At 36.9% G+C, this 57671-nt stretch carries 50 protein-coding genes and 1 pseudogene (1 of these 51 cut by a window edge); 18 read left to right on the top strand and 33 right to left on the bottom strand.

Going from position 1 to position 57671, the window contains the following annotated elements; translation table 11 throughout:
- Nucleotides 1-316: 316 nt before the first annotated feature.
- Together O4M77_RS14000 and O4M77_RS14005 are read right to left on the bottom strand one after the other, a co-directional pair.
- Nucleotides 317-718 (bottom strand): NUDIX hydrolase, encoded by a 402-nt coding sequence (locus tag O4M77_RS14000; RefSeq protein WP_034170792.1) that lies wholly within the window; start codon nt 716-718, stop codon nt 317-319.
- Nucleotides 715-1305 carry a TIGR00730 family Rossman fold protein gene (locus O4M77_RS14005; RefSeq protein ID WP_159123826.1) on the bottom strand — a complete coding sequence of 197 codons (591 nt, stop codon included), beginning with the start codon at nt 1303-1305 and terminating at the stop codon, nt 715-717. The genes O4M77_RS14000 and O4M77_RS14005 overlap by 4 nt, the downstream gene beginning before the upstream one ends.
- A gap of 520 nt (nt 1306-1825) precedes the next feature.
- Here O4M77_RS14005 and O4M77_RS14010 point away from each other — a divergent pair.
- The 9 genes from O4M77_RS14010 to glmS all read left to right on the top strand — a co-directional run bounded on the left by O4M77_RS14010 (nt 1826) and on the right by glmS (nt 11782).
- The gene (locus tag O4M77_RS14010; protein ID WP_323713596.1) at nt 1826-2794 is read left to right on the top strand and encodes an alpha/beta hydrolase; all 969 of its coding nucleotides are present in this window, start codon (nt 1826-1828) and stop codon (nt 2792-2794) included.
- A gap of 336 nt (nt 2795-3130) precedes the next feature.
- Nucleotides 3131-4642, top strand: a complete 1512-nt coding sequence (locus O4M77_RS14015) for an aldehyde dehydrogenase family protein (protein WP_166135102.1) — start codon at nt 3131-3133, stop codon at nt 4640-4642.
- Nucleotides 4643-5054: 412 nt separating this feature from the next.
- The gene (gene ribBA / locus O4M77_RS14020) at nt 5055-6176 is read left to right on the top strand and encodes a bifunctional 3,4-dihydroxy-2-butanone-4-phosphate synthase/GTP cyclohydrolase II (RefSeq protein WP_323713597.1); all 1122 of its coding nucleotides are present in this window, start codon (nt 5055-5057) and stop codon (nt 6174-6176) included.
- Nucleotides 6177-6187: 11 nt separating this feature from the next.
- Complete coding sequence (gene ribE, locus O4M77_RS14025) at nt 6188-6658, top strand: 6,7-dimethyl-8-ribityllumazine synthase (RefSeq protein ID WP_004280926.1); 471 nt, start codon at nt 6188-6190, stop codon at nt 6656-6658.
- 4 nt (nt 6659-6662) lie between these two features.
- Nucleotides 6663-7112 (top strand): transcription antitermination factor NusB, encoded by a 450-nt coding sequence (nusB, locus tag O4M77_RS14030; RefSeq protein ID WP_005233270.1) that lies wholly within the window; start codon nt 6663-6665, stop codon nt 7110-7112.
- Between the two features lie 17 nt (nt 7113-7129).
- Entirely contained in the window at nt 7130-8047 is a 918-nt protein-coding gene (gene thiL, locus O4M77_RS14035) for a thiamine-phosphate kinase (protein WP_159123830.1), read from the top strand.
- Between the two features lie 22 nt (nt 8048-8069).
- Nucleotides 8070-8546 (top strand): phosphatidylglycerophosphatase A, encoded by a 477-nt coding sequence (locus tag O4M77_RS14040; RefSeq protein WP_159123860.1) that lies wholly within the window; start codon nt 8070-8072, stop codon nt 8544-8546.
- A 20-nt stretch (nt 8547-8566) separates the two neighbouring features.
- A complete protein-coding gene (gene glmU / locus O4M77_RS14045; protein ID WP_323713598.1) occupies nt 8567-9931 on the top strand; it encodes a bifunctional UDP-N-acetylglucosamine diphosphorylase/glucosamine-1-phosphate N-acetyltransferase GlmU in 1365 nt (454 codons plus the stop codon).
- Nucleotides 9932-9943: 12 nt separating this feature from the next.
- Entirely contained in the window at nt 9944-11782 is a 1839-nt protein-coding gene (glmS, locus tag O4M77_RS14050) for a glutamine--fructose-6-phosphate transaminase (isomerizing) (protein WP_323713599.1), read from the top strand.
- Nucleotides 11783-12111: 329 nt separating this feature from the next.
- Here glmS and O4M77_RS14055 read toward each other — a convergent pair whose 3' ends face one another.
- Nucleotides 12112-13176 carry an acyltransferase gene (locus tag O4M77_RS14055; protein WP_323713600.1) on the bottom strand — a complete coding sequence of 355 codons (1065 nt, stop codon included), beginning with the start codon at nt 13174-13176 and terminating at the stop codon, nt 12112-12114.
- A 143-nt stretch (nt 13177-13319) separates the two neighbouring features.
- Here O4M77_RS14055 and O4M77_RS14060 point away from each other — a divergent pair, with 143 nt between their 5' ends.
- Nucleotides 13320-14690 carry a phosphomannomutase CpsG gene (locus tag O4M77_RS14060; RefSeq protein ID WP_323713601.1) on the top strand — a complete coding sequence of 457 codons (1371 nt, stop codon included), beginning with the start codon at nt 13320-13322 and terminating at the stop codon, nt 14688-14690.
- Nucleotides 14691-14763: 73 nt separating this feature from the next.
- Here O4M77_RS14060 and O4M77_RS14065 read toward each other — a convergent pair whose 3' ends face one another.
- The 17 genes from O4M77_RS14065 to tviB form a co-directional block, all read right to left on the bottom strand.
- Nucleotides 14764-15639, bottom strand: a complete 876-nt coding sequence (locus O4M77_RS14065) for a beta-1,6-N-acetylglucosaminyltransferase (protein WP_323713602.1) — start codon at nt 15637-15639, stop codon at nt 14764-14766.
- Between the two features lie 6 nt (nt 15640-15645).
- Nucleotides 15646-16662 (bottom strand): UDP-glucose 4-epimerase GalE, encoded by a 1017-nt coding sequence (galE, locus tag O4M77_RS14070; protein WP_180011562.1) that lies wholly within the window; start codon nt 16660-16662, stop codon nt 15646-15648.
- Nucleotides 16663-16684: 22 nt separating this feature from the next.
- The gene (gene pgi / locus O4M77_RS14075; protein ID WP_323713603.1) at nt 16685-18340 is read right to left on the bottom strand and encodes a glucose-6-phosphate isomerase; all 1656 of its coding nucleotides are present in this window, start codon (nt 18338-18340) and stop codon (nt 16685-16687) included.
- Nucleotides 18340-19596: a nucleotide sugar dehydrogenase gene (locus tag O4M77_RS14080; RefSeq protein ID WP_323713604.1), complete on the bottom strand. Its 1257-nt coding sequence runs from the start codon at nt 19594-19596 to the stop codon at nt 18340-18342. Before O4M77_RS14080 ends, pgi begins: the two co-directional genes overlap by 1 nt.
- A gap of 15 nt (nt 19597-19611) precedes the next feature.
- Complete coding sequence (galU, locus tag O4M77_RS14085) at nt 19612-20487, bottom strand: UTP--glucose-1-phosphate uridylyltransferase GalU (protein WP_180025392.1); 876 nt, start codon at nt 20485-20487, stop codon at nt 19612-19614.
- Between the two features lie 26 nt (nt 20488-20513).
- A complete protein-coding gene (locus tag O4M77_RS14090; RefSeq protein ID WP_323713605.1) occupies nt 20514-22388 on the bottom strand; it encodes a nucleoside-diphosphate sugar epimerase/dehydratase in 1875 nt (624 codons plus the stop codon).
- 135 nt (nt 22389-22523) lie between these two features.
- A complete protein-coding gene (locus O4M77_RS14095) occupies nt 22524-23693 on the bottom strand; it encodes a DegT/DnrJ/EryC1/StrS aminotransferase family protein (protein WP_323713606.1) in 1170 nt (389 codons plus the stop codon).
- 30 nt (nt 23694-23723) lie between these two features.
- Nucleotides 23724-24380: a NeuD/PglB/VioB family sugar acetyltransferase gene (locus tag O4M77_RS14100; protein ID WP_323713607.1), complete on the bottom strand. Its 657-nt coding sequence runs from the start codon at nt 24378-24380 to the stop codon at nt 23724-23726.
- Nucleotides 24373-24984: a sugar transferase gene (locus tag O4M77_RS14105; RefSeq protein ID WP_323713608.1), complete on the bottom strand. Its 612-nt coding sequence runs from the start codon at nt 24982-24984 to the stop codon at nt 24373-24375. Before O4M77_RS14105 ends, O4M77_RS14100 begins: the two co-directional genes overlap by 8 nt.
- Nucleotides 24985-24987: 3 nt before the next feature.
- On the bottom strand, nt 24988-26130 hold the full coding sequence (locus tag O4M77_RS14110) for a glycosyltransferase family 4 protein (protein WP_323713609.1): 1143 nt from the start codon (nt 26128-26130) through the stop codon (nt 24988-24990).
- Complete coding sequence (locus O4M77_RS14115) at nt 26131-27000, bottom strand: glycosyltransferase family 2 protein (protein WP_323713610.1); 870 nt, start codon at nt 26998-27000, stop codon at nt 26131-26133.
- The gene (locus tag O4M77_RS14120; protein WP_323713611.1) at nt 27000-28040 is read right to left on the bottom strand and encodes an EpsG family protein; all 1041 of its coding nucleotides are present in this window, start codon (nt 28038-28040) and stop codon (nt 27000-27002) included. Before O4M77_RS14120 ends, O4M77_RS14115 begins: the two co-directional genes overlap by 1 nt.
- 28 nt (nt 28041-28068) lie before the next feature.
- Nucleotides 28069-29130, bottom strand: coding sequence for a glycosyltransferase (locus O4M77_RS14125; RefSeq protein WP_323713612.1), 1062 nt, complete (start codon nt 29128-29130; stop codon nt 28069-28071).
- Nucleotides 29131-29151: 21 nt separating this feature from the next.
- Nucleotides 29152-30174, bottom strand: a complete 1023-nt coding sequence (locus O4M77_RS14130) for a hypothetical protein (RefSeq protein WP_323713613.1) — start codon at nt 30172-30174, stop codon at nt 29152-29154.
- Complete coding sequence (locus O4M77_RS14135) at nt 30171-31439, bottom strand: flippase (RefSeq protein ID WP_323713614.1); 1269 nt, start codon at nt 31437-31439, stop codon at nt 30171-30173. The genes O4M77_RS14130 and O4M77_RS14135 overlap by 4 nt, the downstream gene beginning before the upstream one ends.
- Before the next feature lie 2 nt (nt 31440-31441).
- A complete protein-coding gene (locus O4M77_RS14140; RefSeq protein ID WP_323713615.1) occupies nt 31442-32467 on the bottom strand; it encodes an NAD-dependent epimerase/dehydratase family protein in 1026 nt (341 codons plus the stop codon).
- Between the two features lie 18 nt (nt 32468-32485).
- Nucleotides 32486-33763, bottom strand: coding sequence for a Vi polysaccharide biosynthesis UDP-N-acetylglucosamine C-6 dehydrogenase TviB (gene tviB / locus O4M77_RS14145; RefSeq protein WP_323713616.1), 1278 nt, complete (start codon nt 33761-33763; stop codon nt 32486-32488).
- 315 nt (nt 33764-34078) lie between these two features.
- Here tviB and O4M77_RS14150 point away from each other — a divergent pair, with 315 nt between their 5' ends.
- From O4M77_RS14150 to O4M77_RS14170, 5 genes and pseudogenes are all read left to right on the top strand, one after another.
- A complete protein-coding gene (locus O4M77_RS14150; protein ID WP_323713617.1) occupies nt 34079-35182 on the top strand; it encodes a polysaccharide biosynthesis/export family protein in 1104 nt (367 codons plus the stop codon).
- Nucleotides 35182-35610 (top strand): low molecular weight protein-tyrosine-phosphatase, encoded by a 429-nt coding sequence (locus tag O4M77_RS14155; protein WP_323713618.1) that lies wholly within the window; start codon nt 35182-35184, stop codon nt 35608-35610. Before O4M77_RS14150 ends, O4M77_RS14155 begins: the two co-directional genes overlap by 1 nt.
- Before the next feature lie 35 nt (nt 35611-35645).
- Nucleotides 35646-37835, top strand: a complete 2190-nt coding sequence (locus tag O4M77_RS14160) for a polysaccharide biosynthesis tyrosine autokinase (RefSeq protein WP_323713619.1) — start codon at nt 35646-35648, stop codon at nt 37833-37835.
- A gap of 236 nt (nt 37836-38071) precedes the next feature.
- Nucleotides 38072-38476, top strand: a complete 405-nt coding sequence (locus O4M77_RS14165; protein ID WP_004783114.1) for a transposase family protein — start codon at nt 38072-38074, stop codon at nt 38474-38476.
- A 37-nt stretch (nt 38477-38513) separates the two neighbouring features.
- Nucleotides 38514-38924: pseudogene (locus O4M77_RS14170) on the top strand (transposase family protein); the annotation flags it as partial.
- 58 nt (nt 38925-38982) lie between these two features.
- Here O4M77_RS14170 and O4M77_RS14175 read toward each other — a convergent pair.
- From O4M77_RS14175 to rfbB, 13 genes are all read right to left on the bottom strand, one after another.
- Nucleotides 38983-39852 (bottom strand): IS982 family transposase, encoded by an 870-nt coding sequence (locus O4M77_RS14175; protein ID WP_323714093.1) that lies wholly within the window; start codon nt 39850-39852, stop codon nt 38983-38985.
- 333 nt (nt 39853-40185) lie between these two features.
- Nucleotides 40186-40824, bottom strand: coding sequence for a sugar transferase (locus O4M77_RS14180; RefSeq protein WP_323714113.1), 639 nt, complete (start codon nt 40822-40824; stop codon nt 40186-40188).
- 846 nt (nt 40825-41670) lie between these two features.
- Nucleotides 41671-42636 (bottom strand): GNAT family N-acetyltransferase, encoded by a 966-nt coding sequence (locus tag O4M77_RS14185; protein WP_323713620.1) that lies wholly within the window; start codon nt 42634-42636, stop codon nt 41671-41673.
- 71 nt (nt 42637-42707) lie between these two features.
- Complete coding sequence (locus O4M77_RS14190; RefSeq protein ID WP_323713621.1) at nt 42708-43862, bottom strand: glycosyltransferase family 4 protein; 1155 nt, start codon at nt 43860-43862, stop codon at nt 42708-42710.
- On the bottom strand, nt 43859-44728 hold the full coding sequence (locus O4M77_RS14195) for a glycosyltransferase family 2 protein (RefSeq protein WP_313483679.1): 870 nt from the start codon (nt 44726-44728) through the stop codon (nt 43859-43861). The genes O4M77_RS14190 and O4M77_RS14195 overlap by 4 nt, the downstream gene beginning before the upstream one ends.
- 2 nt (nt 44729-44730) lie before the next feature.
- Nucleotides 44731-45873 carry an O-antigen ligase family protein gene (locus tag O4M77_RS14200; RefSeq protein WP_180002623.1) on the bottom strand — a complete coding sequence of 381 codons (1143 nt, stop codon included), beginning with the start codon at nt 45871-45873 and terminating at the stop codon, nt 44731-44733.
- Between the two features lie 131 nt (nt 45874-46004).
- Entirely contained in the window at nt 46005-46892 is an 888-nt protein-coding gene (locus O4M77_RS14205; protein WP_416359257.1) for a glycosyltransferase family 2 protein, read from the bottom strand.
- Nucleotides 46893-46907: 15 nt separating this feature from the next.
- On the bottom strand, nt 46908-48152 hold the full coding sequence (locus O4M77_RS14210) for an O-antigen translocase (RefSeq protein ID WP_323713623.1): 1245 nt from the start codon (nt 48150-48152) through the stop codon (nt 46908-46910).
- Nucleotides 48153-49268 (bottom strand): DegT/DnrJ/EryC1/StrS family aminotransferase, encoded by a 1116-nt coding sequence (locus O4M77_RS14215; RefSeq protein ID WP_323713624.1) that lies wholly within the window; start codon nt 49266-49268, stop codon nt 48153-48155.
- Nucleotides 49269-49355: 87 nt separating this feature from the next.
- Nucleotides 49356-50444: an acyltransferase gene (locus O4M77_RS14220; protein ID WP_323713625.1), complete on the bottom strand. Its 1089-nt coding sequence runs from the start codon at nt 50442-50444 to the stop codon at nt 49356-49358.
- Between the two features lie 94 nt (nt 50445-50538).
- On the bottom strand, nt 50539-50964 hold the full coding sequence (locus tag O4M77_RS14225; protein WP_323713626.1) for an FdtA/QdtA family cupin domain-containing protein: 426 nt from the start codon (nt 50962-50964) through the stop codon (nt 50539-50541).
- A gap of 5 nt (nt 50965-50969) precedes the next feature.
- Nucleotides 50970-51845: a glucose-1-phosphate thymidylyltransferase RfbA gene (rfbA, locus tag O4M77_RS14230; protein ID WP_104426847.1), complete on the bottom strand. Its 876-nt coding sequence runs from the start codon at nt 51843-51845 to the stop codon at nt 50970-50972.
- Nucleotides 51845-52903 carry a dTDP-glucose 4,6-dehydratase gene (gene rfbB, locus O4M77_RS14235; RefSeq protein ID WP_104427030.1) on the bottom strand — a complete coding sequence of 353 codons (1059 nt, stop codon included), beginning with the start codon at nt 52901-52903 and terminating at the stop codon, nt 51845-51847. The genes rfbA and rfbB overlap by 1 nt, the downstream gene beginning before the upstream one ends.
- 747 nt (nt 52904-53650) lie before the next feature.
- Here rfbB and O4M77_RS14240 point away from each other — a divergent pair.
- The 3 genes from O4M77_RS14240 to O4M77_RS14250 form a co-directional block, all read left to right on the top strand.
- Nucleotides 53651-54727, top strand: coding sequence for a polysaccharide biosynthesis/export family protein (locus tag O4M77_RS14240; protein WP_034170758.1), 1077 nt, complete (start codon nt 53651-53653; stop codon nt 54725-54727).
- A gap of 429 nt (nt 54728-55156) precedes the next feature.
- Nucleotides 55157-57340 (top strand): polysaccharide biosynthesis tyrosine autokinase, encoded by a 2184-nt coding sequence (locus tag O4M77_RS14245; protein WP_180018145.1) that lies wholly within the window; start codon nt 55157-55159, stop codon nt 57338-57340.
- A 168-nt stretch (nt 57341-57508) separates the two neighbouring features.
- Nucleotides 57509-57671 carry the 5' end (the start) of an FKBP-type peptidyl-prolyl cis-trans isomerase gene (locus tag O4M77_RS14250; RefSeq protein WP_323713627.1) on the top strand. 542 nt of this gene lie beyond the right edge of the window, so the window shows 163 of its 705 coding nt (coding positions 1-163); the start codon lies at nt 57509-57511; its stop codon lies off the right edge, out of view.

A 57671-nucleotide genomic window follows, 5' to 3' on the forward strand; every position in this document is an offset into this window, starting at 1 on the left:
GAGGGCTTTTTTTATTGTCGTTCTCAATGACTAAATATTCTGCCTAACCCTGCTTTTTTCTCAAATTAAGAAAATTTTCTTTAAATCTTGAATCTCTAGAACTCTGGTTCGATTTATCTTTTTAGGGAACTCCTGCTAAAAGGATTGCACTTCATACAGGTTTAAGCATCTAATTCATCCAAGCAATTAATGATAAAAAACCATAAAAAAAGCCCATTTGAGGGGAAATGGGCTTTTGTAAACATCAATATTAACGCTCTAATATGACAATCTGGTTAAATTTCATATCTATAGATTAAAATTTTTTGAGATCTCATTAGATTCCTAATAGCTGCTTACACCACGGAATTGAAATATCCCGAGTTAAAGGGGCTAAAGGCAGGTCTGGATGATTAAGATCAACCCATTGCATTTCCGCAAGTTCAGCCTGAACCTGAGGCTGACTTTTTAATTTAACCTGATACAAATAACTGACCAGCGAATGATTCAATTCGTTCGCAGCCACGGTTTCATATTTACCAATATAAGACAGTATTTCCATCTCACAGCCTGTTTCTTCCAGAACTTCTCTAGAGAGTGCCGCTTCAGGCAGTTCATTGGGTTCCAGCTTTCCACCCACATGCATAAAGAAATCGGTATCTTTTTTACGAACCAACAAAATCTGATTCTGTTCATTGAGAATGATAGCCGCAGCAATCGTAATCACTTTATTACTCATACCGATTCTACTACCTTTACGCTTTTATTCCATTTCGGTTCAGGCGCATGATAATGCTCCAAAGCATCCAAAACTTCCTCAATTGAACTTGAGGAAATCAAAGCATCGGTAAAACGTGACTGGGTAAATCCAGCCTCAGTCGTTTTCATCAAGAAATTCAGCAATTCATCATAAAATCCATGGATATTTAAAAATGCACAAGGCTTCTGATGAAGGCCCAACTGCCCCCAGGTCAACTGCTCAAAAATTTCTTCTAAAGTCCCCACCCCGCCCGGCAAAGCAATAAATGCATCCGCCAGATCAGACATTTTTGTTTTACGTTCATGCATATTTTTCACCACATGCAGCTCTGTTAACAGCGGATGGGCCAATTCTGCATCGACCAGATTTTGTGGAATTACTCCAATGACTGTTCCACCAGCATGTAATGCACTATCAGCCACAACACCCATCAGTCCAGCTCGGCCGCCACCATAAACCAGCGTGATTCCCCGTTTCGCAATAGACTCACCCAAAGCTTGCGCCTGTTCTTTAAAATTTTCGCTATTCCCCATAGCTGAACCACAAAAGACTGCAATAGATTTCATTTTTTACCCCCTCATCAATCAACGTATTCTAACTGGATTGGAATAAAAAAATTGTCTTAAAAACAAGTAAAATAACCATAAGCGGCTAGTTTATCGAAGCTCATGATTCAGAATAAATCCTCACTTCTACAGAAAAATACGGATAATTTTTAGTCAGACTTGTACGCATTGACTTACATCGATTCCGGTTCTTTACGGCTATCCCGAATAGTGGAATTTTCCTATGATACTTACATCAGGAACAGGAAGTTCCATATAACAATGACAATAGATAAGCACAAGGATTGTAAGGTACGACAGGAGTTATACCGAGCTAACCAATACAAAAAACCCCGGCAGGATGCCGGGGTTTTTTATTATTTTTTTATTTAGTCAATCAGGCTGCCAATGACCTGAGATTTTATATTTGACTATTCTCTGCATGGTGCTACTGATCTCGAATGGGTCAGACAGCAGGATTTGACAAATGCAAGCCAATCCACAAGGATAAGTGAATAAAAATAATCATGAGTAGAACAATATGTCCCATCCACTTTCCAGCCTTGAATATCAACCTGACATTCTAGGTGAAGGTTATGAACAGGCCACTTTAGAATTCCCGCCAGATACTGAAGGTACAGTAGTTGCCACTTTAGTCCGCAAAAAGGCAGACCAGCCCACCTCTAAAGCTGTCCTTTATATTCACGGCTTTATTGATTATTTTTTCCAGACTGAAATGGCAGAGCGTTTTAATCAGCAAGGTTTTGATTTTTATGCACTGGATTTACGTAAATACGGCCGATCCTATCTGTCCCATCAGAAACTTTATAATGTCTATCATCTTTCAGAATATGATGCAGAAATCAGCCAGGCTCTTGAAATTATTGGACAGGAAGGCCATGACACGGTTTTACTCAGTGGCCATTCTACCGGCGGATTAATTACTACTTTGTATGCAGCACATCATCCGGATCATCCCTTAATTAAAGGCTTATGGCTCAATAGCCCTTTTTATGACTTTAATATGACGCCTTTTGAGAAAAAGTTTCTGGTGCCTAAATTAAGCCGTCTGGGAAAACGTTTTCCGGAAATGCTATTTCCCAGCCGCTTAAATCGTCATTATGTGCCTAGTCTGCATATTAGCTATCAGGGGGAATGGCATTTTGATCTGGAATGGAAAAAACCTAGCTATCACTGGGTGCGTCTGAGTTTTGTACATGCCATTCACGAAGCACAAAAAGAAATTCATCAGGGTGTACGTTTAAGTATTCCGACTTTGCTGATGCATGCCCACAAAACCACTTATCCCCTACGTTTTAATCGTAATACTCAAACCAGTGATGTGATTCTTCAGGTACGCGACATGATTGAACATGCGCAGAAAATCCAGGGCGATGTGAAACTCTGTTCGATTCAAAATGGGATACATGATCTGGTTCTTTCAGAAAAACCGGTCCGTGAGCAGGTCTATCAGCAGCTATTTCAATGGCTGGAAAATAAAGCCCTATAAGCCAGATGAATAAGATAGGTAGCAAGCTCTGCCTGTCTTATTTTTCAATAATTTTATTTATCTATTTCGCTTGGATATGAAATAAAAATATCAAGCTGATCAGTAATGCTTTTTACATATTAAAATCATGTCATTATAAAAATAAAATATTGAAATTTATAAAAATAATAAATTCCATTTTTATCCAAATGTTGCCTTTTGTAGCAAGCTTGTAAGTATTTATCCTGCGATTTTTTTCCCTCTCTATAGTAGAGCTGAGATGTTGAATCTGAGGGCTTTTGCAGAGCAGAAGTGGTTCGGCATTTATCAATAATAATCATATCAAGGAATAGAATTATGCGTTATGCAGATCCCAATACTGACGGTTCAAAAGTGCAATTTAAATCCCAATACGAAAACTTTATTGGCGGCAAATGGGTTCCACCCGTCAAAGGTGAATATTTTGATAATGTCTCGCCCGTAGATGGTAAAGCCTTTACCAAAGTTCCGCGCTCATCAGTGGAAGATATTGAACTGGCGCTGGATGCGGCTCATGCCGCCAAACAGCAATGGAATAACAGCTCCCCTACTACCCGTTCCAATATTTTATTAAAAATTGCCGATCGTCTTGAAGAAAATCTTGAGTTACTAGCAGTTGCAGAGACTTGGGATAATGGCAAGCCGATCCGAGAAACCCTGGCAGCCGATATTCCATTAGCCATTGACCATTTCCGCTATTTTGCCGGCTGTATTCGCGCCCAGGAAGGCGGCATCTCGGAAATTGATGAAGACACGATTGCCTACCATTTTCATGAACCTTTAGGTGTGGTTGGGCAGATTATCCCGTGGAACTTCCCGATTCTGATGGCGGCATGGAAACTGGCCCCAGCTCTCGCAGCCGGAAACTGTATTGTGCTGAAACCTGCTGAACAGACACCGGTGAGTATTTTAGTGCTGGTTGAACTGATTCAGGACCTGTTGCCTGAAGGCGTATTAAACATCGTGAATGGCTACGGCGTTGAAGTCGGCCGTCCACTGGCGACTAATCCACGCATTGCCAAGATTGCCTTTACCGGTTCTACCGCTGTGGGTCAGCTGATCATGCAATATGCGACTGAAAATATTATTCCTGTGACTTTAGAACTTGGAGGTAAATCACCAAACTTGTTCTTTGCCGACATCATGGATCAGAAAGATGATTTTCTGGAAAAAGCTCTAGAAGGCTTTACCATGTTTGCCCTGAATCAGGGTGAAATCTGTACCTGTCCATCACGCGCCCTGATTCAGGAAAGTATTGCCGACCAATTCCTGGAACTTGCAGTAGAGCGAGTGAAAAAGATCAAGACTGGTCATCCCCTGGATACCGAGACCATGATCGGTGCTCAGGCTTCTCAGGAGCAGCAAGACAAGATTCTCGGCTGTATTGCAACTGGCCGTGAAGAAGGTGCAGAAATCTTGTTAGGCGGCAATGAACGTCAGGAAGTGGGACAAGGTTTTTATATCGAGCCAACGATTTTTAAAGGTTCCAATGACATGCGCACCTTTCAGGAAGAAATTTTTGGACCGGTATTGGCAGTGACGACTTTTAAAGACTTCGATGAAGCCATCAAAATTGCCAATGATACGATTTATGGACTCGGTGCCGGTGTCTGGTCACGTTCAGCACATACCTCTTACCGCGCTGGTCGCGCGATTCAGGCTGGTCGGGTCTGGACCAACTGCTATCACATCTACCCGGCTCATGCAGCCTTTGGGGGATATAAAAAATCTGGGATTGGCCGCGAAAACCATCGCATGATGCTGGATCATTATCAGCAAACCAAAAACCTGTTAGTGAGTTATTCAACCAAACCAGCAGGCTTCTTCTAAACTGATCTAAATTCGGGTGGACTTCGGTCCGCCTGATTCATTCATTATTTCAAACATAATTTTAAACTGATTGGTAAAAAATTCATAAAGAGAGTCGTGATGAGGTATACGTATTTTTAGGGGCTGTATTAAACTAATCAATAAAACTGCATAAAAAATAAGAGATTATTTATAGTCATGTTGATTTTAAATAAGTTTGTCATTTTTTATGCTTTCTGATCGTTTAAAAATCCAGCATAAAGCCTGTGCTTTCATTTAAAGTCGACTTTTCATGCTACGCAAGACTGTGTATAACAATGAACCCCTGAGGGAAAGCAATAAGCATAGGCAAAATTGCTTAAAAAGCGTTAGACTATGCAGTAATAATGTCATGATTCGGTCTGGTATAGATCAAAAAAGAAGGTGAAGGTTGATGCCGCTCAATACAGTTGAAGAGCTTGTAGCAGATATCCGTGCAGGAAAAATGGTTATCCTGATGGATGACGAAGACCGTGAGAATGAAGGCGATCTGGTGATTGCTGCAACCCACGTGCGTCCTGAAGACATCAACTTTATGATCACCCATGCGCGTGGTCTGGTTTGCCTGACTTTAAGCAAAGAACGTTGCCAGCAGTTAAATCTACCCTTGATGGTGGATGCCAATGGCGCTCAGCACGGAACCAACTTCACCCTTTCAATTGAAGCAGCCAACGGAATTACTACCGGTATTTCTGCAGCTGAGCGTGCGCACACCATTCAAACTGCGGTAGCTGCACATGCCAAACCAAGTGACATTGTACAGCCTGGCCATATCTTTCCATTGATGGCACAGCCAGGTGGCGTATTGCACCGTGCTGGTCATACCGAAGCCGGTTGTGACCTGTCTCGTCTTGCGGGTCTTGAGCCAGCTTCTGTGATCTGTGAAATCATCAAAGAAGACGGCACTATGGCGCGTCGTCCAGATCTAGAAATCTTTGCGGAAAAGCATGGCCTGAAAATGGGGACTATTGCTGATCTGATCCATTACCGTATGACCAATGAACAAACGGTTGAGCGTATTGATCAGCAAACTATAGATACTGAATACGGCAGCTTTGACCTGTACCGCTATCGTGAACTGGGTAATCCGGATATCCATCTGGCCTTGGTCAAAGGTGAGCCTAAAGAGGGCGTGACCACAGTGCGTGTACATGGTTTTAACCCGACCCGCGACTTGCTCAAACTGAACAAGCAGGATGGCGAACCAGCTTGGAACCTGGACCGTGCACTAAAAGAAATTTCAAACAGTGATCGTGGTGTTCTGGTCTGGATTGGCCAGCGCCATTTACAGGACTTAGGCCCTGCCCTGGATGCACTGACAACACCCAAAAATGTAAAATCGAATGCTGCACTTTCCCAGCAGTATCAGACCATTGGTGTCGGCGCACAAATTTTACGTGACCTCGGCGTGGAAAAAATGAAGCTGCTTAGCTCTCCATTACGTTTCAATGCCCTGTCCGGCTTTAACTTAGAAGTGGTGGAATACATCACCGCACAACAAACATCAGAGAAATAATCGAGGTTCCTATGGCAGTTCGCCGTATTGAAGGTATGTTGCATCTCGCGAACGAAGACCGTTATGCGATTTTAGTTGGTCGTTTTAATAGCTTTGTTGTTGAACATCTGTTAGAAGGTGCCATTGATACATTGAAACGCCATGGCGTATCAGAGGATAATATCACTGTTGTTCATGCACCTGGTGCTTGGGAACTTCCTGTAGTTGCGAAAAAACTGGCAGCTTCAGATCGTTTCGATGCCATCATCGCGCTGGGCGCTGTGATTCGTGGCAGCACGCCTCACTTCGATTTTGTAGCTGGTGAATGTGCCAAAGGTCTGGGCGTAGTTGGCTTGGACACTGGCTTACCAGTGATTAATGGTGTATTGACTACGGATAGTATCGAACAGGCGATTGAACGCTCGGGTACAAAAGCAGGTAATAAAGGTAGTGAAGCTGCCTTGACTGCTATTGAAATGGTTAACTTGTTAAAGGCTATTTAACGCTATGTCGCAAACACTTCAAGCAACTTATGCAGCAAAACGTAAAGCACGTCGCTTTGCTGTACAAGGAATTTATGAATGGCAGATGAGCCACAATCCGGTGCATGAGATTGAAGCACGTACTCGTGTGGACAATGCCATGCACAAAGTGGATCTCAGCTATTATCATGAATTGTTGACTCAAGTGGTTGCCAATCATGAAGCATTGGATGCTTTGCTTATCCCTGTGCTGGATCGTGAACTTTCTGCACTTGATGGTGTAGAACTCGCTACACTTCGCCTAGGCGCCTATGAACTCAAAGAACATCTTGAGATTCCATACCGCGTGGTTCTGGATGAAGCAATTGAGTTAGCTAAACACTTTGGCGGTGCAGACAGCCATAAATACATCAATGGTGTATTGGACCGTTTAGCGACAACTTTACGTGCAGCAGAAAAACAGCAAGCCAACTAATCTAGTCGAATTGTTGTATGGCTGAGTTTTCGATTATCGATACCTATTTTAATCGTCAGAATAAAAATTCTGTCGATTTAGGCATTGGCGATGACTCAGCCTTGCTCACCCCTCCTCTACAGCAACAACTGGTCATCTGTGCCGACACCCTCGTTGCTGGACGTCATTTTCCTTTAGACACCGATCCTCATGCGATTGGCTGGAAATCTGTCGCTGTTAATCTTTCTGATATTGCAGCCATGGGCGCGACCCCGCATAGTATTTTACTCGCCTTGAGCCTACCCCAAATTGATCATGACTGGTTAAAAGCCTTTAGTCAGGGTCTCTATGATTGTTGCGATCAATTTGGTGTGAGCTTAATTGGTGGTGATACCACACAAAGTCCTCATTTGACCTTATCTGTGACTGCCCTTGGTTGGGTAGATACAGGACAAGCTGTGCCACGTTCAGGTGCCAAGCCTGGTGATCTGATTTGTGTATCCGGTACAGTGGGCGATGCTGCTTTTGCTTTAAATCATCTCGGTCATCCATTACAGAAACGTTTGGATTATCCAACCCCACGCTGTCAGTTGGGTACTGCCTTAAAAGGCCTAGCTAATAGCATGATTGATGTTTCAGACGGTCTGGCACAAGATTTAGGACATATTCTTAAGGCATCAGGTATAGGTGCAAAGCTAGCGCTTGAAAACTTACCCATCAGTCCTGCCCTGCAGGCATTAAATGATGAACAGCGTTGGCAATACGCCCTCGCGGGTGGTGATGACTACGAGTTATGCTTTACAATAAACCCGCAAAATTATGAAAAATTATTGCAAAAACAGCTGGATGTTTCGATTAGTATAATTGGCTCCATTCAGCAGCAACACGGTTTAACTTTTGAAAAAGATGGCGTAGATCATTCACTTCAATTTAACGGATATCAACATTTTGCATAAATCTGCGATCAATTTTAAAAGCATGTCATGGACCAACCGGCTCATTGTCTTTAGTGGGGTAGGATTTGGTTCTGGTCTGGCGCCTAAAGCGCCCGGAACTTTTGGTTCAGCTTTTGCACTTTTATTTGTACCCATCTGGCTCTACTTAGGTTTTGTAAATAGTCTTTTTGCCATTGTCATTATGTCCCTGGTTGGCATATATATCTGTGGCCAAACTGCCAAAGTCATGGGTGTGCATGATGATGGACGTATTGTCTGGGATGAGTTTGCAGGACAATCCATCACTTTTTTGCCACTGATCTATTTAGCTCAGATGAACTGGTTATGGCTACTCATTGGCTTTGCCCTGTTCCGATTATTTGATGTCTGGAAACCTTGGCCGATTCGAGTCATTGACCGTCAGGTTAGGGGTGGTTTTGGCATTATGCTGGATGACATTATCGCTGGCCTCTGGGCAGCACTTTGTATTTGGATTTATTTTTACTTCACGATGGCTTAGGCCATATCTAGGATTAGAACATGTCTACGACTGTGATTATTCTTGCTGCAGGTAAAGGAACCCGTATGCGTTCCAACTTACCGAAAGTATTACAACCGCTTGCAGGACGACCTTTACTCGGCCATGTGGTCGACACAGCAAAAAAACTCAATGCAGACAATATTATTACCATTTATGGTCATGGCGGTGAGCAGGTTCAGTCCGCATTTGCAGACCAGGATATCCAGTGGGTAGAACAGGCTGAACAGCTTGGTACCGGTCATGCCGTACAAATGACACTACCTGTTTTGCCTAAAGATGGTATTTCACTAATCCTGTCTGGTGATGTCCCTTGTATTAGCCAACAGACGCTTCAGAATCTGCTCGATGCTACTCAAGAGCAAGGCATTGGCCTGGTGACCTTGACCCTTTCAGATGCCAGTGGTTATGGTCGTATTGTGCGTAAAGATGGTCAGATTCAAGCCATTGTTGAACATAAAGATGCTTCTGAAGAACAGCGCCAAATTAAAGAAATTAATACCGGTATTTATGCGGTCAGCAATGCCAAATTACATGAATGGCTACCACGTTTAAGCAATGACAATGCCCAAGGTGAATATTACCTGACCGATATCGTGGCAATGGCACTGGCAGATGGTATGAGTGTTGCATCTGTAGAACCTGAGCTGGCTTTTGAAGTGGAAGGCGTCAATGACCGTGTGCAACTGGCTGCATTGGAGCGTCAGTTCCAGGCTTATCAAGCTAAACAGTTGATGCAGCAAGGTGTACATCTGATTGACCCAAGCCGTTTTGACTTACGAGGCCAACTCACTGTTGGTAAAGATGTGCGTATCGATATCAATGTCATTATCGAAGGTAATTGCGAACTCGGTGATAATGTTGAAATTGGTGCAGGCTGTATCCTTAAAAATACTAAAATTGCGGCAGGTACTAAAGTACAGCCATATAGCATCTTTGATCATGCAATTGTGGGTGAAGAAGCACAGATTGGTCCATTTGCACGCTTGCGTCCAGGGGCAAAACTGGCAGCTGAAGTCCATATTGGTAACTTTGTTGAAGTGAAAAATTCTAGTATTGGTCTAGGTTCCAAAGCGAATCACTTCACTTACTTAGGTGATGCTGAAGTCGGTAGCGGTTCCAATATTGGTGCAGGGACGATTACCTGCAACTATGACGGTGCCAACAAATTTAAGACCATCATTGGGGATCATGCTTTTATTGGTTCTAACAGCTCTCTGGTTGCACCGGTCCAGATCGGTAATGGCGCGACAGTGGGAGCGGGTTCAACGATTACCCGTGATGTGGCAGAGAACAGTTTAGCGGTAGAACGTTCCAAGCAATTTGCCAAAGAAAACTATCAGCGTCCGCAAAAAATCAAGAAATAAGAGGAAGTTAGTATGTGTGGTATCGTCGGTGGCATCGCGGAACGTAATATCAGCAATATCTTAATTGAAGGCCTAAAACGTCTTGAATACCGTGGCTATGACTCTGCGGGTCTGGCCTTAATCAATAATAGCCAGGTGCTACGTGAGCGCCGTGTGGGTAAAGTCGCGAATCTTGAGCAAGCTGTGAATGAATCACAGATTAATGGTTCATTAGGCATCGCGCATACACGCTGGGCAACTCATGGTAAACCGACTGAAAACAATGCTCATCCCCATATTTCGGGTAATGTTGCTGTGGTTCATAACGGGATTATTGAAAACTACCAGGAGCTGAAAGATGATCTTGAAGCTTTAGGCTATGTATTCACTTCACAAACTGATACTGAAGTGGTTGCCCATCTGGTCAACGATGCACTGAAATCTACCCCTAGCCTGCTTGAAGCAGTACGTCAGGTCGTACCACAGCTGAAAGGTGCTTATGCGCTCGGGATCGTACATACAGATCATCCAGATGAACTGATTACCGTACGTGAAGGTTCACCACTGGTCATCGGTGTCGGTATTGGCGAGAACTTTATCAGTTCTGATCAGTTGGCTTTATTACCGATCACGAATCGTTTCATCTATCTGGAAGAAGGTGATATTGCCCGTCTGACCCGTACTACCATTGAAGTATTTGTGGATGGTCAATTGGTAGATCGTCCAGTCAAAGAACTGGATGCCACCGTGAGCAATGCTTCTAAGGGTGAATATAAGCACTACATGCTCAAAGAAATCTATGAGCAACCTGAAGCCCTAAAACAGACCATTTCACAAGCCTTGAATGGCAGTACACTACGTGAAGATTTTCTGGTAAATGCTGAACAGGATTTTTCAACAATCCAGCAAATCCAGATTATTGCCTGTGGTACCAGTTACCATGCCGGCATGATTGCCAAATACTGGTTTGAACAGCTGATTGATCTGCCTTGTCAGGTCGAGATTGCCAGTGAATTCCGCTACCGTACGCCAGTGATTGTCAATAATACACTCTATGTGTGTATTTCTCAGTCAGGTGAAACAGCCGATACCTTAGCTGCTCTGCGTGATACCCAAAAACGTGCTACATCAAAAGATGTAAATATTACGACGATGACGATTTGTAATGTTGCAACTTCTTCAATGGTACGTGAAACAGATTACAGCCTGCTGACTTTAGCGGGTCCTGAAATTGGTGTGGCTTCGACCAAAGCCTTTACCACCCAGCTCGCAGCTTTGATGTTACTGGTACTGAAAATCGGTACAGTGAAAAATGCCATTTCAGCTGAACAGATGACTGAGATCACCACTGGACTATGGCATATGCCTAAGGTACTGCTAGATACTTTAAGTCATGATGATGAAATTCTGCGTCTCTCTGAACTCTTTGTAGAGAAACAGCATTGTTTGTTCCTAGGCCGTGGTACACACTTCCCGATCGCACTGGAAGGTGCACTAAAGTTGAAAGAAATTTCTTATATTCATGCAGAAGGTTATGCGGCGGGTGAGCTGAAGCACGGTCCATTGGCTTTAGTAGATAATGATATGCCAGTAGTAATTCTGGCACCGCAAGATGACATGCTGGATAAACTGAAATCCAATATGGAAGAAGTTCAGGCACGTGGTGGTGAATTATTTGTCTTCGCTGATGAAAATAGTGGCATTAAAGCCAAAGAGCGCCAGCATGTCGTACATATTCCTGAAGTAAACGCTGTTTTAGCGCCAATTGTTTATTGTATTCCAGTACAGCTACTGTCTTACCATGTGGCAGTCCTGCGTGGTACTGATGTTGACCAGCCACGTAATCTGGCAAAATCAGTAACAGTTGAATAACTCATAAAATTAGCCTGTTATATGATGTTTTTGAGTAATAAAGTTAAATACTAGGTAATAAATAATCATACTTAGTAATAAAGTTTCATACGAATTTTCAAAATAAAGAAAATATATTCAGTATTTTCAGTATTTTCAGTATTTTGGTATGAAACTTTTTTTATTTTGATAGAATTAAATTTAGACTAGCCCTGCCTATAGTATGATACTTTAATAAATACAATATAATTTTGGAACAAATAAAAACAAATACTTATGCACAACAAAGGATGAAACTTTATTACTCTCATATATATGAGGATATTGACTACTCTCATATAACAGGTTAACTATATATTTCTTAAATTCTGAATAAATATTTTAATCTTTAATATCCATATAGAATTTGATTTAAATGAATTCTTAACTGTCCTATTTAAAGGGACTTCAATAAATTTATTTACATAGTATCCAATAAAAATACAGATCACATATAAAAATAAAGCAAAATTAAGATTTTGAAAAAAGTAATAGCTTATATATAACTTTGTTCCTATAACCAGTATGAATGGGTGACTCAGATAAATAGAATAAGACGTGTTCCCTAATCTATCTAAAATATTTACAAATTTATGATAATGGTTTTTAAAAAAGCTTTCCAAACCAATCAGACCAACCACACATAAAAAGGCTGGCACTCCTCTGTCCAAAGCACGACCAAATCCAGTTTCAAACACATTAAATATATTCTGAAAGAAAATAAATGCAGTTCCCAATAGAATCAGAATAATATTCAGCATAAAGTTTAAATTGCATTCTATATAAATGAGATATGCACAAATACCCAAGGCATACTCTAAAAGAATCACATTAAAAAAGAATACTTTATCTAAATTTAATACCAATATTCCTACAGCAGGTAAAAAAGTCAATACTGCTATTAATGCAATATAATTTATCTTATTTCTAAAAAAATAGAGAGATAAAGCAAAAATGATATAGAAATAAACATCATAGCTTAGGGTCCAGCCATTTTGAACAAGGAACTTATGCTCCCCTGGAATTAATAAATAAGAAGCTATAATATTGGTATATCCACCACTCATATTAACGAGTTCAGGGTTATATAAAAAAATACAAAGAGCCACAGTGGTAAAGAACCAATACAGAGGCAATATTCTTTGCATACGGCCTTTTAAAAATTTTATAGGGGTTATATTCTTTTTAGCTGTCGTTAAACAGATAATAAACCCGGACATTACGAAGAAAATATCAACACCTGGCCCTCTAAATCGATACCATTCTAAGGACAGGATATTATACTGATGAACTTTATTTTCTATATGACTGAGCAAGACAAAACTTGCAGCAATAAATCTCAATATATTAATTGAATATAATTTATTATTAGACATATTTTTCGTCCTTATAATTTTTCTAATACAATATTTTATTTTTCAAATGAAACATTATTTTAATATTATGTAACCAGCTGAATGGTAAAAATCTTTATTTGGGTTAGAATATATTTTTCAATTGTACTCTTAAATAATAAATTATGAAAAAACTTTCTTGTTTCAAAGCTTATGATATTCGCGGCAAGTTAGGTACCGAATTAAATGAAGATATCGCCTACCGCATTGGTCGTGCCTATGGACAGATTTATCAACCAAAAACCGTTGTAGTTGGCTGTGATGTACGCCTTAGCAGTGAAGACTTAAAACAGGCGACCATTCGTGGTTTAAATGATGCAGGTGTCGATGTCCTCGATTTGGGCATGACCGGCACTGAAGAAGTTTACTTTGGTGCATTTCATCTGGATGTTCAGGGTGGCATTGAAATTACTGCCAGTCATAACCCGATGGATTATAACGGAATGAAACTGGTCCGTGAAAATTCCCGTCCGATTAGCGCAGATACCGGCCTTAAAGACATTCAAGCACTGGCTGAAAATAATGAATTCGCTGAAGTTACAAGTAAGGGTACGACAGAAAAATATAATATCCTGCCTGAATTTGTCGAGCACCTGATGAGTTATATTGATCCAGCAAAAATCCGACCAATGAAGCTGGTGGTGAATGCAGGTAATGGTGCAGCGGGTCACGTGATTGATGCAATTGAGATTAAATTTAAAGAACTCAATATTCCAGTCGAATTTATTAAGATTCATCATGAGGCGGATGGTAATTTCCCGAATGGTATTCCTAACCCGATTCTGATTGAAAATCGTGTCAGTACACGTGATGCGGTGATTCAACATTCAGCTGACATGGGTATTGCTTGGGACGGCGATTTTGACCGTTGCTTCCTGTTTGATGAAAAAGGGCAGTTTATTGAAGGCTATTATATTGTCGGTCTACTGGCACAGGCCTTCTTGCTAAAACAGGCTGGCGAAAAAATCGTGCATGATCCACGTCTGGTCTGGAATACTTTTGATGTTGTCGAACAATATCAAGGAACAGCAATTCAATCTAAATCAGGACATGCTTTTATCAAGGATGTCATGCGTGAGCACAACGCAGCCTATGGTGGTGAAATGAGTGCTCATCACTATTTCCGTGATTTTGCTTATTGTGATAGTGGCATGATTCCATGGCTGCTTGCCATCGCGGTTTTATCTGAAACCGGAAAATCACTATCTTCCCTAGTTGAAGAGATGATTGCCAAATTTCCTTGTTCGGGTGAAATCAACTTTAAAGTCGCAGATACTCAGGCGACGATCCAAAAAATCTTTGATCATTATGCCGACCAGCAACCAGAAATCGATCAGACAGATGGCGTTAGCCTGAACTTTGGGGCGTGGCGCTTTAACGTTCGTGCTTCCAATACTGAACCTTTGTTACGCTTAAATATTGAAAGCCGTCGTGACCAGAACCCTCGTCCAATGCAGGCTTATGTAGATGAGCTCAGCCAGTTAATTCAGGGATAATTCTACGTATTAGAAAAATCTTAAAAAGTCCCTTCAGATTAGACGAACTGTCCATTTTGAAGGGGGCTTTTTATTATGAATATTGAAAATATTGTTTGAGCAGATCTATATCGATATTTGCCTTCACTTTTCTGGCAAATAACATGCCTGATTGCTTCATCTTATCAAAATCAGACTCATCTAGAATTTTGGGATAATCTGGTCCTGACATCCAGTCGATATATCTTAATCCCCCTTCAGATACTTGTTCCTCATCTTCTGGATGGTAAATTCTTTCCTGTAAATATGAATTCTGAATAATGGTGTGGAAATATACTTCATCGGCACACAGTGATTTTCTAAAGGCTAAATCATAGCCTTTATTATTTTTTATAAAATCCAAAATATATTGAACCGCCTGATAGCTTAATATAAACCATAAAGATCCTTTATATAGTTTTGGTAACCCTTCTATATTTTGAGTATATAAACCAAGTTTATGTAAAAAAATAATTAGCTTACATTTGATTTTTTCTAAAACTGACTTTTCTTTAATAAAAAAGAAATCTGGATATAAATATTTAATCCGATTTCTTGGATCTGCTTGAAGTTCATAACCGATATATTCCTGATCACTGCTTAAAAGATATTTTTCTATACTTTCAATAGATGTTAAGGGAATATCATCACCGGACAATAAAGAAAAATAATTATATTCAAATTGATTGGCATAATTTAAAAGTTTTAGAGTGGCCTCAATTTGAGTATAGCCACCCCAATACACATCCACTCTTTCTACCAAAAATTCTATTTGTGAGCTGCTTGGTAACGATTTTTTTATATGATCAAGATCTGATTTTTTATCTACATGAATTAAAATTTTACTATGAGAACTTTTAATCAGCTCATTTACAAGATAAACAAGTGGATTAGTCAATTGATGACACATAATCCCATAAATAAAATTCATATTTTATTATCCATATCCATGGGGATTCTGCTTTTGCCAGTTCCAACTATCAGCTAGCATATCCTCGAGAGTATAAGCTGCCGTCCATCCAAGTTCCTCTGTTGCACGGCGGCTATCTGCATAGAAGCTGGCCAAATCACCAGCTCGCCTTGGTGCATATTCAAATGCAATATTTATTCCATTTACTTGCTCAAAGGTATTCTTGATTGCCAGTACTGAAATAGGCTTTCCTGTACCGATATTCCAGGCACGACAACCCGTTTGTTGCAAACGGTTTTGAATTGCCAACACATGCGCTTTGGCCAGATCGACAACATGAATGAAATCCCGCTCACATGTTCCATCTTCAGTCGGATAATCATGACCAAAAATCGATAACTTTTCACGTCGCCCTACCGCCACCTGTGTAACAAATGGCATCAGGTTATTCGGGATACCTTGTGGATCTTCTCCAATCTGGCCACTTTTATGTGCACCTACCGGATTAAAATAGCGCAATAAGGCAATCGACCACTGTGAATTGGCTTGAGCGGTCTTCTCCAATAACTGTTCAACCACCATTTTGGTGTAGCCATAGTTATTGGTTGGCATGCCTAGAGGCATATCTTCCTGATAAGGTGAAGGGTTGAGCTCCCCATAGACAGTGGCTGAAGAACTGAAGACCAGACAGAAGACTCCAGCACGCTCCATGGCCTGTACCAGGCTAATTGAACCGGAAATATTATTTTCAAAATATTTAAGAGGGATTTGCTGGCTCTCACCAACTGCTTTTAAGCCAGCAAAATGAATCACCGCATCAATGGTATTTTCCTGGAATATTCGGTCTAGGATCTGACTGTTCCGAATATCACCTTCTACAAATTTCAGGCTTTTTTGAGCCAACCGCTGGACACGATTTAAAGACTCAACCGAGCTATTAGATAAATTATCCAATACTACGACGTCATGCCCCGTATTTAATAGTTCCAAGCAGGTATGTGAACCAATATACCCTGCTCCACCCGTCACTAAAATTTTAGCCATGTCTTTCCTGTTATAATTTTAATCAAGCTGTCAGGATTTTAATCAAACCCTGGGTTGAACCATCTAAACCGCTAATATCAGTTTGCTCACCATTCAGTATAGGCAATAACTGATTGGCAATTTCCTTACCTTTTTCTACGCCCCATTGGTCAAATGGATTAATATTCCAAAGCACCGACTGCACAAAAACTTTATGCTCATACAAGGCAATCAGCATTCCCAGACTATAAGGATTTAATTCCTGTAATAAAATAGTGCTGCTCGGCTGATTACCCTCATATTGTTTATAGGCTGGCAAGCCCTGCAATTCAGTCTGATCCAAGGCATCATTACCAAATGCCAGTAAACGTGATTGTGCCAGACAGTTAGATAAAGCCAAATGATGCTGTTCGATCAAAGCATCAGCATTATCGACGTAGGTATATTGTTGACTGTTATAACGCTTCACTGGGGCGATAAAATCGCAGCTGACTGCTTGAGTACCTTGATGTAACAGCTGGTAGAAGGCATGTTGGGCGTTTGGTCCAACTTCGCCCCAAATAATTGGACAAGTGTCGAGCTGAACTTTTTCACCATTGCGCTGGATGGATTTACCATTAGACTCCATTTCCAGCTGCTGCAAATAAGATGCAAAATATTTCAGACGTCCATCATAAGGCAAGATGGCATGGGTCTGAATATCCAGAAAATTCGTATTCCAGGCACCCAGTAAGCCCATTAATACTGGAATATTCTGTTCCAGAGGCTTGTACTGGAAATGCTGATCTACGGCATAAGCACCAGCAAGCAGTTGTTTAAAACCGTCCACTCCAATACTGAGTGCAATCGGCAAACCAATACACGACCAGAGAGAATAACGCCCACCGACCCACTCCCATAACAACAGCTGATTTTCGGGTGCAATTCCCCAGGCTGTCATTTTTTCAGGTTTAGTGGATACCCCAATAAAATGATGCTTCACAATAGAAGGATGCTGGCCTAAAGATTTTTCCAGCCATAAACGCACTGTTTGAGCATTGGATAAGGTATCAATCGTTCCAAATGACTTGGAAGAAATAATGAAAAGCGTTGTTTCCGGACGTAACTGATGCAGCAATTCAGATAGCTGGCTACCATCCATCGTCGATACAAAATGCACATTCAAGGGTTTGGCAGATTGATATTTAAAATCCGAAAGCGCATGACTAACCATTAATGGTCCTAAGTCAGATCCCCCTACCCCGATATTCACTACATCCTGAATGACTTCACCCGTAGCCCCACGGCGTTGTCCGGCATGAATCTGCTCGACCAAAGCATACATACGGTCTAGCTGAGCATGAACTTCAGCTGCCAGATCTTCATGCTGCTGGTCCTCTTTCGGCAAACGTAAGGCCCAGTGCATGGCTGCACGTTGTTCAGTATAGTTAATCGTCTGAGTGGAAAATAAAGAACCGATCCAGGATCTTAGATTTTGTGTCTCTGCCCATTCAATCAGATGCTGCACAGCATCACGATTGACTCTATGTTTGCTGTAATCAAAAACCAACTTTTCAAATTCAACCGAGTACTGATTAAACCGTTCAGGATCTGCTGCAAAGAGTTGGCGTAAATGGATCGATTTCAATTGTTCTTTTACAGAATTTAGCTTTTTATAAGCATTATTGCTATTCTGGTCTGATTTAAGCTGGTCTAACATCAACGTCCCACCCCAATATAGTTAAAACCGCGTGACTTGATATAAGCAGGGTCATAGAGATTACGTCCATCCAGAATCAAAGGATGCTGCATCAATTTGCTGAGATAAGCATAATCCGGGCTACCATACTGTTTCCAGGCCGTGATTAAACACAACGCATCTGCATCTTCTACCGCCTGATACTGGTCTTCACATAAAATTAAATCAGCGCGTTGACCATAAATCCGTTCAATATTGGTCAAAGCCTGTGGGTCATGTAGTTTTACTGTCGCACCTTGTGCCCACAATGCTGCCAACATAGCATGTACTGGAGATTGCTGGATACTTGGGGTATTTTCTTTAAATGCAGCTCCCCAGATGGCGACTGTTTTCCCTTGCAGGTCTCCACGGAAATAATTCCATAGCTTACGGAATAACAACTCTTTCTGTTGCTCATTAATATCCCAAACCTGTTCCAGTAACTGGTTTTTCACCCCTGAATCCGCTACGGCGTGAGTCAGCGTCCGGATATCATGAGAAAAGTTTTCTCCACCAAAGCCCACACCTGGAAATAAATAAGCTGAACCAATACGATTATCTGCCGCCATACCCTGACGGACTTGCTCAATATCAATTCCCAGTTTTTCAGCGACACTTGCCAGATCATTCATATAACTGATCCGGGTAGCCAACATGCCGGAAATACTCAGCTTGGTAAATTCTGCATCCAGAATAGGCATAAACAGATATTGCTGGGCACGAGGGAACAAGGGACGTAACAACTCTCTAACTTTGAGCTGTACATCAGGTTGATCGCAACCCACAATCAGTTGAGTGGCTTGAACGAAACTGCGAATAGCATTTCCTTCCTGAATAATATCTGGAAGATAGACCCAGTCATCATTCGGTAAAAGTTGCTGGAATCGCGCTGTACCATGCAAACCAAAGGTGGATGCATTAATCATCAGTTTAGGGTGTGCAAAGCAGGCATGATGAATGGTATTTAACATCTTAAATGCCAGCTGCTCTTCTGTCGCATTAAAACTAAAGAAAAAGACATCCTGATTAAAATTCAGATGCTGAAAATCACAACAGTTTAAAAAACCGGATTCTTCCTGTTTTTGTAATAATAGTTGTAAGGATTCATCCTGAAAGTAAGTTCGAGCAGGCTCACCTGTATTGAAGCTATTACACCATACGACCTGATGGCCACATTCAGCCAATAGAGCTGAAATAACCCCTGAGAATAAGGTTTTTCCTAATACTGCGACTTTCATAATATCCCTTTTTTATTATAAGGCGAGTTCCTGAATCAATGCTTTAAACTCTGCACCGAGTTTAGGATGATCTACGCCATAATGTAATACAGCCTTAAGATAACCAAGCTTGCTACCACAATCAAAGGTTTGACCCTTCATCCGATAAGCTTCGACAACTTCTGTTTGCTGCAATAGTGCAATCGCATCAGTTAGCTGGATTTCATTACCTGCCCCTTTTGGTGTCTGCTCCAGTAAATGCATAATCTTTGCCGGAAGGATATAACGACCTACCACAGATAAATTCGACGGTGCGGTACCAATCGCCGGCTTTTCCACAATCCCTTGCATCACCGTACTTTCACCTTCCGCAGGCGAAGCAGGCACATCCACAATCCCATATTGATCAACCAGATGATCAGGAACTGCCTCAACCATGATTTGTGATGCACGAGACTGTTCATAACGTTGAATCATACGAGACAGGTCATTTTGAGTATCTTGATCCTTAACCAGAACATCTGGTAACAGGACAGCAAAGTCATCATCACCAATGACAGCCTTAGCACAAAGTACCGCATGACCAAGGCCTAAAGGCTGTGGCTGACGTACGCTAATCACACTAACATGTGGGGGTAAAATTTCAGTAACTTCTTTAAGCAAATCGGTTTTATTTTTTTGCTCAAGTGTAGTTTCAAGTTCAAAGTTACGATCAAAGTAATTTTCAATCGATGCTTTGGAAGAATGCGTCACCAAAATGATTTGCTCAATTCCAGCCGCAATCGCCTCTTTTACCACATATTCAATGGCCGGACGATCAACCACCGTCACCATTTCTTTGGGAATGGATTTGCTGGCTGGTAAAAAACGTGTACCAAGTCCTGCAACAGGGAGAATTGCTTTTTTAATCATGTTATTCAACCTAATTATTTCCAAATTTAATTTACTTTAATTTCCTGACCACGCTGATAACCATCGACATAATGTTCAAGCTGCATTAACGCCCAGTCCACATCACTCTGAGTCGCTGTCAGCACATGCATACGATTAAATACTTCCAGAATTTCAGCTAAAGGATAATGCTTTTCTACTGATCTTAAAATTCGCTTATGTGAAGTAATCTCTGTATTTTCCTGGTCAATTAACAGCTCTTCATACAGTTTTTCGCCTGGACGCAACCCTGTGTATTGAATTTCAATATCACCATCGGGATTTTGACTGTCTTTCACCTTTAACCCACTTAATGAAATCATCTGACGAGCAAGGTCCTGGATTCTTACCGGTTCACCCATATCGAGCAGGAATACATCTCCACCTGTGCCTAAAGCTCCTGCTTGGATTACTAACTGCGAAGCTTCAGGAATCGTCATAAAGAAACGTGTCACTTCAGGATCAGTGACGGTGATAGGCCCACCTTTAGCTATCTGCTGTTTAAATAATGGAACAACTGAACCGGATGAACCTAAGACATTCCCGAAACGTACAATACTTATCTGGGTTTGATTTTGTGCTTCCGCCATGGCCTGACAATAAAGCTCTGCCATACGTTTGGTCGCACCCATGACATTGGTCGGACGTACCGCTTTGTCAGTCGAAATCAGTACAAAGGTCTCGACCCCTTTTTTCACTGCAGCATTGACACTAAAGGCAGTCCCTACCGCATTATTTTTCAAGCCTGCCAACGGATTGCATTCTACTAAAGGAACATGCTTATAAGCAGCAGCATGATAGACGGTTTGAACACCGTATTGCTCAATGACCCGTTCCAGTTTACTTTCATCCACTACCGAACCTAGAATTGGAATAATTTCACAGCTGGCACTAAGACGTAATTCTTTATCGATACTATATAGAGCAAACTCTGTCAGCTCATAGATAATAAGTTTTACCGGTTGATTTTTAATAATTTGACGACATAGCTCTGAGCCAATGGAGCCTCCTGCCCCTGTAACCATCACGACTTTATCTTTGATATTTTTTTCTAGTAGTTCTGCTACTGGAGGAACTGGATCACGTCCTAAAAGGTCAATAATATCGACTTCCTGAATATCAGAAACTCGAATTTCACCATTGACCAGTTTAGTCAGACCTGGAATTTCAGTAATTTTTAAATGAGCAGGTTCTAAAAATTTTACAATCTCGCTTTTGCGGATACGTCCTACTGAAGGAAGAGCAATCAGAATTTCATCAATACGTAGTTTGGTAAAAGATTTTAATGCAGTTTCTGGCGCATAAACTTGAATTCCCCCAATATTCTGACCGCTCAATGAAGGATTATCATCAATAAACATGACTGGTAAATGTTCATTAGAACGATTTAAAGTTGCTGCAACCTGCTGTCCCGCATAACCAGCACCGTAAATCGCAATCCGTTTTTTCGATACTCCCGCATATAGATATGAACGAACAATAAAGCGGATTATTCCCCGACTAAACCAGACCCAGGCAAACATCATGAAGCCAAACATTAAAGGAATAGAAGTAGGAATGAACGCATGTGTTGCATACGCAAGCAAATACAAACCAATGACTGCCAGAACAGTGGCCAGCCCTAATTTGACAATAAAAAATTCATTAAAAGTACGAACAATAAAACGATAAACACCACAAACAAATAAAGCCAATACAGCAATGGCACTGACCCAAACTGTACCAAAAGGAATATTGGGAACGACTTCTGCACCCAGATCGAATTGACGAATGGCATAGCAAAGCCAGATCAGGACGGGAAATATGCAGAAGTCTAAAATAACGAGAAATGTCTGTTTAGCCGCACGTGGAGATTCAACTAAAGGTAGAATGATAGATTTCACTTGCTGTGTCTTCTCAATAATTATTTATAAATTTTTACCTCATATTAAATATTAGAGAGAATTGAGGTAAAAACTTGGATAAATGTTTAAAGTGTACCTATAAAGATACACTTTACATGATTGAATCCTAGAGAATTATATGCGACTAATCACCTGCTGAATAACATCTTTAGTTGTTTGAATATTATTTTCTGTTAACGTTGGATGCACGAGGAACATTAGACTGGTTTCACCCAGTTTTTGAGCATTCTTTAAACGCTCTTTTGGACGCCATGGCGTGTCATCAAAAGCATGCTCCAGGTAGACTTCTGAACAAGACCCACTAAAGCATGGTACACCTTCGGCATTAATTTCATTCATGATTCGGTCACGTGACCAGCCTTCTGGTAAAGCATCAGTATTGACTTGTACATAGCATTTATAGGCAGCATGTACATAATCATCTGATGGACGATGAACTGTAAAATATGGGCTATCTGCAAATGCAGCATAAATTTTTTCCATATTTGCATTACGCTGTGCTGTCCATTCGGACATCTTTTTCAATTGAATCCGTCCAATCACAGCCTGCATTTCCATCATGCGCCAGTTGGTCCCAAAAGAGTCATGTAACCAGCGGAATCCCGGTGGATGCTGTTTGTTATATATACTGTCAAAGTTTTTACCATGATCTTTATAAGACCACATTTTTTTCCATAAGTTTTCATCATTGGTAGTGACCATTCCTCCTTCACCACCCGTGGTCATGATTTTATCCTGACAGAATGACCAGGCACCAATATGACCGATTGAACCTGCAGATTTCCCTTTGTACTTAGCACCATGGGCTTGGGCACAATCTTCAATCACATACAGGCCTTTTTCTTCTGCCAATTGCATGATTGGATCCATATCACACATCCAGCCAGCGAGATGCACACAAATAATCGCTTTGGTATTAGGTGTTAAAACTGCTTCAATCGTACAACGTGAGATATTTTGCGAGTCAATTTCCACATCAGCAAAAATCGGATTTGCCCCAGCTGTCACAATGGAGCTAGCAGATGCAAGGAAAGTACGTGAAGTTACAATCACATCATCACCCGCCCTGACTCCCAAGGCTTTCAAAGCTACATCCAAAGCCACGGTACCATTCGTCAATGCTACTGCATATTGTGTGCCAGCAAATTGAGCAAATTCTTTTTCAAACTCACGGCATTCCTGTCCAGTCCAGTAATTAACTTTATTGGACAATAAAACCTGGGAGACAGCATCAGCTTCTTCCTGAGTAAAACTTGGCCATGGTTCAAATGCAGTGTTTAACATGATCTTTCCTGAATTTTTAAATTTAAAAACTTATTTTTTCTCTAAAATACGTGCCGGATTGCCAACTACTGTCACGCCTGGTGGCACATTTTTAGTCACTACTGCGCCCATTCCCACTACTGCGCCCTTACCAATCACTAAAGGTTTGTCTGGTGTGCCTTGCTTAATAACAGCACCTGTACCAATATAGGCATGATCTTCGATATGGATATTGCCATTGCATTTCACCCCGGGAGCAAAGGTGACGTAATCGCCAATGATGCAATCATGCTCAACATAACTATATAAATTGGCATGAAAACATTTACCAATCTTGATATTGGAAGTCAGAGTCACAAACGGGCTTAAAGCAGCACCGGGGGCAATTTCTATTGCATCCATGCGCACGACATTATCTGCCTGAACCGTCCATAGCTCAATTGCATCTTGTTCAAGTTTTTCGGCTATTTTTTCACGGATCTGACTATTAGCAATTGCAATGAGAACTGCCTTTCTATCAGCCTTTAGATTTTTAAATGATGCATAATTTAATGCTCTATGCCCATTAACCGTCATTTCTTCGATCAGACTGTCATCAATAAAATAGATTTCGGCATTTATATTCTGACGCTGTAATTGCTGGCGAGCCACAGGCATCAAGCTTCGGCCACAACCGGAAGCGCCATAGACGGCATAGATTTCAGTCATGAATCTTATCCGTTTTTGTACCAGTAAATTTAGTCATGGTCGCTTCCCCCTCGGCACTGATATCATCTTTTGCTAAAACTTTATGTACCGTTTTAAACATGATTTTAAAGTCGAGCCAAATCGACTGATTTTCAACATACCAAGTATCCAGTTTAAATTTTTCTTCCCAGCCAATGGCATTGCGGCCATTGACCTGCGCGTGACCGGTCATGCCCGGTCTTACATCATGGCGTTTGGCCTGTTCAGGGCTGTAAAGCGGCAGGTATTCTATCAACAGCGGGCGTGGGCCGACAATACTCATATCACCTTTAATCACGTTCCATAATTCCGGCATTTCATCCAGACTGGTAGAACGCAGCATTTGACCAAAAGGCGTTAAACGCTCACTGTCCGGCAATGGATTACCATGCTCGTCTACAGCATCTTTCATGGTGCGGAACTTGATCATTTCAAAGGGCTTGCCATATAAACCGGGACGCACCTGCCGAAACAAGACCGGAGAGCCTAGATTTTTTCGTACTTTATAGGCCACGAAGGCATAAAGTGGTGAAAGCAGGATCAGGGCAATGGAGGCGATGATAATATCGAATAGCCGTTTCAACATAAATCAGTCCACAAGAATTTTTTTATAGAAGTCAAAAACATCTTTAGATGTTTTTTTAACATCCAAAATTTGTTTGAGTTGTTTTGCTCCTTCTTGAGCCATATTAGAAGCATGTTGAGGATTTGATAATGCTTCTAAAATTGCTTCGGCCAAAGCCTTAGGATTTTCTTTTGGAACTAACCAACCCGTAATACCTGGTTTAACTATATCAGGAAATCCACCAATATCAGTTGCAATAGTTGGCACAGCCATAAGGAGAGATTCTGCCGCCCCCCCTAAATTCTCAGAATGTGAAGGATGTACTACGACATCTATATCAGGATATAAATCTGGTACATCTTTACGTGTACCTAAAAATAAAATTTGATCACCTAGTTTATTCTTGCCATATTTAACAATAGATTGGAAATATTGATCTGCACCCACCCAAGGACCACCAACTATTACACATTTAACATTCGGATTTGATGCTATAACTATTTCCATAGCATCTATAAGATCTTCGTGTCCTTTTAAACCACGCGTTTGTCCTAACCATTTTTTTGGTGCATAAGCATACGCAACCATACCTACTATTTTGATGTTTTTAGAAATATTAAACTCATCTCTTAATATACCTTTATCTTTTTTCTTATATGTAGATATATCAGTACCATAAAAAGTAGTCATTAAACGATCATGCTTAATGCCTGAAGCTAAGTAAATCTGTTGAGAAAGATTACAGGTAGGGATCCAATAGTCATATTTATTAGCTAACTTAAGGTCAAGAGCACGAGTTAATTTTTTTTCTAAATGTAAAGGGCCTGGCACTTGAAATATTTTCTTAATTCTTAGACCCTTCATTGCAACACGCATAAATACGGTGGTACCGACAAAATGTGAATGAACTATATCTGGTTTAATTTCTTTCAATAATGAACGAAATAAACTTATATTGGAAAGAAATAAATTAGGCTTTTTAATTAAAGAGGAAAAATCGACATTTAGAATATGGACTTTAGCACCTTTATCCCTATAACTTTGAGCTAAACCTTGATTGTTAGGCAGAAAAACATGTATTTCACAACCTAATTGAATTAGTTGGTCGACTTCTTTAAGTGCCCAAGATGCTCCTTTGGTTGTCTTAATTAAATGAACTATTCTCATTTAACTAAACTCCTTAGAATACAATAAATTAATATTAGTATTTATTATATCCAATTCTCTCTTACTTAATTCCCTACTGATGCGAAATTTAAATAAAAAATCTAATTGATTAAAAGTATTTAATACAAAAATAATCAATAGCTTTAAATATAATTTAATAAACAAATGATAAAAACTAAAAGAATTCAATTTAGACTTATAATTACTTACAATTCTTAACTGATCTTTGTATGCTCTTTTAAGTTTCGCATATGTAATACTACTATCCTCTCTATAGTAATATAATGGCTCACTCATTCTATAACACTTTAAATCATCATTAAAATAGCTTCTACACCACAACTCATAATCTTCAGCAACTATATTATCTTGATAATGATTACGCTCATACCAACTCTTTCTGACCATGAGAGATGGATGAACTATACCTATATTACCAGCTAAAATATCAAAAGCATTTAAATCATTATGCTCATAAATTCTAGCTCCATATATCTTATTATCATTTGATATTGAGCACACACTAGCAGAAACTAAATCTATATCAGGATTATCATTTAAAAATTTAATTTGCTTCTCAATCCTAGTAGAATCCATTAAATCATCCGCATCCATTCTAACTATATATTCATATTTAGCTTCTTTAACAATTTGATTTAAACGCGCAGATAACTTTTTATTTTGACCATCAGATATCACTCTAATACGTGAGTCATTAAAAGATTTCGCAATTTCTAAAGAGTTATCAGTAGATCCATCATCGATCAAAATCAACTCCCACTCTTGATGACTTTGATATAAAACAGATTTAATTGCATATTCTAAATACTTTTCAGCATTATAAAATGGAATACCAATACTCACTTTCATCAAAATATCCTAAAAACACTATTAATACTATATGGAACCAATAAAGAAAATCGGGTAGTGATTAAATAAAAATAAATAAAGCACAATGCAAAAAAAGTAAAATATGCAAAATTACCACGTATTTTATCAAAGAAATATGGGATTATAAAGCAAGATAACCAAGAAAAATAAAATAGTAATCTTTGAGGGCCTGAGGCAGAAGTACCTATCATCGCAATAGGTATAATAAATATGACACCTAGAAAGTACAACTGAAATATTTTATTGAATGTAACATTATCTTTCTCGCTTAAAAATAAAGAAAAATACCCAATTAAGCCTATTAATAAATAAAATATTAAAGTTAAGTAACCACCTGAATTTTCAGATGCAGAAGAATAAGAAGAATATCTCTCGTAATGAGAAGATAAAATACTTATAACTAATGGGCTCAATATTAAAGAAGTAAATAATATTAAAATTAACTTATACTCAAACTTAAATCTCATATTTACTAAGAAGTAAAATAATATTAAAATCAATGCTGACTTATGAAAAAAACTAGCAATAAATATTACCAAAAAGTATTTAAAAAAATTATTATTAATTAAATATGGTAAAGATAAAGCAGACAATGCCATAGCTATACCCTGCCTCAACCCATTAAAAAAAAATGTATAGTAACCAAAAGAAATAAAAGTAAAAACTGATATAAAATAATTTACACTAAACTTCTTAAAAATATATAAATAACAAAATATAACGATACAAGAGGAAATAAAAAATAGCCAAAAATAATTGTTAGTAAAGTACAATATAAAGTATTCAAGAAATTTATAACCCAACTCAATCCCATCATTAAAACTATAATTATCAATAAGGAAATTATTGTTAAAATTTAAAGTATAATTTTTTGTGTCAGCCCCTACTTCATCAGACCTAATACTAGCAAAAAGTACAAGAGATAAAAACGGAAATAGAAATGCCTTTCTATTTACGGCATACTTCTCAAACACAATAATAAAAATTACGAAAATTAATATTAAAAAATAAGGTAACATTAAAATCTCTTATAAATTTAATTAAAAATTAAACTTTGGAAATGTAGTCAAAATATTGATTAGATATACACTTGAAATCAAGGTTTTCTGAAAACAACTTAGCCCTCTTTCCTAAATTTATCCTTAATTCATCATTTTCCATCAATAAATCTAAACGTTCGGAAAATTTTTGAATATTTTTTACCTCTACAAGAAAACCATTAACTCCATCAAAAATTAAATCACTGGGACCAGTTATACAATTAAAACTTACACATGGTAGAGAGGCGGACATTGCTTCAGCTAAGGCATTAGGAAATCCTTCAGAAATTGAGCTAAAAGCAAATATTGAAGAGCGACATAACCAATTATCAACTTCTTTAGATTTTCCAACAAATGTCACTTGCTGCAATAAGTTTAATTGTCTTACTTTTTTTTCAAGTTTCTCACGTAAATAACCATCTCCGACTAAAACTAAATGCCAATCTTTCTTTTTCTTACAAAGTGCAAAAGATTCTAATAAATATTCATGTCCTTTTTCTGGAATTAATCTACCTACATTTATTATTATTTTTTCTCTTTTTACTTCTGAAACTTCGATAGATCTTACAGGATTAGGTATTACAATTGATTTACTAATATTTATTTCATTATCAATAAACTCTTTGTATTCCGTAGTCTGAGCAATAATTCCAGTCGCCAAAGGATACAGTTTTTTCCTTAATATATTATAATGAAAAGGCAGTATAGTTAAGGGACTATCTCTCTCAGAAATAACTATTTTGTTTTTTAACCCCATTGAAGAAATTAGAGTTAAAATATTACTTTCTCTTAAAAAACTGAAACAAATATCAGGATTTATCTCTAGTATTTTTCTCCTAAGCCTATAAATTAGCTTTAATAGTTCAAAGTATTTGAATTTAGAAAAACTTGTATAATTAAATCGATGTATTTTAATATTTTCATTAATTTCGTAGAAATCTTCTACATTAGTAAAAACCACCATCTCTATTTCACACATATTTCTAGCTATCCAATCATTAGCAAGACTTGATAAGACACGCTCTGCCCCTCCTGCACTAAGTGAAGGTATAATCATTAAAATTTTCATAAAAATTATAACTCTATAAGATTAAGATAAATTACTGCTTGATATTATATTTTCAATCATCCATTCCTGAGGATTAAAATCAGATTCTATCCAATTTAATTTTTCATCCCAGTAACCTTTACATTCATTATATGCTTCTACTGAAAAACCATAACTTATTTCGATAATAAGTGGCTCATCATCCTTAGAAATCACAAAGTCATAAGCTATACACTGTGATTTAATAATTTCATTAATTTTAAATGCAATTTTCACACACCTAATATCAACTACTTCTGGATCATATAAAATCTTTCCACTACCAGAAGCTCTAAAATCATTTTCTCTTACCATGCGTTTAATTGCAAAAGCCCTATCACCTACAACAATTACACGAATATCACTATCATTATTAGGAATAAACTCTTGAAAATAAATATATCCTTTTTCTGGAGAAATTTTCTTAGCAAAATCAGTTTTAAAAAAAAGACGAAATATACCTTTTAAAATACCTGAAAAACCTTCTTGCCCATTTTTGAACTTTCTAATTCTTTCTTTTAAAGATAAAAACCTATCAAACTGGCTGAAACCACTACTAAACGCTTTATTAATTAAAATAGCTGCTTGTACATAATTTTTTACCAATTTAACATTTGTAGATCCTGCTCCACCTTTAAGTTTAAACACTTTTGGATAACAGGTTCCTTTAGCCCAATCCAAAGCTAAGTTTTTATCATAGAATATATAACTCGGTACCAAAGGTGCCCCTATAGCCTCTAGCAAATATTTCTGGGCAGTTTTATCATCAAAATGCCATCCTGTTTTGAAGTCTGGGAAAACTTTTATTCCAGCATGCTCTAAAGCAAACAGAATTTTTTTAGCAGCTATAACATCTTTAGAATCAGCATGATGATGATGCCACATAAATACATCATACTCTTTAAGCTGTTCAATAATATTACTATCAAAAGCATTTACAATTTTATAATCTAAATTTTTAGTTTCACAATATTCAATCCAGCGTTCAGAAAAACTATTAGGATTATGATGAATAGCAATTTTCATTTTACTGAAATACCTCTTTGAATATATTTAGCTTTAAACATAATAGATAATCCCAAAATAGCCCTAGTTAATGTAATTGTAATAGCTGCACCCAAAAAACTATAAAAATAAATTAGTGGAAAACATACTATAAATCCAATAATCGAACTTACTATAGTAATGTTTCTTAGAGATTTCTCATAACCCTGAATAATCATATAATTGAGCCCATAAGTACTAATCAGTCCTTGGAAAATTAAAGAAAATGCTATAATTTGTAAAACAAGTGTTGCATCGTAAAATTCAGGAGTAAAAAATATTTTGATAATAAAAGGCGCTAGAATAATTAATAAAATAGCAGATATCATTGTAATTAAAATATTGATTTTTTCATAGATACTATGTTTATCTGATCTTCTCGATAAAAATGGAAAAAAAACTCGCGATAATATATTAATGAACTGTTGAGCAATATTAGCAAACTTACTACCCGCATCTAATAAACCGTTGGCTATATTCCCTCCCCAGAAGCCAAGAAGTACTGATGAAAAACTATTATAAAGATTTGGCACAATATTATTTATAAAAACATCTTTACTATTATTTATAGTTAGTATTATTTCTTTACCTTTAGGGGCTATTATCTTAACTTTCCATTTAAATAAAATTAGGTAAAATGAAACTATACCTACTAATATTGAGCCTAGACTTAAAAACAAAGGTTGCAAAATGAAGTCAGATTTTTCTTTAATAAATAAAAAAATACATGCTGTAAAAATTGCTTTAGAAATTAAATCAAAAATTGTAATAAACTTCATTTTTTCTATAGCTTGAAAAAACCAGTCAGCAAATAAAATTTTAGCTGGCACAAGCATAAATGTAATGAATAATAATGTCTGATTATCCTTTAAATAAGGAATAAATTCAGTAAGAATAAAAAGTATAATGAAAGAAATTAAAGCAAGTAAACTTTTAGCCCAAAGTACATTAGAAAAAATTTCAGAAATTTTTTCTAAATTACCTCTATTACGCGCGACATCACGGGTCGCCGTATAACTAAATCCCCAATCAGTAATAGTCTGAAACCAGACTATTACGGCTGCTGCAAAAGCTATTTTACCAAACCCGTCCACCCCTATTACTCGAGCCAAATAAGGAATAGTGAGTAATGGAAAGATATAGCCAGCAATTTGCATTATCATCAGATAACCAAAGTTACTGGCTAAAGCTTTACCATCTTTATTAGCACTTAAACGATTTTTAAGCGCCTTAATTCTATTTCGCATATTTACTTACTGAAATTGATATACCAAGGCATGGCTTGATCAATCCCTTGTGTAATGACAAATTGTGGCTGATAACCTAATAAGCTTTTAATCTTTTCAACACTCGCTTGTGAGTGTCGAACATCTCCCACACGGAATTCACGGTATACTGGCTGCTTATTATACTCCATACCATTTTCATTTAACGCAACTTTAATGGCATTAAACAAATCATTGAGCGTAGTACGATCCCCCACTGCCACATTGTAAACTTGGTTTTTCGCTTCCTCATTTTGTGTGGTAGCAGCTAAAATATTGGCTTGAACGGTATTTTCAATAAAACAAAAATCTCGACTGGTTTCACCATCACCATTAATAAAAACATCATCACCTGCAATCATGGCAGCAGTCCATTTAGGAATTACTGCAGCATAAGCACCGTTCGGGTCTTGGCGTTTTCCAAACACATTAAAATAACGTAAACCAATTGTCTTCAAACCATAAGTCCTTGCAAATACATCGGCATACAACTCATTTACATATTTGGTTACCGCATAAGGTGAAAGTGGGTTACCAATATTTTCTTCCACTTTTGGCAGTGCCGGATGGTCACCATAAGTTGAACTGCTGGCGGCATAGGTAAAACTTTTGACTTCTGCATCTCGTGCAGCCGTCAGCATATTTAAAAAGCCAGTAATATTGGCCGCATTAGTGGTGATCGGGTCAGCAATAGAACGTGGCACAGAACCCAAAGCTGCTTGGTGCAATACATAGTCCACATTTGCACAGGCTTTTTGACAATCTTCTAGGTTACGAATATCCCCCTCATAGAACTTAAAGTTTGCCCATTGCTCTGCACTAACCAGGTTTTGTACTTCGTCCAAATTATGTTGGTGACCTGTAGCAAAATTATCCAGACCCACCACATTTTGGTTCAGCTTTAACAGGGTTTCCAGTAAATTTGAGCCAATAAAGCCTGCTACACCGGTAATTAACCAGGTTTTTGGTGCTTGTTGTAATTGCTCGCATACAGTTTGATATTGGCTCATTTTTATGGTCCCTATAAATTACAGACGAAGGTCAGATTCAGATTGATCCAGTACATATTTCAGGTCATATAAAATATGTGCTGACTTGCCCAAGGCACGTAATGCTTCAGCACCCATAGCTTTAAAATGATCATGGGCAACGGCCAGAATCACAGCATCATACTGATCCTGTTCCAGATTTGCGACTGGAGTAATTCCATATTCATGTTGAGCTTCGCTTGCATCTACCCATGGATCATACACATCGGCAGCAATATTGTATTCTGTCAGCTCATTGACAATATCAATAATTTTGGTATTTCGAATATCTGGACAGTTTTCTTTAAAACTTAAGCCTAAAACCAGAACCTTGGCACCTTCGACCTGAATTTTTTTCTTGATCATCGCCTTGACCAGCTGGGTCACTACATAAGCCCCCATACCGTCATTTAAGCGGCGACCTGCCAGAATAATTTCAGGGTGATAACCGATAGACTGCGCTTTATGGGTTAAATAGTACGGATCAACACCAATACAATGCCCACCTACCAAACCTGGACGGAATGGCAAGAAATTCCATTTGGTACCTGCAGCCTGCAATACGGCTTCAGTATCAATTCCCATTTTATTAAAGATTACGGCCAGCTCATTAATGAGGGCAATATTGACATCACGTTGAGTATTTTCAATGACTTTTGCTGCTTCAGCGACTTTAATGCTAGTTGCTTTATGCGTACCTGCTTCAATCACCAGGTTATACACTTGATCGACAAATTCAGCGACTTCAGGCGTAGAACCTGAGGTAATTTTTAAAATATTGGTGACACGATGCAACTTGTCCCCCGGATTAATTCGTTCCGGGCTATAACCTGCAAAAAAATCCTGATTAAATTTTAAGCCTGAGACTTGTTCCAAAACTGGAATACAAGCTTCTTCAGTTGCACCTGGGTATACTGTAGACTCGTACACCACTACATCGCCTTTTTTAAGCACTTTCCCTATACTGGTAGAGGCTTTAATAAGTGGGGTTAAATCAGGTTGTTTAAATTCATCAATTGGGGTTGGAACAGTCACAATAAAAAAATTGCAGCTACTCAAATCATCTAAATTAGCTGAGTAACTTAAATGTGTCGCTTGTTTAAGTTCTTCTGGCGACACTTCTAAAGTATGATCTTGTCCACTTTGTAATTCTTGTATGCGTTTTTGATGAATATCAAAACCCACCACTGGCAATTTTTTTCCGAATTCAACTGCCAAAGGTAAACCGACATAGCCTAAACCAATAACGGCAATTTTTAGCTCAGAGAGTTGTAGCATTTTAGCGCCTTTAATTTATATCTGTATTTTATGAAGAATGAATCTTTCGGCAGGGATACTAGCAGAAATTTATGAAATTTCTATTATGATTTGTGCTCAAGTGACGTGAAAAAGATTGCAATGTATAATTTTTGTGAATATTCACTTTTTCTATTTAGAATAACTTCATAACTTTTTAAGAATTCTCTTTTCTACTTTAAGATTCTGCCAAATATGCAAAATGGTTACAAATTGCTATATACCTCTTTCACAAGTTCGGTAAAATGACAGCAATTTATCCAAAACGATTTTAAAAAATTAATAATGGGATCTCGCGTGCGACACTTTCAACTGGCTATTTTATTGGCATGTGGCATTGCCACTACGGGGTGCGCTGTCACCTCTGGTTTACAAACCTACGACTTACCTCGCGAAGGGGTTTACACCACCGACTTGGGTACAGCGGTCAATGTGATTAAACTCACCCAAAACTCAATGCTAGCGGTGCAGCCTGCAGTTCACAATATTCAACAAGACTATGCGCATTTATTCCATACACCACAGCGTCAATACACCTTAAGTTCAGGCGATATTCTTTCTATTTATTTATGGGCATATCCTGAAATTACCCCACCCACCAATACCATTAGTAACGAAAAAGCCGTTGAGTCAAATGGTTATCAAATTGATTCACAGGGTTATATTCAGTTTCCGATTATCGGGCGTTATAAAGCGGCAGGGAAATCTTTAGCACAAGTGAATCGTGAGTTACGCGGACAGTTAGCACGTTATTTAAAAACGCCAGACGTGATTGTGCGGGTGCTGTCTTACCAAGGGCAGCGATACTCGGTACAAGGCAATGTTATGAAAGGTGGGCAATTCTATTTAAACGATCAACCTGTCAGTGTATATACCGCCTTAGGTATGGCAGGCGGGGTCAATGCCCAACAAGGTGACAATGCTTCTATGACTTTAGTGCGTCAGGGGCGTAGCTATCAACTCAATACCGTAGAGCTGGAAAAAGCAGGCTTGTCATTGCACAACTTACTCATTCAGCCGAATGACACCTTGTATGTCAACAACCGTGAAAACCAAAAAATTTATGTGATGGGTGAGTCGGGTAAAAATCAATCGCTCCCTATGCGTGATCAAGGCATGAGTTTAAGCGATGTATTGGGTGAAAGTCTGGGCTTAAACCCACTGTCTGCAAGCCGTAGTAAAATTTATGTGGTTCGTAGTCAGCCCAATGCAGCACATACCGAAGTCTATCACATGGATTTAACCAGCATTGCCGACTTTGGCCTAGCCAATCAGTTTAAAATGCGCAGCAATGATATTGTCTATGTAGATGCATCAGGCTTGGCCCGCTGGCAACGTGTGGTTAACCAAATTATTCCATTCTCAAATGCTTTATATAACCTAGATCGTTTGGGGAACTAATGAAAATTAATAACATTTTGGTGGTGTGTATCGGCAATATTTGCCGTAGCCCCATGGCAGAATACTTTTTAAAGCAGCAATATCCACACTTACATATTGAATCTGCAGGTATTTCAGGTTTAGTTGGTCATGCAGCCGATGACAAAGCCAGTTTATGTATGCAACGTCACGGCATCGACATGAGTCCACACGTAGCAAAAAAACTCAATGCAGAGCTCATTAAAAAAGCCGACCTAATATTAGTTATGAGCCAGAATCAGCAAAAACATATAGAACAAACCTGGCCTTTTGCTAAAGGTAAAACCTTTAGACTGGGGCATTGGCAAAGTAAAAATATTGCCGATCCTTATCAGCATGATCAAACAGTCTTTGATGAAACTTGTAGATTGATTCAAGACTGCATTACTGACTGGAAAAAATATATTTAAGTTTTTTAATATTTTCACTTTTTGATATTTAAATTATGAGCCAAACTGCCAATACCGAAGATACTATTGATCTGAAGGAATTATTTTTTTCCTTAATTGCTCAATGGAAACTGATCACGATCTGTATATTATTGAGTTTAATTGCAGCTTTATTATATCTAAGGATCACTCCAGATACCTATAACGTAGATGCCCTGGTACAAGTAGAAGATAGTAAGGGAGCATCAGCAGCTTTATTAGGTGACCTTTCTAATATGATTGAGCAAAAATCTCCGGCTCAAGCTGAAATTGAGATTTTAAAATCGCGTCTTGTGCTTGGCTCAGTGATTAACCAGTTAAACTTGGACCTTGTAATTTCTGGTACTGAAGATTCGATCTGGAATCGATTATTAAAAAATCATAATTATGATATCCAATATACGACAAAATCAGTACTCTTCAAAGATAATGAGCAAAGTTTTGATGTAAGACAGTTTGATATTCCGAACTATTTTAAAAATAAAAATCTATTATTAAGTTTTGATGATAATAAATATAATCTAACTGATGCCGAAACAAATGAAATTATATTTACTGCTCCCTTAAACCAAACCAGTCAAATTCAATCAAGATATGGTCTTTGGAAAGTCGCCATTTATAGCAAAGATCCCTTAGATTCTACTTATAATATTAAAAAGCTGACTTTGCCTGCGGCAGTGCAACGCATACTTAATAATTATTCAGTGGCTGAAAAAGGTAAAATGACGGGTGTACTTGGATTAAATTATCAGGGCCAAGATAAACAGCATATTACCCAAGTACTGAATGCCATCTTAGCAGCTTATAGCCAGCAAAATATTGAACGTCGTTCAGCTGAATCTGCCCAAACATTGAAGTTTCTAGATGAACAACTCCCTGAGTTGAGCCAACAGCTAGATCAGGTAGAACGTGAATTTAACCAGTTCCGTCAACAATATAATACTGTGGACTTAACTAAAGAATCAGAACTGTATTTAACTCAGAGTATCGCTCTAGAAACACAAAAAGCCGAACTTGAACTTAAAGTTGCTGAAGCTTCTGCACGTTATACTGAAGAACATCCAGTAATGGAACAAATGAATGCTCAACTTGGTGCAATTAATAGCAAAATTGCAGCATTGGGTAATACTTTAAAGCAGCTTCCTGATTTACAGCGTCGTTACTTACAACTTTATCGCGAGGTTGAAGTTAAACAACAGTTATATACCGGATTACTTAATACTTATCAACAACTTCGCATCGCTAAAGCCGGTGAAATTGGCAATGTACGTATTGTTGATACTGCCGTAGAACCAATTGAACCGATTAAACCAAAGAAATTACAAATTATAATTTTATCTATTTTCTTAGGCGGTTTTTTAGGAACATTACTTGCTTTATTGCGCAATATGATGCGTTCAGGAATCAAGGATTCAGCACAAATTGAAAGAGAGTTAGATCTGCCTGTATATGCAACAGTTCCTCGATCTCCTCTCCAAGAAAGTCGCGTCAATTTACTGAAAAAGAAAAAGAGCATCCCTATTCTTGCGGTTAAGGATAGTAGTGATATTGCAATTGAAAGCTTACGCAGTATGCGTACTGCAATCCATTTTGCTTTGAGTAATGCCAAAAATAATATTATTGCACTTTCGGGTCCGGGCCCTGAAATTGGTAAATCATTTATTACTACCAACCTAGCAACTATTTTGGCCCAAAGCGGAAGCCGCGTATTAGTGATTGATGGTGATTTACGTCGTGGTTATTTAAATAAATATTTTAATAAAGAAGTACAACCAGGTTTATCCGAACTATTAAATCATCAAAATAGCTATGAAGATGTTGTTCAAAACTCGCAGGTTGATAATTTATTCTTTGTTACTCGAGGTAAAAGTCCAGTAAATCCATCTGAATTACTCAGTACAGATAAGTTTAAAGTTTTTCTTGACCAAGCTTCTGTTAGTTTTGATTACGTATTGATTGATACTCCGCCAATATTAGCCGTAACCGATGGTATCATCATTGCACAATATGCTGGTGTAAATCTATTAATTGCACGTCATGGTAAAACACAAATTAAAGAACTTGAAATTACTGTCACTCGTTTTGAACAGGCTAATGTGAAAGTTAATGGTGTTATTCTGAATGATGTACAAAAAGGGCCAGGTAATGGTTATGGGTACGGATATAACTATGCGTATGCTTATAAGGCTTCAAAAGATGGTGATTAAGATAAATTTAATTCATAGCAATTAAATTTGTCTTAAATATAAAGATAACCTCATTGTTATCATAAAGCTTCAAACTAAGGTAGAGTAATCAAATTAGTTTGAAGCTTTTTATATTTATCCTACTATGAAGTTAGTTATAGTCTTATATTAGACTTCCGTCATAAATCAAAAAACGTACAATTTATTTGATCTTAAATTAATCAGCAAAATTATTTAATTCAAGGGATAATTCTTGGATGAAATTCAAAGATATTCAAAAATTATCAGACGTTAAATTTCGTAGGCTTACCGGTGTTAGTTGGGCTACATTTAACCTCATGTTGGCCGAGCTAAATAAGCATTTACCTTGTCATATTGGTAAAGGACGACCGCATAAATTACCGTTGGAAGATCGTTTGCTCTTATGTATAGAATATTGGAGAGAATATCGAACATTTTTTCATCTTGGTATGAGTTACGGTGTATCTGAAACGAGTGCAATTCGTATCACACGTGTTATTGAAGATACCTTAATCCGTTCTGGAAAATTTAACTTGCCAAAACAACTTCCTAATCGAGATGAAGTGGATTGGGAAGTTGTTGTGATTGATGCAACTGAAATATTAGTTCAACGTCCAAAAAAAACAGAAGAAATGGTATAGCGGTAAAAAAAAGCGACATACCTTTAAATTTCAGCTATCTATGCACTATACAACAGGTGAAATACTGAGTGTATGTGGAAGTCATGGAAGCATGCATGATTTTAAAATATTCAAAAAAAGCATGAGGAAATTAAAATTTAAGCCCTTTTTTATCGTTGATAAGGGGTATTTAGGGATAAAGAAATTGGGTTTTGGATGCCTCATGCCATCTAAAGCAAAGAAAACTGAACAACTAGATTCTGAATTAAAAAAGTTAAATAAAGAGATTGGTCGTAGACGAATTCAAGTAGAGCATGTATTTGGAAGGATGAAATGTTTTAAGATTTTATCTTGTGTATATAGAAATCGTCGTAAACGATTAAACCTGCGTTTTAATTTACTTGCTGGCATATACAATTTAGATTGGGTGAAAGATAAACAATTAAATTGGTTGAAAAATGATTTATGAAGGAAGTCTAATGACTGATAAAATTAAAAATAATTATTTAATATAACCCGAATCCTGCTTAAGCCGATGACTTCATAATTTGAATTGTTGGCTTATTTTTATGGATCAGTTGATATGCACACAAGGACGCGTAAATCCCTCCTAGAAATCCATGAACACTACGTGCTTTGCTTGTCACTAAATTGTACTGACCTTTCAATAAACTGAATAAAGTCTCTATCTTATTGCGCTGTTTTAAGTGATATTTATCTGACTCAGAAAGTTGTATAGCCTGCATATTTTTTCGATGATAGGTAATTAAATCAATACCTTGCTCTTTCAACCTACTCTTCAGTTCTTGGCTAATATAGCCACGATCTCCATACAACTTTGCTTCCATCTCTTTAACGAGTCTCTCAACCATTTTGATATCAGCCAAATGTCCATTGGATAAAGCAGAACAAGCAATTTCACCAAATTGATTCATCACAATATGTAATTTACAGCCATAAAACCAGCCCATTGAGCTTCTACCACGTGATGCAATTTGGACTAATGATTTATGGCGTTGAATACGTTGATTTTTACAAACTGGCAGAGTTGTTGAATCAATCCATAAATATTGTGTACCTTGGCCTTTCATTAGCGCCACATGTAAAGCGTGTAGAGCTAATTGATGTCTATTAATCAGATGAATCATCCGTTGGTAACAGGGTAAGCTTTTAAATAAATGATTTTTATCCTGTTTCAACCATGTGAAAAATGCTTTGAAATTAGTGAAATGAGAATATTTATACCAGATCGCGATAAAAGTGATTTCTGAGATACTCAAGTGAGCGGTTCGGACTCTGGAGAAACGACGACTTTGTTTAAGGAAATTCCAGTAGGTTGCTTCAAATTTAAGAAAGAAATCATCAATTACGCAAAATAATTCGGTACTATTAAACATCGGGACTAGAGTTTTAAGTTTTGTGTGGTAACTCAACTGATGGCTCTAGTCCTCTTATTTTTCAAGTCAATTTTTTATCCGCGATTCGGGTTAGATAAGTTTTTTATCAGCTTCCTTGCTTATTTCTAATATGAAAAAATTAAATATACAACTATTATAAAAAGTTTCTTAGACATCCACTATAACTAATAAAAGTATCTAATAATAAGATTAATATATTTCAACCAGAAATAATTAAAAAAATAATAAACCTTTATTAAAATAAAAGGAATCTTCTAAAAAATAATTAGAAGAAGTTAAAAATATTTTTTAGTAATAATGAACTTTATTAAATTATTTCACTTCTTTTGCACGTAAATGGTTTTCAGTGACCTCCTTTCTACAAAATCGTGCAGCACCAACTTCTTGATCTGGCGCATTAATTCCTTCTTGATTAAACATCACCTTAGCTGTTTTAAACATAATTTTAAAATCTAGCCAAATGTTATTTTGCTCAACATATTGAACATCTAAGTCGAATTTTTCTTCCCAAGATAAGTTATTACGCCCACTGACTTGGGCAAGCCCTGTCATGCCGGGTTTTACCTCATGTCTTCGCATTTGTTCAGCGGTATAATGTTCTAGAAATTCTTTCATTTGAGGTCTAGGCCCAACAATACTCATATCACCTTTTAAGACATTTATAAGCTGAGGCATTTCGTCCAAGCTGGTAGAACGTAATTTTTGACCAAATGGTGTAATTCGAAATTTATCTGGTAAGGGATTACCATCCTGATCGAATGCATTTCTCATAGAGCGAAACTTAATCATTTTAAAGAGCTTTCCATTTTTACCAGGTCGTTCTTGATAGAAGAAAATTGGTGAGCCTAGATTTCTACGTACTTTATAAGCAATGATGATAAAAACTGGCAACAATATAAATATAGCAGTAAGAGAAATAATAATATCGATTAATCGCTTAGCAACTTTTATATCACTCCTAAAAAGGTCACTACTAGAATATAGATGAGGAAAAGATGTTAAGGCATTTTTTAAAATTAGATCTTTCTTCCCCCGATAATACCAGGATTTTTTTTTCTCTAGCTTAGCCACTTTATTTATCCGTGGAGAAAATTGAATGATTTGGTTCTTATACCCTTCTTTTTCTACAAGATTTTTTTTTAAGAAAATATTATCTTTTTCAATAAATAACGATTTACGTGTTGTAATAGAGCTTTTTACAAAGTTTTCGATCTTATTTTTTTCTTGTTGTAGATCCATTAATAAACACCTCACTATGTCTATCTACGCATCATATCAATTGTATTTTTATTAAAGTAGAAAGACTATTGTTAGCCAATTTCATATTTTAGTTTTTTAGAAATATTATTATTATTTTTATTAAAATATATATTTAACTAAAATTAATTAAATTTCACCTAATAAGAAACTTAAGTTTATATTTTTTTCTATAAATATTAGCCGCTTATATCAAATTAAAGTAAATAATTTATAATTACACTAGATCAGTTAATAATGAAATATATTTCATTATTAAGATAAATAATTTTTGTAAAAAATAGCAAATCTCACACTAAATAAAATGTGACAAAATGTAATTTATTTATAACTAATGAGTCTTATATCACAATAAAATACTATTTTAAGCTTATAATTAAATATATTTCTAATTAATTATACAATCAAGATAACGTTATTTTTATTCTATTGAGACCGTCTTAAATATATAAAACCAGATAAGATAAAAAAATTTAAGAAAACTAGAAATCCACCTCTGGCTAATAATGAGGTGGAGTAATTCTAGTTAAAACTAGGCGATCATAAATCTATACTATAATAATCATGTACAATCCCACGTGCACCAAATCTTTCTTTTTGATCAATCAATCCTATATTTAAGTATTTCCCTTCATTTTCATTAGAAGTTCCGAAATCAAATATTTTGGCATTTTTCTTACTTTTTTCTATTAAATGATCAATGAGATAATCTAATACCTTTTTCTCCCTACCTTTATCATTGCTAGCCAAATATTGAGTATGAACTACTCTTTCAGTTTCAAAAGTCACTGCTCCTGCCACAATATTTCCATCAAGACAACATTTATATGCTCTTATATTATTAGGGAAACGACTTTTTAATAAATCTATTTCATCTTCATTATGTACAGGTTGTTGGTTATGATGCTGACGCAGTACTTCCCGGATTACTCCCCAAACCATACTAGGTTGATCTACTTCCTCACAGCTAACCCCATTTTTTTTGAGCTTATTGACTGATCTTCTTTTACTTTCTGAGTATGAATATTCTTCATTTAGAGCAATAGAAACACTAATATCTCGTCGGTAAAGCTTGGCATCATTTCGAAATAAAGCGTATAAGTCTTCTTGAGCAGGATAATTATGATAAATAACAGGAATGCATTTATATATAATCTTATCAATATTTTTTTGTTTTAAATAAATTTTTAATAAATTAAATAATTCTAGCATGTCAGCGGCATGAATATCTCTATTAATTAAAAAACCGCCAAAAGTTAAACCTTGATGACTATAAAAAATATTATCTTTAATATTTCCAGGCAATAAGGCTACAATTTTCCCTTTTTCATTTTTAAATATCAATGAGAAATCCTCAAATCGATCAGCATGATATTCCATAAAATCACGATTAAACATAAAATGATAATTTTTACATTTTAATAAAAATTCATTCCATATTATTTTATCTGAAGTTTCATATTTATTTATTTGAAAACCTAAGTCTTCTTTCATTATAGTACCCATATCTATATCCTAGTTATTGTTTTTAAATCAAATATAATTTTCTATTTATTAAGGAAAATACTATTACTTTTTTAAAGCCTATTAATGCCCATCATTTGTAATAGTCTATGGTTTATATGATCCGCATTAAAATTCTTTCTAGCATAGAGAAATCCTTGATAGCCCATTTTATTTATTTGTTCAGGATGTTCTATAAAATAAGTCATTTTCTCTACCAATGCAGCCACATCCCATTTAGGAATTAGGAAACCTGTCAACCCATCGACTACAGTCTCATTGCAGCCTGGAACATCAGTAGTGATGACTGGACGTCCTACAGCCATTGCTTCTTGTGTACTACGGGGCACCCCCTCTCGATAATAAGACGGCAATACAAAAACCGCGCTATTACGTAGCCTTTGATCTACATCAGTCACAAAACCATTATATTCGATAATACCTGTTTGTATTAGCTGATCTAATTCAGCTTGCTTTAAGCCAGTTGGATTTTCAGGATCTAATCCACCAATAATTTTAAACACAACTTCAGGATATTTTCTTTTTACTATTCTTGCTGCTTCTATATATTCAAATATTCCCTTTTCAGCTATCAATCTAGCTATAAATATAAAAGATATTTTTTTTTGATCATTCCATTTAGTATAACTAAAATCTTTTAAATTAAGACCAATAGGACCTAATACTTCAATCGCATTTTTTTTATGTGAAATATTATATCGATGAACTAGATCTTTAGGATCCTCATGATTTAAGAAAATAATTTTATCCAGATATGGAAATGATAATCTATATAAAAAAACTTGTATAATGCGAACTAACTTAGCTTTAAGGCTTTGGCCATGTTTATGAATTGTAAAAGGTGAACCTAAGCCTTCGATCATTCCATAAATATAAGGAACCTGAGTCTTATATGCAGCTAAAGTTGCATAAATAACAGGCTTTGTTGAATAGGAGAATACGATATCAGGTTGGATTTCTTTTATTTTCTTTTTGAGTTGAAAGGTCGAGCGTAAATCAGCCAATGGATTTAATCCACCGCGACTAAGTTGATAAGTTACAGGAATTACTCCAAGATTTTTAATTGTATCTAACCAATGATCATCATATTCCGATACAAAAGCATAAACTTGATGACCATGCTCTATACAAGCAAAAATAAAATCTTTACGGAAATTATAAAGGTTATAAGCGGTAGATCCTATAATAGCGATTTTTTTAGTTATCATTGTTTTAATTTTCCTATAAGTTCTAATTGTGCAGTATAAAAATTTTTATCTTGTTCAGAAACAGATATGACTCTTCGTGTTTGTAGAATCTGTATTAAATTAGAAAAGCTTAATATTTTTACAATTATTTTTTTTATCTGAAATTTTAAAATAATTTTATTTTTATCAAAATCCGAGATAATATTTTTATAATATTTTTTGATTACTCCGATCTGGGTATTATAACCGCGGATCATTTTTTCTTTTTTTACATTTTCAACTTCTCTATAAAAATATAAAGGTTCCTGTAAAACGACGTAATTAAAATCATTTTTTATCGCAGCTGAAAGCCATAGTTCATAATCTTCAGCTAAGCAATTATCGACTTGGTACGGGTTTCTTTTACACCACTCCTTTCGGGCAAGTAATGAAGGATGCAGTATATTAGTAACACCTTGCAAAATTTCTTTGGGCTGCATTTGATAATTAGAATAGATTCTCTTTCCTAAAATTTCATTCTTGTCTCCAATTGAATATAAGCTGGTGACTACAACATCAATATTTGGATTTTCATTTAGTACTTTAATCTGTTTTTCAAGACGATCGACTGCCATTAAATCATCGGCATCCATACGTGCAATAAAATCATACTTTGCTTCATTGATAATCTGATTTAAGCGGTAGGGTAATCTTCTATTATGCCCATCAGCTATGATACGGATTCTCGGATCATTAAATGAGCGGGCAATCTCTAAAGATCGGTCTGTTGACCCATCATCTACCAGAATTAATTCCCAATTTTGAAAAGTTTGCGCTAATACCGATTTAATGGCATCTTCTAAATATTTTTCAGCATTAAAAAATGGTATTCCTATAGAAATATACATCGTTATTCTTCCTTATTATTATTTGAAAATAGTAAAAAAGCGGCCAATAAAAACCAAAAAATCAGTGTTCGTGCACTATAAGTTGTAAACCCATATAGCATCGGTCCCAAGAATATCAACTTGTTTGAAAATGATAATTTTTTAAATATTTGATATAAAAAGATTAAAAATAAAGAGATGCCGACGATCCCATAATAAAAAAGGATACCTAACCAAGTTGAATGAATTTCGTTCCCTTTCGGGTTATATAGCCAGTGCGCACCTTGGCCAGCACCAAAAATTAAATATTGAGGATATTCAAGGAAGTTAAAAAGACCTCGTCCTTCTGCCTGGCTGTCTTTTTGATCCAGGCCTTCGACAAAACGCAGAACCACACTATCAAAAGCCCCTAAATGATATAAAAAGTAACTGAGGGTACTAAAAATGACTAATATGCCAAAAAATACAAATATTCTTTTATTCAGATCCCCTTTTTGACTAAATATAAATCCTAAAGTCAGCATTAAGAAGCCAATTGAAGCAGACCTTGACATGGTCAATAGAATTAAGAATAAAGCTAAAAAATAAACGATTATCTTTTTTAAATTACTTTCAGAAATATATAAAAAAATAGCACAGGTAGTTAAAACCCAAAATGCCATCTGATTGGGATCATTAAAAAGACCATTGTATCGTGGTTCAAAATTGTAACGACCTAATCCACTTGCCCAGATCGCAATTTCTATTACATAGGAAAATGGAATAAGAAACAGTATTTTTTCATAAAAAAAGTTAACTTGAGAGGAACTCAAATTCATTAATAATAAAAAAAACAACAAGTTAAAGATCCAGTAAATGGTAGAAACCATATAACTGGGATCTAGAACGATCAAATACCAAGCAAAATTTACACAAACTGTATATGCGACAAAGATTAAGGCTACACTTGAGTATTCGATGGTTATTTTTGAGCTACGGCTGAATAATAAAAATATAGCCGCCATAATAAAAAGGTGACTAAATTGTGGAACCCCACTAGACCAAAAATAAAACTGAGATAAGAAAAATGACAGCAAGATAAAGTATATAACCACTTTATCTTTTAAATTAATATCATCTAAAAAAATAATGTTATTTTTTGAATTACTTTCATTTAAAATAATCATTATCCATTCCTTTTATTATTATCTAATGCCTAGAATCAGCAAAAGAAATGATTAATATTTTTATATTACTAACTAAATTATTTTATTAAACATAGTTAAAATATAATTATTTATATAAAATTTTTTAATTATTAAAAATCTTTTTTTATTAAGAGCCAATAAAAAAATCTAAAAAAATCATATGTTAAAATTTCTGTAGGATATTCTTTTAAAATTTTTATCATCTTTTCTAATGATTTCTTTTTAGATAATAGCCCTAATTCAAATGCATTAATCCACAAAGCTCTCTTTTTTGCTTTATTAAATAAAATATGATTCTGATATTCACTTAGAATCATCATTCTTGAATCGTGCATAAGAGTCGTTTGCTTATGCATATTATTGTCATGCAACCTATACTTTGCAAAAAGCACAGGAAGATAGCATAACTCCCCTTCTTGCGCTAAAAGCAGCCACATATACCAGTCTTCTATTTGTACTTCTGCATTGTAGCCACCTATTTTTTTTAAAGCTTGAGTACGAATAAGTTGTGTAGTAGCGGGCAAATCATGTTCTAACAATAAAATCTGGTCGAAGGTATAACTTTTTCTTTTTTTAACTCTATTTTTCACAAGATTAGAATCATTATCAATAATTGATACTCCTCCAAATACAGCTATACAGTTCTTATTCTGGCTTAGAAATTTGGTTTGTATTTTTATTTTATCTTTTAAGATTATATCATCAGAAGCAAGGGAGGAAAAATATTCCCCCTGTGCCCATTCTAATGCTTCATTTAGAGTTGCGCTTAAGCCCTTATTTGGACGATGTCTAAACTCAAATCGGGTAAACCGTTTTTCACATAATGGAATTAATTCTTGTATTTTTTCTACTGAAGCATCTGTAGATCCATCATCAATAATAATTAACTCAATATTCTGATAAGACTGGTCAATGACACTCTTGATGCTATCACGTATAAACCTTTCATGATTATAACTTGGTATAACTATAGAGACTAAGGGTTGTTCACTTATCATCATATTATTCCCTCTTTATTTTAATTGTTTAAATATAAATAAACTGATTACGATCCAATACAGCCCATAATTTATGAGATGAGCAATAGAAACACCTTCGAAACCAAACACTTGAGTACATATATAAGTTAAAGCAATGAGAGACACTGTAAATATAATCTCTGTACAAATATAGAGTTTAGTCATTGCTTTGCTGAGCATTAAATAAGCCAGTATCCAGCTTCCTATCTTCAAGGCATCTCCCATCATTTGCCAAAGAAATAAATCCTGCATAGGGGCAAAAGATGGACTAAATAATAAGTTGATAATCCAATCACGTAATATGAAAACGCAAATTCCGCCTACAACAGCAAGTGGAAAAATAAACTTATAGCCTAAATAGACCTCTTTCTTAATTTCATCAACTGCATTGAGTTCTGATAAGCGCGGCAAGTAATACACGCCTAATGTAGTGGTTACAAGCAAAAGATATACTGTGCTTAGACGGATCATCGCCTCCCAATAGCCCGCATAAGCCAGGCTAAATTCTTGGGTTAAGTAAGCCCGAATTAACATTTGCGATAGCGGCACACAGATCGCACTGACTAATGCCATGAGAATAAATGAGGCAAATTTTTTGGTAATTCCTAGGTCTATTTTTCCTAATAGTGAAGAAAACTCAAACCAGTCTGCTCTATGACAGAGTATTAATGTCACTATAAATGCAATCGACTGATAAATGGATAATGCAATTAAAGCCCCATATAACTGCAGTTTGATTGCCAAAACCCCAGTGATCACAAGTGCAAATAAACTACCGGCAATATTTGCAAGCACCAGCTTTAAAATTTCTTTTTTCCCATTCAATATGGCTAAAAATAGCGTATTAAAATTGAAAAATATTAAAAAAATAGCAAACCATATAAAAATCGTTTGGTACTTAAGTGATTGAAATATATATAATGCCAGCTGCTTTTGAAAAATAAGTATGAGAATCGCAAAAACGAGACTAAATAGAAAAACAATACTACCTGCTGTTTTCCAGACTGCACGTTGTTTAGTCTCATCTTCATGATATTCAGCCGTATATTTAACTACAGCGGTATTAATGGCACTGCCAGCGAAAGTCGTCACCATTTGAATAAAATTCTGGAATTGGCCGATCGCTGCATATCCGGTAGGTCCTAGATATACAGCCAGAATTTTATTCAGTACAAACATGGTGATGGTCTTAATCAAAACGGCTACACCATTCAGTACACTGGTCCTAAATAGATTCATCTATGCCTGAAAACCATTACATAACCGAACAACCTGCTTTGCTTCATCCATAGATAAAGTTGGTCCAATCGGTAAGCTTAGAACCTCCGCATGAATCTGTTCTGAAACTGGAAAACTTAAGCCATTCCATTCCTTATAAGCCTGCTGCTGATGAGGCGGAATTGGATAATGAATGAGTGTCTGTACTCCGTTTTCTGCTAAATATTGTTGTAATTTTTCCCGATATTTTGTTCTGATCACAAATAAATGCCAGACATGTTGTGCATATGTCTCGGTGTCTATATTTTTGCACGGGAGCTCAATTGCGGTATTTTGAATTTCTTTTAAATACAGATCTGCAATATGCCGACGATGCTGATTCTCCTGATCTAAAAATTTAAGTTTCACATTCAGGATGGCAGCCTGAATTTCATCAAGACGACTATTTACACCTGGTACCAGGTTTTTATATTTTTCATGTGAACCATAATTACGTATAGCTTTAAGCATCTGCGCTAACTCAGCATCGTTGGTGGTAATTGCTCCCCCATCACCGAGTGCGCCTAAGTTTTTACCTGGATAAAAACTGAAACCTGCAGCATCTCCCCAATTTCCTGCTTTTTGACCATTTATTTCAGCACCATGACCTTGGGCCGAATCTTCTAAAACCAGCAAGTTATATTTTTTGGCAATGGCCATAATTTCTGGCATTGCCGCAAGTTGTCCATATAAATGCACAGGCAAAATTACCTTTGTTTTTGGAGTTATGGCTGCTTCAATTTTCTTGGTATCAATATTAAAAGTCGTTATATCCGGTTCAACCAGTACCGGTTTCAGATTATTCTGTGAAATAGCTAAGATACTTGCAATATAGGTATTTGACGGGACAATGACCTCATCTCCTTCATGGAGTTTTCCTAATTCTTTCCATGCGCGTAGCGTTAAAATAAGCGCATCCAAGCCATTAGCAACACCTATGGCATATCGTGTTCCACAATAATTTGCAAAATTATGCTCAAATTTTTCTAATTCTTTGCCACAGATATACCAACCAGAGTCGATTACCTGAGTGCAAGCTGCAATCAGTTGATCACGGTATTGAGTATTTATTGCTTTCAGATCAAGAAAAGGAATCATTCTTATCAATCTCATATAAAAATTTATATTTATTTTTTAATCTCATATTAATTAAAATTAATATACCTATAGTATTTAAATATAATCCTATTTATTTAGTTCATAACCTTTAGATTTAAAGCTTGGCTCCAATAAAAATTGTTTTACTTTCTTATTTAATGGTTTTTCAATAAACCTATACATTAAAAAGCTAGCGATTAGAGTGACAATAAATATAAAAAAGGAAAACAGCATTAAGTCCATATTCAATGAAAATATTTTTCTTATATAATTTAAAATTTGTATTTCCAAAACATGTAGCAAGTAAAAAGAAAAACTGATTTCCCCTGCTAATACCATGTATTTATTTGATAAAAGCTGGGTAATTATACTTTTTTTCTGGGCAACATGAGACAGGGCAAAAATTAAAATAATTGCTGCCATAGGCACCCAATAGTAAATTGAATACCTGTAACTTATATCTATTTTATTATGGAATAAAAAGAATAAAACAAAAAGTAAAATAGCTCCTAATTCAAATATAACTACAGGTTGCTTAATTTTGGAATAGCCGAATTTTACTTTTTCAAAAATATCAAACAGGATAATACCCAACAAAAAGTCAGAAAAACGCACATATGGTGAAATATATAACCAATAGTGATCCTGATTTTTATCAAGCTGAATATTTAGAATCAAAATACCTATAAGATAGAATATAAAAATATAACTTCTGATTTTTTCAGAAATCAAAAATGCAAATGGAAACAGCAGGTAGAAGAACATTTCATCCGAGATGCTCCAGGAAGGAGAATTCAATGAGAAATGGATCTCTTCTGAAGTAAAAAAGCTTTGTATCAGAAAAACATGCTGTATTAAATATTCCCAACCCTTGCCAGACTGAGCAAAAGTTAATAAAAATACCAGTGCGGTTGTGGCAATATGTACGGGATATATTCTGGCTAAACGAGAAATATAAAATTCTCTTTTCGAAATATTTCCGATTAAAAACTTTTCTTTATAATTGTAGGCTAAGATAAATCCACTCAAAATGAAGAAAAAGCTGACCCCTAAAAAGCCTTCGTCAAAAATACTATTAAAAATATTGGCATAATCTGTTTCTTTTAGAAAAGCCAAATGACTCAGAAAAACAAAAAGTGCGAAAAACATACGCAATGATGTAAGCGGCTTAATCACGTCATATATCTCCTTGATATTTATTATTATTTTTTAATTCTATCTTTTGAAGCTTCTTCTTTAGCAAGGCCTTCATTCTAATGAATTAATTTTATTATTTAATGATCTGCTCAACCAAAGTCTGGCCTACTTCTTTTAGAAACTGGTCATAATTACGAATGTAATCACTTTCATCATAGTAATCACTTGCCAGTACCAATAGGATGCAATCTTCTGAAAAATCATGCATCTCATGCCAAACCATAGGGGGGATCAATAATCCCTTATTAGATTGAGCAATTAAAACTTCCTGTTTTTCTCTGCCATTATCCATCAGCATTTTACAGCTACCTTGAATTCCAAAAGCAATCTGTCGAAGTTGCTTGTGTGCATGGAATCCGCGTGGAACATCAGGTTGAGCGCCAGCAATATAATAAAGTCGCTGTATACTGAAGGGTATATTCCGATTGGCTTCTGCGACGACCAGACTGCCGCGGTGATCTCCCAGGTTAGGTAATTCAATCCACTTAATTAAGTTCATGCTCATTACCCCACCAAAGAAATCAGATATTGACCGTAGCCATTCTTATGCATGGTATGACCAATCGCTAAAACTTGCTCTTTACTCAACCAGCCATTGTTCAAGGCGATTTCTTCTAGACAAGCAACTTTATAACCTTGACGTCTTTCGAGGGTTTCAACAAATTGAGCTGCTTCAAGCAAACTACCTTGGGTACCTGTATCTAACCAAGCAAATCCACGTCCCAGAAGTTCAACATTTAGGTCACCACGTTCCAGATAAGCCTGGTTAATTGAGGTAATTTCCAGCTCACCCCGTTCTGAGGGTTTGACCTGTTTGGCAATCTGGATGACATCATTGTCATAAAAATATAAACCTGTCACCGCAAAGTTAGATTTTGGATTTTGGGGCTTTTCTTCGATTGAGATTACCCGTTGCTGTTCATCGAACTCTACGACACCAAAGCGTTCAGGATCTTTCACCTGATAGCCAAATACTGTTGCACCTTTTTGTCGTGCTGCGGCCTGACGTAACATCGGTGTAAAACCTTGGCCATAAAAAATATTATCGCCTAGTACCAGACATACATTGCTTTGACCGATAAATTTTTCACCCAGGATAAAGGCTTGTGCCAGACCATCAGGACGAGGCTGGATCGCATAACTCAGCTCCATGCCAAATTGCGAACCATCCCCTAATAAGCGCTTAAACCCCTCAATATCTTCTGGTGTACTAATCACTAGGACTTCACGAATACCGGCCAACATTAATACCGATAAGGGGTAATAAACCATTGGTTTATCATAAATCGGAAGTAACTGTTTTGAGATTCCTTTGGTAATAGGATGCAAACGTGTACCTGAGCCACCTGCCAAGATAATCCCTTTTGTTGTTCTTAACATTATACTGCCTCCCCTAAACGTTCACGCTGATAAGAACCATCCTGAACACGCTGACACCATTCCAGATTATTCAGATACCATTGCACCGTTTTCCGGATACCTGTTTCAAAGGACTCTTGTGGCTTCCAACCCAGTTCGCGCTCGATTTTTGAAGCATCAATCGCATAACGTAAATCATGACCTGGCCGATCGTTAACAAAAGTAATGAGGCTTGTATAAGTTTTTCCCTCCAGACGAGGCTTGAGCTCATCCAGAATTTTGCAGATGGTTTTAACCACCTCAATATTCTGTTTTTCATTATGCCCCCCGATATTGTAGGTTTCTCCCACGATGCCTTCGGTTGCAACCTGATATAAAGCACGCGCATGATCTTCTACAAAAAGCCAGTCCCGGATCTGTTGACCATTGCCATAAACCGGCAATGACTTACCATCCAGGGCATTTAAGATCATTAAAGGAATCAATTTTTCAGGAAAGTGATAAGGACCATAATTATTTGAACAGTTCGTGATTACGACTGGCAAACCGTAGGTTCTATGCCACGCCCGAACCAAATGATCCGAACTGGCTTTACTTGCTGAATAAGGTGAGCTTGGTAAATAAGGCGTAGTTTCAGTAAATAAGTCTGTTGTACCTTCTAAGTCTCCATATACTTCATCCGTTGAAATATGATGGAACTTGAATCTAGACTTTTTAATCGTAGATAGATTTTGCCAATACTTTCGTGCTACTTCCAATAAGGTGTAAGTTCCCACAATGTTTGTATTAATAAATTCTGCCGGACCATCAATCGAACGGTCCACATGAGACTCTGCAGCCAGATGCATAACGATATCTGGCTGAAACTCTAAAAATAATCGGGTTAAAGATACATGGTCGCAAATATCAGTTTGCGTAAATTGATAACGAGGATGATCCGATACAGAAATAAGTGACTCCAGATTACCTGCATAAGTTAACTTATCAACATTTAATACATGATGTTCAGTCTCGTTAATGAGATGCCGAATGACGGCAGATCCAATAAAACCGGCCCCACCGGTTACCAATATATTCATCACCATTTTGATTATCCTTTAATATTTTTTATTTTACTTTTCACAAATTATTTTTAATGTATTGGTGCCGTCTAGGCACGTCTGTTTTTATTGATTTGTCTATAAGATATATTAATTTTATTACACAAACTACCCATAGAACAGCTAATAATCAAATGTAGTTACATTTTACAAATCCGGATAATGTTTTTTAAACTTAATCCATCTTATATAGGCTTTTAGTTTTCAGATAATTTTCCACTAATATTAATTTAACAATCACCTAAACTAATTAAATATTATTTTAATTAACAACGGATTATTTTGATTAATATAAAAATAAAGTATCTTAAAATTCCTCAAAACATAATTGAATATTAAGAAAAATCAATGATCTAAAAAACCTCTAGATTAGATAAAAATTATATGAAAATACTTTTCTATATTAATTTCAGGGCTTAATTCCTTCTATCATCGAAGAATAGTACTTATTTAAAAAATAACAATTGGAAACAATTAATATTCTAATGCTATCTTAAGCAATTCACTATATCTCTATAGCTTATTTAATCACGGTTTCACGTCCATTTTCGTCAATCTTACAGTTAAATTTCAGCTCAAACTTGTTAAATTGACTTAAGAATAGCTATAGACAAGGTATGTGATCTATTATATTTTTTAGACGTTAATCACATAAACCGAATTCAAAAAAATTAATAATTATTAATAAATACCAATTCTGAACATATAAAAATAAAGGGGTTTCAAGTGAACTACAGACACCTTTTAGGTACTTTTACCTTAAGCCTATCTCTGGTTGGATGTGCAGCAACATCCGGCTTTCAAACGTATGATTTACCGACAGAAGGAATCTATCAAACTGAACTGGGAACTCCAGTTAATCTGGTGAAACTGACTCAGGATACATTACCTGTAGTACAGTCTGCGCAAACGCATAATCTCAGTCATTATGCTCCTCTATTTCAGACTGAGGTGCAGGATTACCGCTTGAATCCAGGAGATATTTTATCTTTCCAGCTATGGGCTTATCCCGAAATTAGTGCCGTTCCTACAGCAAGTGACAATAACAATGGTTATCAGATTGACCGGAATGGTTATATCCAGTTTCCATTCATCAATCGTTATAAAGCAGCCGGAAAAACCCTTCCACAAGTGAATCAGGAAGTACGACGTCTGTTAATTCCTTATTTGAATAATCCAGATGTGGTCGTGAGAGTAATTTCCTATCAGGGACAGCGTTATTCAGTAGTGGGGAATGTAAAATCAGCTGGACAATTTTATCTGACTGATCAGCCGGTAAGTGTGTATACGGCGCTGGGCCTAGCCGGTGGGATTAATGAACAAGGTGATTCCACTTCAATCCAGCTCGTACGCCAAGGTGTGACCTATGATCTGAACACAATTGCTTTGGAAAAAGCGGGTTATTCCTTACACAAGCTACTGATTCAACCCAACGACACCCTGTATATCAGTCCTCGGGAAAACCAGAAAATCTATGTCATGGGTGAAGCCGGCACCAATAAACCATTACCTATCCGTGATCAGGGCATGACGCTCGCTGATGTACTGGGTGAAAGCGAAGGTATTAATCCATATTCTGCCAATCCGAGTCGAATTTATGTCTTGCGTGGCAATTCTGACAACAAGATGACTGAAATCTATCACTTAAGTCTAAAAAATCTGGGAGATTTTGGTCTGGCTAAACAGTTCAAGATGAATAGTAACGATATTGTCTATGTTGATGCTACTGGTCTGACCCGTTGGGAACGCGTAGTGAGCCAGATTCTTCCATTTTCATATGTCGCTGGTTCAGCTATACGATAGGTGAAAGTATGAAAATTAAAAATCTTTTAGCAATCTGTTTTGGACATGTTAATCATCAATTAGTGAATAAACATTTATTTATAAGATCTATCCGTACTTTCAGATTAAATCTATAAGGCTGGATCAACTAAATAATGACTGTTAGTACTAATAAAAACACTATTTTTAATTCCTCCATGGACTTCACCTGTAACTCCATGGTACCCGAAAACCAGATATGAAACAGATTAGATGAAAGACAACATTATTCTGATCAGAATCAGAATGTCTGGTCTTTAGCGGACTCGACATACCCAGAGAGGATAAAAAACAGAATATTGAGAATCCTTTCTCGCAGGGCAGCAAGTCATTGATGCATTTTTTTTGAGTTAATTCAAAATGGCATCAGCGACTGGAAAAATCACTTTTAAACTTTTAGATAGTAAAATTATGAACAAAAATAACAATACCGATAATATGATTGACCTAAAAGGGGTGTTCTTTTCCCTGCTCGCGCAATGGAAGCTCATCCTGCTATGTGGTTTGCTCAGCCTGATTGTAGTGCTGCTTTACCTACGTACCGCAGCAATTAACTATAAGGTTGATGCAATCGTCCAGGTCGAAGAAAGTAGAGGCTCATCAGCTGCTTTACTTGGTAGCCTATCCAGCATTGTGAGTCAGATGTCTTCATCCAATGCCGAGATTGAGGTTTTAAAATCACGTACGATTCTCGAATCCGTAATTGACCGTTTAAATCTGGATCTGCATATTGCCAGCACTGAAGACTCTTTTATTAACCGTTTGATTCAAGGCAGAACTTCTCAAACTGAATATCAGACCGAAACCGTACGCTTTAAGGATGGTCAAAAAAGTTTTGATATCCGTCAGTTTGACGTCCCTGTAGCCTATCTGGATAAAAATCTGCTGCTGAAATTTCAACAACAGAGCTTTAGCCTGATCAATCCACTGACCGAAGAAATCGTCTTTCAAGGCGCACTAAACCAGCCGGTTGAGGCTAAAGCTGCACAGGGCGACTGGAAAATTGCCATCTTTACTCAAGATAATCTTGATAACAGTTATCAGGTGAAAAAGCTCTCATTGCCTGCAGCGATCGATTCTATTCTTGCCAATTATACGATTACAGAAAAAGGTGATCTGAGCGGCGTTTTGCAACTTCGCTATCAGGGTCAAGATAAACAGCACATCACTAAAGTCCTGAATACGATTTTAGCAGTTTACAGCCAGCATAATATTACACGCCGTTCGACAGACACTGCACGAACACTGGCTTTCCTGGATGAACAATTGCCGGATTTAAGAAAACAGCTTGATGATGCAGAGTTTGCCTTCAATCGCTTCCGCCAAAAATATAATACTGTTGATATCACCAGAGAATCAGAATTATATTTAAATCAGAGCGTGAATTTAGAATCACAAAGAGCCCTACTTGAACAGCGACAGGCGGAAATAGGTGCCAAGTATGCAGCTGCCCATCCAGCCATGCGTGAAATTACGGCCCAACTTCGCGTAGTGAATGGCAAGATTCGTGAATTGAATTCAACACTTAAAAATATTCCAGAGATTCAACGCCAATATTTACAACTGTCTCGTGACGTTGAAGTGAAACAGCAACTGTACACCAATCTGGTAAATTCTTATCAGCAACTGCGTGTTGCTAAAGCAGGTGAAAGCGGTAATGTTCATATTATTGATACCGCACTTGAACCAGTTGACCAGATTCAACAGAAACAGCCTCTGATTTTATTTTTAACCTTCTGTTTCGGTATTTTTCTGGGCATCTTGGTGGCGTTGTTGCGTAACATGCTACGTTCTGGTGTGAAAGATAGCAGTCAGATCGAATATCAGTTAGACCTGCCAGTCTATGCCAATATCGCTCATTCGACTGTTCAGAAACCTGGCCTGAAATTACTGAAAAAGAAAAAAATGCCTTTCTTATTGGCATTGAAACACAGTGATGATATGGCAGTTGAAAGCTTAAGAAGCATTCGTACAGCGAGCCACTTTGCTCTGACTCAGGCCAAAAACAATATCATGATGATTTCAGGTCCAGCACCAAAAGTTGGAAAATCTTTTGTTGCCAGCAATCTGGCCGTCATCATGGCAGAGAAAAATAAGCGTGTACTGATCATTGATGCAGACCTGCGCCGTGGTCATATACACAAATATTTTAATCTGGATAACCAGTATGGATTAACTGAATATCTGAATGAACACGTGTCTTTGGATAAAGTGGTACAAACCACCAATGTGCCGAACTTAAATGTCATTAGCTGTGGTGAAAATGCAACTAATCCAGCTGAGCTTCTGAATTCAGAACGCTTCCAGGAGTTGTTGCAAAAACTGATTCCACACTATGACCATATTATTATTGATACTCCACCGGTACTGGCTGTTACGGATGCGATCATTGTTTCCCGATACGTCGGACTTAATCTGGTTGTAGCACGCTATGCAAAAACCCAGATGAAGGAACTGGCACTTACAGTAAACCGCTTTAAACAGGCTGGCAGTACTGTCAATGGTCTGATCCTGAACGATATCCAGCGTTCAGCAGGTGGCAGCTATAGCTATGATTATACATATAGTTATAAGCCGAAAGCCAAAACCAGCTAATCTAATAGCTCCTAAAAAAAACCAGCAATCATTGCTGGTTTTTTCTTTTTTGAGTCGTACCAAATGCAGGTATTCACTTGCTAAAAAACCACCCGTTCTACAAGATTTCTTAAAATTTTCTGCTAAGATGGACTGAACCTCAACGATAACATTAGATTGGACAAATACATGAGTAAGGCCTTACCGATTGCCGTCGCTGTTCTTTTAGGCGGTGCCGCGCTAGTACCTGTTTACTATGCAACTCAAAACCCTGCTACTCAAACTACAAAAGCATCTAAAGATGCCTCTGCTGTCTCTAAAATCAGCTATGCACTCGGTTATGAAGTGGCGC

This window comes from Acinetobacter sp. YWS30-1 (assembly GCF_033558715.1).
In the GTDB taxonomy this organism is placed as follows: Bacteria; Pseudomonadota; Gammaproteobacteria; order Pseudomonadales; family Moraxellaceae; genus Acinetobacter.

Excerpts from the sequence above, each read along its gene's own strand:
- O4M77_RS14055 (WP_323713600.1), bottom strand. The coding sequence starts at position 13,176 with ATGTCTAATAATAAATTATATTCAATTAATATATTGAGATTTATTGCT.
- O4M77_RS14015 (WP_166135102.1), top strand. The coding sequence starts at position 3,131 with ATGCGTTATGCAGATCCCAATACTGACGGTTCAAAAGTGCAATTTAAA.
- O4M77_RS14215 (WP_323713624.1), bottom strand. The coding sequence starts at position 49,268 with ATGATTCCTTTTCTTGATCTGAAAGCAATAAATACTCAATACCGTGAT.
- glmS (WP_323713599.1), top strand. The coding sequence starts at position 9,944 with ATGTGTGGTATCGTCGGTGGCATCGCGGAACGTAATATCAGCAATATC.
- O4M77_RS14195 (WP_313483679.1), bottom strand. The coding sequence starts at position 44,728 with ATGTATATTTCTATAGGAATACCATTTTTTAATGCTGAAAAATATTTA.
- galE (WP_180011562.1), bottom strand. The coding sequence starts at position 16,662 with ATGGCTAAAATTTTAGTGACGGGTGGAGCAGGGTATATTGGTTCACAT.
- rfbB (WP_104427030.1), bottom strand. The coding sequence starts at position 52,903 with ATGAATATATTGGTAACCGGTGGGGCCGGTTTTATTGGATCTGCCGTC.
- nusB (WP_005233270.1), top strand. The coding sequence starts at position 6,663 with ATGTCGCAAACACTTCAAGCAACTTATGCAGCAAAACGTAAAGCACGT.
- O4M77_RS14140 (WP_323713615.1), bottom strand. The coding sequence starts at position 32,467 with ATGAGCCAATATCAAACTGTATGCGAGCAATTACAACAAGCACCAAAA.
- O4M77_RS14205 (WP_416359257.1), bottom strand. The coding sequence starts at position 46,892 with ATGATAAGTGAACAACCCTTAGTCTCTATAGTTATACCAAGTTATAAT.
- O4M77_RS14110 (WP_323713609.1), bottom strand. The coding sequence starts at position 26,130 with ATGAGAATAGTTCATTTAATTAAGACAACCAAAGGAGCATCTTGGGCA.
- O4M77_RS14040 (WP_159123860.1), top strand. The coding sequence starts at position 8,070 with ATGTCATGGACCAACCGGCTCATTGTCTTTAGTGGGGTAGGATTTGGT.
- O4M77_RS14185 (WP_323713620.1), bottom strand. The coding sequence starts at position 42,636 with ATGGGTACTATAATGAAAGAAGACTTAGGTTTTCAAATAAATAAATAT.
- O4M77_RS14130 (WP_323713613.1), bottom strand. The coding sequence starts at position 30,174 with ATGAAAATTGCTATTCATCATAATCCTAATAGTTTTTCTGAACGCTGG.
- O4M77_RS14200 (WP_180002623.1), bottom strand. The coding sequence starts at position 45,873 with ATGATTATTTTAAATGAAAGTAATTCAAAAAATAACATTATTTTTTTA.
- thiL (WP_159123830.1), top strand. The coding sequence starts at position 7,130 with ATGGCTGAGTTTTCGATTATCGATACCTATTTTAATCGTCAGAATAAA.
- pgi (WP_323713603.1), bottom strand. The coding sequence starts at position 18,340 with ATGTTAGACCAGCTTAAATCAGACCAGAATAGCAATAATGCTTATAAA.
- O4M77_RS14105 (WP_323713608.1), bottom strand. The coding sequence starts at position 24,984 with ATGTTGAAACGGCTATTCGATATTATCATCGCCTCCATTGCCCTGATC.
- O4M77_RS14010 (WP_323713596.1), top strand. The coding sequence starts at position 1,826 with ATGTCCCATCCACTTTCCAGCCTTGAATATCAACCTGACATTCTAGGT.
- O4M77_RS14245 (WP_180018145.1), top strand. The coding sequence starts at position 55,157 with ATGAACAAAAATAACAATACCGATAATATGATTGACCTAAAAGGGGTG.
- rfbA (WP_104426847.1), bottom strand. The coding sequence starts at position 51,845 with ATGTTAAGAACAACAAAAGGGATTATCTTGGCAGGTGGCTCAGGTACA.
- O4M77_RS14160 (WP_323713619.1), top strand. The coding sequence starts at position 35,646 with ATGAGCCAAACTGCCAATACCGAAGATACTATTGATCTGAAGGAATTA.
- ribBA (WP_323713597.1), top strand. The coding sequence starts at position 5,055 with ATGCCGCTCAATACAGTTGAAGAGCTTGTAGCAGATATCCGTGCAGGA.
- O4M77_RS14225 (WP_323713626.1), bottom strand. The coding sequence starts at position 50,964 with ATGAACTTAATTAAGTGGATTGAATTACCTAACCTGGGAGATCACCGC.
- O4M77_RS14165 (WP_004783114.1), top strand. The coding sequence starts at position 38,072 with ATGAAATTCAAAGATATTCAAAAATTATCAGACGTTAAATTTCGTAGG.
- O4M77_RS14115 (WP_323713610.1), bottom strand. The coding sequence starts at position 27,000 with ATGAAAGTGAGTATTGGTATTCCATTTTATAATGCTGAAAAGTATTTA.
- O4M77_RS14155 (WP_323713618.1), top strand. The coding sequence starts at position 35,182 with ATGAAAATTAATAACATTTTGGTGGTGTGTATCGGCAATATTTGCCGT.
- O4M77_RS14210 (WP_323713623.1), bottom strand. The coding sequence starts at position 48,152 with ATGAATCTATTTAGGACCAGTGTACTGAATGGTGTAGCCGTTTTGATT.
- O4M77_RS14065 (WP_323713602.1), bottom strand. The coding sequence starts at position 15,639 with ATGAATTTTATTTATGGGATTATGTGTCATCAATTGACTAATCCACTT.
- O4M77_RS14190 (WP_323713621.1), bottom strand. The coding sequence starts at position 43,862 with ATGATAACTAAAAAAATCGCTATTATAGGATCTACCGCTTATAACCTT.
- glmU (WP_323713598.1), top strand. The coding sequence starts at position 8,567 with ATGTCTACGACTGTGATTATTCTTGCTGCAGGTAAAGGAACCCGTATG.
- O4M77_RS14080 (WP_323713604.1), bottom strand. The coding sequence starts at position 19,596 with ATGAAAGTCGCAGTATTAGGAAAAACCTTATTCTCAGGGGTTATTTCA.
- O4M77_RS14000 (WP_034170792.1), bottom strand. The coding sequence starts at position 718 with ATGAGTAATAAAGTGATTACGATTGCTGCGGCTATCATTCTCAATGAA.
- O4M77_RS14175 (WP_323714093.1), bottom strand. The coding sequence starts at position 39,852 with ATGTTTAATAGTACCGAATTATTTTGCGTAATTGATGATTTCTTTCTT.
- ribE (WP_004280926.1), top strand. The coding sequence starts at position 6,188 with ATGGCAGTTCGCCGTATTGAAGGTATGTTGCATCTCGCGAACGAAGAC.
- galU (WP_180025392.1), bottom strand. The coding sequence starts at position 20,487 with ATGATTAAAAAAGCAATTCTCCCTGTTGCAGGACTTGGTACACGTTTT.
- O4M77_RS14060 (WP_323713601.1), top strand. The coding sequence starts at position 13,320 with ATGAAAAAACTTTCTTGTTTCAAAGCTTATGATATTCGCGGCAAGTTA.
- O4M77_RS14125 (WP_323713612.1), bottom strand. The coding sequence starts at position 29,130 with ATGAAAATTTTAATGATTATACCTTCACTTAGTGCAGGAGGGGCAGAG.
- O4M77_RS14095 (WP_323713606.1), bottom strand. The coding sequence starts at position 23,693 with ATGTTAAACACTGCATTTGAACCATGGCCAAGTTTTACTCAGGAAGAA.
- O4M77_RS14100 (WP_323713607.1), bottom strand. The coding sequence starts at position 24,380 with ATGACTGAAATCTATGCCGTCTATGGCGCTTCCGGTTGTGGCCGAAGC.
- O4M77_RS14135 (WP_323713614.1), bottom strand. The coding sequence starts at position 31,439 with ATGCGAAATAGAATTAAGGCGCTTAAAAATCGTTTAAGTGCTAATAAA.
- O4M77_RS14005 (WP_159123826.1), bottom strand. The coding sequence starts at position 1,305 with ATGAAATCTATTGCAGTCTTTTGTGGTTCAGCTATGGGGAATAGCGAA.
- O4M77_RS14120 (WP_323713611.1), bottom strand. The coding sequence starts at position 28,040 with ATGTTACCTTATTTTTTAATATTAATTTTCGTAATTTTTATTATTGTG.
- tviB (WP_323713616.1), bottom strand. The coding sequence starts at position 33,763 with ATGCTACAACTCTCTGAGCTAAAAATTGCCGTTATTGGTTTAGGCTAT.